At 60.4% G+C, this 55,612-nt stretch carries 54 protein-coding genes and 2 pseudogenes (2 of these 56 running past the window's edge); 24 read left to right on the top strand and 32 right to left on the bottom strand.

Features of this window, described 5'->3' with window-relative positions; genetic code table 11:
* From AC0J41_RS23015 to exaC, 15 genes and pseudogenes are all read right to left on the bottom strand, one after another.
* A protein-coding gene (locus tag AC0J41_RS23015; protein WP_473013691.1) for a GGDEF domain-containing protein crosses the window boundary here: on the bottom strand, positions 1-956 show its 5' portion. The gene continues 220 nt to the left of window position 1, outside the view; only the first 956 of its 1,176 coding nucleotides appear in the window; its start codon is at positions 954-956; the stop codon falls past the left edge of the window.
* Between the two features lie 233 nt (positions 957-1,189).
* A complete protein-coding gene (gene darG / locus AC0J41_RS23010; protein WP_473013690.1) occupies positions 1,190-2,275 on the bottom strand; it encodes a type II toxin-antitoxin system antitoxin DNA ADP-ribosyl glycohydrolase DarG in 1,086 nt (361 codons plus the stop codon).
* Positions 2,272-2,364 (bottom strand): annotated as a pseudogene (locus tag AC0J41_RS23005) (type II toxin-antitoxin system toxin DNA ADP-ribosyl transferase DarT); the annotation flags it as partial. The gene darG and the pseudogene AC0J41_RS23005, both read right to left, overlap by 4 nt.
* A gap of 368 nt (positions 2,365-2,732) precedes the next feature.
* Complete coding sequence (locus AC0J41_RS23000; RefSeq protein ID WP_473013689.1) at positions 2,733-3,440, bottom strand: DUF4225 domain-containing protein; 708 nt, start codon at positions 3,438-3,440, stop codon at positions 2,733-2,735.
* Complete coding sequence (locus AC0J41_RS22995; protein ID WP_473013688.1) at positions 3,437-3,934, bottom strand: Hcp family type VI secretion system effector; 498 nt, start codon at positions 3,932-3,934, stop codon at positions 3,437-3,439. Before AC0J41_RS22995 ends, AC0J41_RS23000 begins: the two co-directional genes overlap by 4 nt.
* A gap of 133 nt (positions 3,935-4,067) precedes the next feature.
* Positions 4,068-4,304, bottom strand: a pseudogene (locus AC0J41_RS22990) (winged helix-turn-helix domain-containing protein); the annotation flags it as partial.
* A gap of 505 nt (positions 4,305-4,809) precedes the next feature.
* Positions 4,810-5,556 (bottom strand): S24 family peptidase, encoded by a 747-nt coding sequence (locus tag AC0J41_RS22985; protein ID WP_473013687.1) that lies wholly within the window; start codon positions 5,554-5,556, stop codon positions 4,810-4,812.
* Positions 5,557-5,779: 223 nt separating this feature from the next.
* Positions 5,780-6,307, bottom strand: coding sequence for an inorganic diphosphatase (ppa, locus tag AC0J41_RS22980; RefSeq protein WP_008052339.1), 528 nt, complete (start codon positions 6,305-6,307; stop codon positions 5,780-5,782).
* A 112-nt stretch (positions 6,308-6,419) separates the two neighbouring features.
* Positions 6,420-7,232, bottom strand: a complete 813-nt coding sequence (locus tag AC0J41_RS22975) for a M90 family metallopeptidase (protein ID WP_473013686.1) — start codon at positions 7,230-7,232, stop codon at positions 6,420-6,422.
* A gap of 4 nt (positions 7,233-7,236) precedes the next feature.
* A complete protein-coding gene (locus tag AC0J41_RS22970) occupies positions 7,237-7,887 on the bottom strand; it encodes a DedA family protein (protein WP_025108671.1) in 651 nt (216 codons plus the stop codon).
* A gap of 229 nt (positions 7,888-8,116) precedes the next feature.
* The gene (locus tag AC0J41_RS22965) at positions 8,117-8,578 is read right to left on the bottom strand and encodes a GNAT family N-acetyltransferase (protein WP_007958617.1); all 462 of its coding nucleotides are present in this window, start codon (positions 8,576-8,578) and stop codon (positions 8,117-8,119) included.
* A gap of 115 nt (positions 8,579-8,693) precedes the next feature.
* On the bottom strand, positions 8,694-9,518 hold the full coding sequence (eutC, locus tag AC0J41_RS22960; RefSeq protein WP_473013685.1) for an ethanolamine ammonia-lyase subunit EutC: 825 nt from the start codon (positions 9,516-9,518) through the stop codon (positions 8,694-8,696).
* A gap of 5 nt (positions 9,519-9,523) precedes the next feature.
* Positions 9,524-10,918, bottom strand: coding sequence for an ethanolamine ammonia-lyase subunit EutB (locus tag AC0J41_RS22955; protein ID WP_473013684.1), 1,395 nt, complete (start codon positions 10,916-10,918; stop codon positions 9,524-9,526).
* A gap of 190 nt (positions 10,919-11,108) precedes the next feature.
* The gene (gene eat, locus AC0J41_RS22950) at positions 11,109-12,479 is read right to left on the bottom strand and encodes an ethanolamine permease (RefSeq protein ID WP_333990926.1); all 1,371 of its coding nucleotides are present in this window, start codon (positions 12,477-12,479) and stop codon (positions 11,109-11,111) included.
* A gap of 297 nt (positions 12,480-12,776) precedes the next feature.
* Complete coding sequence (gene exaC / locus AC0J41_RS22945) at positions 12,777-14,297, bottom strand: acetaldehyde dehydrogenase ExaC (protein WP_473013683.1); 1,521 nt, start codon at positions 14,295-14,297, stop codon at positions 12,777-12,779.
* Positions 14,298-14,598: 301 nt separating this feature from the next.
* Here exaC and AC0J41_RS22940 point away from each other — a divergent pair, with 301 nt between their 5' ends.
* From AC0J41_RS22940 to AC0J41_RS22925, 4 genes are all read left to right on the top strand, one after another.
* A complete protein-coding gene (locus AC0J41_RS22940) occupies positions 14,599-16,506 on the top strand; it encodes a sigma-54-dependent Fis family transcriptional regulator (RefSeq protein WP_473013682.1) in 1,908 nt (635 codons plus the stop codon).
* A gap of 157 nt (positions 16,507-16,663) precedes the next feature.
* Entirely contained in the window at positions 16,664-18,013 is a 1,350-nt protein-coding gene (gene mpl / locus AC0J41_RS22935; protein ID WP_473013681.1) for a UDP-N-acetylmuramate:L-alanyl-gamma-D-glutamyl-meso-diaminopimelate ligase, read from the top strand.
* On the top strand, positions 18,010-18,657 hold the full coding sequence (gene ubiX, locus AC0J41_RS22930) for a flavin prenyltransferase UbiX (RefSeq protein WP_473013680.1): 648 nt from the start codon (positions 18,010-18,012) through the stop codon (positions 18,655-18,657). Before mpl ends, ubiX begins: the two co-directional genes overlap by 4 nt.
* Positions 18,650-18,934, top strand: coding sequence for a YceK/YidQ family lipoprotein (locus AC0J41_RS22925; protein WP_025108679.1), 285 nt, complete (start codon positions 18,650-18,652; stop codon positions 18,932-18,934). The genes ubiX and AC0J41_RS22925 overlap by 8 nt, the downstream gene beginning before the upstream one ends.
* Before the next feature lie 107 nt (positions 18,935-19,041).
* Here the strand turns inward: AC0J41_RS22925 and AC0J41_RS22920 are convergent, their stop codons facing one another.
* The 3 genes from AC0J41_RS22920 to AC0J41_RS22910 form a co-directional block, all read right to left on the bottom strand.
* Positions 19,042-19,683, bottom strand: coding sequence for an oxidoreductase (locus tag AC0J41_RS22920; protein ID WP_473013679.1), 642 nt, complete (start codon positions 19,681-19,683; stop codon positions 19,042-19,044).
* Between the two features lie 27 nt (positions 19,684-19,710).
* Positions 19,711-21,438: a C13 family peptidase gene (locus tag AC0J41_RS22915; RefSeq protein WP_473013678.1), complete on the bottom strand. Its 1,728-nt coding sequence runs from the start codon at positions 21,436-21,438 to the stop codon at positions 19,711-19,713.
* Between the two features lie 111 nt (positions 21,439-21,549).
* The gene (locus AC0J41_RS22910; RefSeq protein WP_025108682.1) at positions 21,550-22,005 is read right to left on the bottom strand and encodes a MaoC family dehydratase; all 456 of its coding nucleotides are present in this window, start codon (positions 22,003-22,005) and stop codon (positions 21,550-21,552) included.
* Positions 22,006-22,185: 180 nt separating this feature from the next.
* Between AC0J41_RS22910 and AC0J41_RS22905 the strand changes: the two genes are divergently transcribed.
* Genes AC0J41_RS22905 through AC0J41_RS22895 form a run of 3 tightly spaced genes read left to right on the top strand, consistent with a single transcriptional unit; the run spans position 22,186 to position 23,865 of the window.
* On the top strand, positions 22,186-22,548 hold the full coding sequence (locus AC0J41_RS22905; RefSeq protein ID WP_025108683.1) for a CidA/LrgA family protein: 363 nt from the start codon (positions 22,186-22,188) through the stop codon (positions 22,546-22,548).
* Positions 22,548-23,264 carry an LrgB family protein gene (locus AC0J41_RS22900; protein ID WP_007960614.1) on the top strand — a complete coding sequence of 239 codons (717 nt, stop codon included), beginning with the start codon at positions 22,548-22,550 and terminating at the stop codon, positions 23,262-23,264. Before AC0J41_RS22905 ends, AC0J41_RS22900 begins: the two co-directional genes overlap by 1 nt.
* 10 nt (positions 23,265-23,274) lie before the next feature.
* Complete coding sequence (locus tag AC0J41_RS22895; RefSeq protein ID WP_025108684.1) at positions 23,275-23,865, top strand: LON peptidase substrate-binding domain-containing protein; 591 nt, start codon at positions 23,275-23,277, stop codon at positions 23,863-23,865.
* Positions 23,866-23,868: 3 nt separating this feature from the next.
* On the opposite strand, the gene AC0J41_RS22890 is transcribed toward AC0J41_RS22895, so the two are convergent.
* Together AC0J41_RS22890 and AC0J41_RS22885 are read right to left on the bottom strand one after the other, a co-directional pair.
* Positions 23,869-25,185, bottom strand: a complete 1,317-nt coding sequence (locus tag AC0J41_RS22890) for a bifunctional DedA family/phosphatase PAP2 family protein (protein ID WP_473013677.1) — start codon at positions 25,183-25,185, stop codon at positions 23,869-23,871.
* A gap of 133 nt (positions 25,186-25,318) precedes the next feature.
* Positions 25,319-26,038, bottom strand: coding sequence for a DNA-3-methyladenine glycosylase (locus AC0J41_RS22885; protein WP_473013676.1), 720 nt, complete (start codon positions 26,036-26,038; stop codon positions 25,319-25,321).
* A 177-nt stretch (positions 26,039-26,215) separates the two neighbouring features.
* On the opposite strand from AC0J41_RS22885, the gene AC0J41_RS22880 reads away from it, so the two are divergent.
* From AC0J41_RS22880 to AC0J41_RS22820, 13 genes are all read left to right on the top strand, one after another.
* The gene (locus AC0J41_RS22880; RefSeq protein ID WP_025108687.1) at positions 26,216-27,487 is read left to right on the top strand and encodes a glutamate-5-semialdehyde dehydrogenase; all 1,272 of its coding nucleotides are present in this window, start codon (positions 26,216-26,218) and stop codon (positions 27,485-27,487) included.
* Complete coding sequence (gene nadD, locus AC0J41_RS22875; protein ID WP_049827974.1) at positions 27,456-28,178, top strand: nicotinate-nucleotide adenylyltransferase; 723 nt, start codon at positions 27,456-27,458, stop codon at positions 28,176-28,178. The genes AC0J41_RS22880 and nadD overlap by 32 nt, the downstream gene beginning before the upstream one ends.
* A gap of 72 nt (positions 28,179-28,250) precedes the next feature.
* Entirely contained in the window at positions 28,251-28,745 is a 495-nt protein-coding gene (rsfS, locus tag AC0J41_RS22870; RefSeq protein ID WP_007960601.1) for a ribosome silencing factor, read from the top strand.
* A gap of 9 nt (positions 28,746-28,754) precedes the next feature.
* Positions 28,755-29,222 carry a 23S rRNA (pseudouridine(1915)-N(3))-methyltransferase RlmH gene (rlmH, locus tag AC0J41_RS22865; protein ID WP_003185785.1) on the top strand — a complete coding sequence of 156 codons (468 nt, stop codon included), beginning with the start codon at positions 28,755-28,757 and terminating at the stop codon, positions 29,220-29,222.
* A 10-nt stretch (positions 29,223-29,232) separates the two neighbouring features.
* Positions 29,233-31,128: a penicillin-binding protein 2 gene (mrdA, locus tag AC0J41_RS22860; protein ID WP_025108689.1), complete on the top strand. Its 1,896-nt coding sequence runs from the start codon at positions 29,233-29,235 to the stop codon at positions 31,126-31,128.
* Positions 31,129-31,159: 31 nt separating this feature from the next.
* A complete protein-coding gene (gene rodA / locus AC0J41_RS22855) occupies positions 31,160-32,263 on the top strand; it encodes a rod shape-determining protein RodA (RefSeq protein WP_049827977.1) in 1,104 nt (367 codons plus the stop codon).
* A gap of 17 nt (positions 32,264-32,280) precedes the next feature.
* On the top strand, positions 32,281-33,291 hold the full coding sequence (mltB, locus tag AC0J41_RS22850) for a lytic murein transglycosylase B (protein ID WP_025108691.1): 1,011 nt from the start codon (positions 32,281-32,283) through the stop codon (positions 33,289-33,291).
* Positions 33,291-34,301 carry a septal ring lytic transglycosylase RlpA family protein gene (locus AC0J41_RS22845; protein ID WP_025108692.1) on the top strand — a complete coding sequence of 337 codons (1,011 nt, stop codon included), beginning with the start codon at positions 33,291-33,293 and terminating at the stop codon, positions 34,299-34,301. Before mltB ends, AC0J41_RS22845 begins: the two co-directional genes overlap by 1 nt.
* A 187-nt stretch (positions 34,302-34,488) precedes the next feature.
* A complete protein-coding gene (locus AC0J41_RS22840) occupies positions 34,489-35,646 on the top strand; it encodes a D-alanyl-D-alanine carboxypeptidase family protein (RefSeq protein WP_025108693.1) in 1,158 nt (385 codons plus the stop codon).
* Positions 35,647-35,732: 86 nt separating this feature from the next.
* Complete coding sequence (locus tag AC0J41_RS22835; protein ID WP_025108694.1) at positions 35,733-36,008, top strand: DUF493 domain-containing protein; 276 nt, start codon at positions 35,733-35,735, stop codon at positions 36,006-36,008.
* Positions 36,008-36,655 carry a lipoyl(octanoyl) transferase LipB gene (lipB, locus tag AC0J41_RS22830; protein ID WP_025108695.1) on the top strand — a complete coding sequence of 216 codons (648 nt, stop codon included), beginning with the start codon at positions 36,008-36,010 and terminating at the stop codon, positions 36,653-36,655. Before AC0J41_RS22835 ends, lipB begins: the two co-directional genes overlap by 1 nt.
* A gap of 25 nt (positions 36,656-36,680) precedes the next feature.
* Complete coding sequence (lipA, locus tag AC0J41_RS22825) at positions 36,681-37,679, top strand: lipoyl synthase (RefSeq protein WP_160768663.1); 999 nt, start codon at positions 36,681-36,683, stop codon at positions 37,677-37,679.
* 135 nt (positions 37,680-37,814) lie between these two features.
* Positions 37,815-38,765 (top strand): S66 peptidase family protein, encoded by a 951-nt coding sequence (locus AC0J41_RS22820; RefSeq protein WP_473013675.1) that lies wholly within the window; start codon positions 37,815-37,817, stop codon positions 38,763-38,765.
* A 126-nt stretch (positions 38,766-38,891) separates the two neighbouring features.
* Here the strand turns inward: AC0J41_RS22820 and AC0J41_RS22815 are convergent, their stop codons facing one another.
* Positions 38,892-40,214, bottom strand: coding sequence for a lytic murein transglycosylase (locus AC0J41_RS22815; RefSeq protein WP_473013674.1), 1,323 nt, complete (start codon positions 40,212-40,214; stop codon positions 38,892-38,894).
* A gap of 257 nt (positions 40,215-40,471) precedes the next feature.
* Entirely contained in the window at positions 40,472-40,624 is a 153-nt protein-coding gene (gene arfA / locus AC0J41_RS22810; RefSeq protein ID WP_473013673.1) for an alternative ribosome rescue factor ArfA, read from the bottom strand.
* A gap of 14 nt (positions 40,625-40,638) precedes the next feature.
* On the opposite strand from arfA, the gene AC0J41_RS22805 reads away from it, so the two are divergent.
* On the top strand, positions 40,639-41,730 hold the full coding sequence (locus AC0J41_RS22805; protein ID WP_473013672.1) for a hypothetical protein: 1,092 nt from the start codon (positions 40,639-40,641) through the stop codon (positions 41,728-41,730).
* A gap of 38 nt (positions 41,731-41,768) precedes the next feature.
* On the opposite strand, the gene holA is transcribed toward AC0J41_RS22805, so the two are convergent.
* The 3 genes from holA to leuS all read right to left on the bottom strand — a co-directional run bounded on the left by holA (position 41,769) and on the right by leuS (position 46,146).
* Entirely contained in the window at positions 41,769-42,806 is a 1,038-nt protein-coding gene (holA, locus tag AC0J41_RS22800) for a DNA polymerase III subunit delta (protein WP_458833968.1), read from the bottom strand.
* Positions 42,807-42,845: 39 nt separating this feature from the next.
* The gene (locus AC0J41_RS22795) at positions 42,846-43,451 is read right to left on the bottom strand and encodes an LPS-assembly lipoprotein LptE (RefSeq protein WP_025108701.1); all 606 of its coding nucleotides are present in this window, start codon (positions 43,449-43,451) and stop codon (positions 42,846-42,848) included.
* Positions 43,452-43,539: 88 nt separating this feature from the next.
* Positions 43,540-46,146 (bottom strand): leucine--tRNA ligase, encoded by a 2,607-nt coding sequence (gene leuS, locus AC0J41_RS22790; protein ID WP_025108702.1) that lies wholly within the window; start codon positions 46,144-46,146, stop codon positions 43,540-43,542.
* Between the two features lie 255 nt (positions 46,147-46,401).
* Between leuS and AC0J41_RS22785 the strand changes: the two genes are divergently transcribed.
* Positions 46,402-46,725, top strand: coding sequence for a hypothetical protein (locus AC0J41_RS22785; RefSeq protein WP_025108703.1), 324 nt, complete (start codon positions 46,402-46,404; stop codon positions 46,723-46,725).
* A gap of 104 nt (positions 46,726-46,829) precedes the next feature.
* Positions 46,830-47,609 carry a YdcF family protein gene (locus AC0J41_RS22780; RefSeq protein WP_473013671.1) on the top strand — a complete coding sequence of 260 codons (780 nt, stop codon included), beginning with the start codon at positions 46,830-46,832 and terminating at the stop codon, positions 47,607-47,609.
* 75 nt (positions 47,610-47,684) lie between these two features.
* On the opposite strand, the gene lnt is transcribed toward AC0J41_RS22780, so the two are convergent.
* The 5 genes from lnt to miaB form a co-directional block, all read right to left on the bottom strand.
* Positions 47,685-49,208, bottom strand: coding sequence for an apolipoprotein N-acyltransferase (gene lnt, locus AC0J41_RS22775; protein ID WP_025108705.1), 1,524 nt, complete (start codon positions 49,206-49,208; stop codon positions 47,685-47,687).
* Positions 49,209-49,223: 15 nt separating this feature from the next.
* On the bottom strand, positions 49,224-50,063 hold the full coding sequence (locus AC0J41_RS22770) for an HlyC/CorC family transporter (RefSeq protein ID WP_025108706.1): 840 nt from the start codon (positions 50,061-50,063) through the stop codon (positions 49,224-49,226).
* 5 nt (positions 50,064-50,068) lie between these two features.
* The gene (gene ybeY, locus AC0J41_RS22765) at positions 50,069-50,563 is read right to left on the bottom strand and encodes an rRNA maturation RNase YbeY (protein ID WP_215502209.1); all 495 of its coding nucleotides are present in this window, start codon (positions 50,561-50,563) and stop codon (positions 50,069-50,071) included.
* The gene (locus AC0J41_RS22760) at positions 50,556-51,554 is read right to left on the bottom strand and encodes a PhoH family protein (protein WP_025108708.1); all 999 of its coding nucleotides are present in this window, start codon (positions 51,552-51,554) and stop codon (positions 50,556-50,558) included. Before AC0J41_RS22760 ends, ybeY begins: the two co-directional genes overlap by 8 nt.
* 193 nt (positions 51,555-51,747) lie before the next feature.
* Complete coding sequence (miaB, locus tag AC0J41_RS22755) at positions 51,748-53,076, bottom strand: tRNA (N6-isopentenyl adenosine(37)-C2)-methylthiotransferase MiaB (RefSeq protein WP_166216722.1); 1,329 nt, start codon at positions 53,074-53,076, stop codon at positions 51,748-51,750.
* A gap of 133 nt (positions 53,077-53,209) precedes the next feature.
* On the opposite strand from miaB, the gene AC0J41_RS22750 reads away from it, so the two are divergent.
* Positions 53,210-53,539: a DUF1820 family protein gene (locus tag AC0J41_RS22750; protein ID WP_003185742.1), complete on the top strand. Its 330-nt coding sequence runs from the start codon at positions 53,210-53,212 to the stop codon at positions 53,537-53,539.
* Between the two features lie 108 nt (positions 53,540-53,647).
* Here the strand turns inward: AC0J41_RS22750 and AC0J41_RS22745 are convergent, their stop codons facing one another.
* Positions 53,648-54,202, bottom strand: a complete 555-nt coding sequence (locus tag AC0J41_RS22745) for a tetratricopeptide repeat protein (RefSeq protein ID WP_003228518.1) — start codon at positions 54,200-54,202, stop codon at positions 53,648-53,650.
* Positions 54,203-54,427: 225 nt separating this feature from the next.
* Positions 54,428-55,612, bottom strand: partial view of a glutamate-1-semialdehyde 2,1-aminomutase gene (gene hemL, locus AC0J41_RS22740; RefSeq protein WP_473013670.1) — the 3' portion only. It continues 99 nt past the right edge of the window; 1,185 of the gene's 1,284 nt are visible here — the last part of the coding sequence; its start codon lies off the right edge, out of view; its stop codon occupies positions 54,428-54,430.

The following is a 55,612-nucleotide window of genomic DNA, read 5'->3' as shown; positions in this document are numbered from 1 at the left end:
AATGCATTCTGCTCATCGCAATCGTTGAGCAAGCAAGCAAACTCCTCACCACCGATCCGCCCGCAAACATCTTCCTTGCGCAGGCTCTCGACCACGATCCGGCCGAACGCAATCAACGCCTGATCCCCAACGGGATGACCATAGGTGTCATTCAGACGCTTGAAGTTATCCAGATCGCAAAGCAGCAACGCCGCTGGTTCCGTGTGTTGCTTGCTGTCGGATAGCAATCGCCCCGCGTGCAACATGAACGCCCGACGGTTGCCGATGCCGGTCAGCGGATCGCTGAACGCCGCAGCCTTGAGCTTGAGTTCGGCGCGTTCCTTGACCATCGCCAGCGTCACGTAAGCGATGCCGATCACATACAGCATCGACTCGAACAGCATGAACGAGAAAAACGGTACGCCTTCGCCGCTGCCCAGCAGGTCCTTGGTCAACGGCAGACCTTCATCGGTGGCGCTGCGTACGGCGTAGAACACTGTGTGCAAAACCGTCAGCACCAGTGCCGGCATGAACGCGACGTCCAGACTGTTGCGACTGCGCCACAGCTCCAGCGTCGTCAGCACGCCATAAGCGAATGCCAGCAGCGAGTAGACCAGCACTCGGTTCGACATCGAATCGTAGAAGGGCGGAATCAGACACAGCGTCAGCCAGACAAGCGAACCGGCCAGAATCCCCGCCATTGAAGGCGCACGGCCCACCAGCGTGCGCATGGCCATCCAGTTCATCGCCGCACTGAGCAGCAACACCACGTTGCCAAATATGATGGGAACGAAATCCACCCCACGATCACGCCAACTGACCAGCACGACTCCCAACGCCCCCAACAGCATCATGCTGCCGAGAAAGGCCAACGGCCGCTCGCGGGATTCGCGATACCAGGCATGCAGGGTCAGCAACCCCATCAGAAAAAAAACGAAGACCGAAACGACCAGCAGGGTCGGGATATGCAGGGCCATTCCATGGAATCCCGTGAGGCTCAATACCGGAATCCGGCCGGTGGCGGGAATGCGGGTAAAAACAGAGGGGTGGGTGTTGGGCGGGGTTTAGCACTGTGGGGGTTAGGGTTGGCAAGTGCTGGCGTGTGACGCTAACGATTAGCGCTCATTCCGATGATCACTTCAACCAGGTGCGGCAGGAAAAATGAGTGAGGCAATTGTGCAAGCACCTCTTGCCCCATTTCATGTCTTTGTCAGGCCGCTATCTCCGGACTGAAGCTGCTGGATGTCAGACGAGTGATCGCAATCTCTAGTGCCTGATCATCGAATAACTTGTTTTTACGCACCGCTGCTCCGGACCCACCGTCCCAGTTCTTCAGTGCTTTACGTACCGTTGGAACGGTTGGAGCAACTCTTTCCCGAATCAGCAACCAATCAACCGTCGCCAGTAACTCCATGCCGAAAGGTGACTCAAAACCGTCGATCAATTCAGCCGTTCGCTCTAAAGCTTGGGAGTATTCCTTGGCTTCAGTCTTGAGGTAGGTTTGCAAAAAGGCTCTGCGATCTTGATCAAACCAAATGACATCGGTAATTCCTGCATCACTGATGCGCTTGTCGCAATGTAGATAGCTGCCATCCAGATTGTTGAGCAGATGCTCCAACCGGTTGGCATACGGTCCGAATTTATGTGCAGCGAATTTCAGATTCAGCGGGTTCTCAGTACCTGGAAGTTTCTCGATTGCACGCTCAAGAAACCACGCCAGTTTTTGAATCTCGAGCAGGCTGCATTCCATGCCCAGAACCCAATAGCGTCTTACCAACTCGGCAATTAGCGCCCGTGCCGGAGTGAGCTGTTCCACACCGTTGCGTTTAGCGACGTTCAGGTATTGATTGGAGGGTTCGAACACTAATACATCGACATCCAGATCGCTCAGTACCTCAACTATTTGCTCTCGAACCTCGGGCCACTTCAGTCCACCATTACCCGCACCTAGCGGCGGAACAGCGACAGACTTCACATCGTTCTCAATCAAGAAACGACGCAGATCATGCAAACCCTCGGTTATCCACGCCATTTGCGATGGAGAGCGCCAGTGGCGCTTGGTAGGGAAGTTCACGATCCAGCGTGGGCCATCAAGTTCATTGGTGGCCGTCACGTGCATCTTGCCGGTTTCTACTTCACCGGCTTTGCACGCTGCTGCATACAGACGGTAATTCTGCGCAAAGCGTTCTTTGAACATCAACGCGATACCTTTGCCCATGACGCCCACGGTGTTCACCGTGTTAACGAGGGCTTCGGTTTTGGCTTCCAGAAGGTTGCCTTGGGTGAATCTGATCATTGGAAATACCATTTGGGACGCGCATGGACAGGTAAAGTCAAGCCTCTGGCTGCGACGTTTTGTTCTATGCGTGCTCTGAGGGCGATATCGGGTGTCGTTTAGAAACGTCAGAGCGGATCCGGGGTTACGGTGAACTGAAACCTGTGGCACAGTCAGAATCCGGAAAAGTGGTACGTAGCGACACGGTATCTGACACTCACAGAACCTAACCAGTTATATAGAGCATTTTAAAAGGAAGTTAACTTATGAAAATTGAAAGCCTTCGCTACTATTTGACTCTGATTTTTTTGGTTCTTGGGTGCTCAATTCCTGTCACGGGAATCGCAGTTTGGGTTATGACTGAGATAGTGCAAATTGCAGTCAGCCATCTAAGTGTGTTGTATATTGCTGCGTACATTGTCGTGGCTTGTATTGGGTTTTACGTATATGGCAAAAGGCTTAGGAATGTAATATAGAACTAGTTCTGGTTATTGTCTTGAGTCTTTTTTAAGTATTCCGAATGTAGTGAGTCAATTGTTAGTGAGTCAATAAGCCCTTCAAAAAACATCGCCAGGCTACTCGTTTGTCTGTATGCTTTTTCATGGTTGATTGAGTCGTGCACAAATAGCTGTGTGGCCTCGGGTTTTTTCACTGAACGCAACAAGCCGAAACCGGATAAAAGAAAGTCTGTAGTGTAGTAGGCCATATTGCCTCTATGCTCACCTCTAAAAATTGCTTGGTAGGCGGCCCTAGTTGGCCCTGTTATACTTTTGTCCTCAGGCCCGTTGTGTATGTTTCCTATGCCTTCATATATATTGTTTGCACCATGCCCCGCTAGAAGCGCGCCAGGTATCACGGCTAGACCGCCAGAAGAGGCCGAAATAGCCACTCCAACCTCAACCTGCATAACACCTGCCGCCACTCCGATCCCGTTTTTTGCATAAAACCATGTCGTCTGTATTAGCCCATCATATTCTGCTCTCAGCTCCTGAACCCCATCCCATGCAGTAATTACGCCCTCGTTAACATCCCGGATTATTTCATTTACGTAGTTAGCAATAAATGAGCTGAATTGCACCTGAGCCACGCTATCAGACAGGTACGTACCGCTCGCCATACAGCCTAAGGACATCAAATCCGAGGCTGCTTTCGTAACGTCATGCATATCGCACTGTTGGTCACTCATATTTCGTTATTCCACGTACTGTGTGCACTGGTGCCAGCCTGAACATGCGTCCAGGTAATATCGCGATAACGGATAGCGACGTTTTCTTGGGGTTGACCGTCTGACATATGGATGGCATGGGGAACTTGAATGTTCATGTGCGCAATCCGTGCCCCGGACAGTCGTACTGTAAAATATTTTTCCTGGCTCCCCATCGGAGACGTTCGATAAAGATCAACGACGCATTCGACTTCCTCACCGTCATGCAATGCGCTGGCAATGAGTGGCGAAGATTTATCAATATTTTTTGTGATAACAATGGGCATGTGCTGCCCGCGACCGCCTGTTACCGTTCCATCGCTACCGGCAACCATGTTATGGGAGTAAGCCAGTACCATGATTTCATCAAAGTGGCCAAGCTGACATTTGTTTCCGATAGAGTCCGGGCTAGAACAGCCCGACGAGATCAAACCTTGCTTTTTTCCAGTAATCGACATGTATCCGTGATTAGCCATGTGCAACCCTCCTTTGATTGGCTAATCACTGTATTACTAAAGCAAGCAGGTTGGCTGTAGGTCGTTTCCGAAACTTGCTCGATCAATAATCCTGCAGCTCATGTATTCCCTTCATACTCAGTCGCGGCGCCCCGTAGCCACGTTTGGCACTGCTCGAAAGTCCGGCACGTTTGAGTCGATCGTGCGCCCAGCCTGCCCGGTTCTTGTAGGTGGCCTGACCACTGGCGATCAGCTCTTCACGCTGCGCTTCTCTTAACTGCAGCGTTTTAGCTGCCGCTTCGTGAGCGTCCCGAGCAACCGCACCCTCGGGTTTTGTAGCGAGAAAACGAAGGATCGGCTCGATGAACTGATCGTAGGTTGGAACGGACATAGGCGCATCCCTGTGCTGAAGGTTCTTTAACTAACCGGCGGGCGAGCATAAATTAACGCTCGCCTAGGACACCTTGGAGAGTAAGCGCTGTTTCCGTGAAAACGTAAGTCGCTATGTCTCGGTTCGCACATATGTCGAATATCTGGCTGGTTCACTTTCTCACAGGCATTAAAAAGCCGGCTTGTGGCCGGCTTCTCGGGGACTGGCTTGGCCTATTTTTGGTAAGCCTTGCCAGCCTTCAAAACGTACACCCGGATCTGCGTCCGGCTGTGGGACTTGGTCAGACGTTGGTCTGCCGCGTCGGGCGTCATCTGGGCCGCGGGAGCGGGTCGATGCGCAAATGTGGGGCGCAGGATACTGAGTTTTGTTGGGGATTCCCAGTCTCAACTGCGGAATAGAGCCACTGCGGTGGTCGAAATTCGTAATTTGTACTGACTTTTGGGGCCTCTTCGCGAGCAAGCCCGCTCCCACAGGGTTTGGTGCAGGGTCGAAGATTCGTATCCGGTCATAGAAACGGCACCACCGGCCGGCGTTTGCCCAGGGTTGACCACCAGAAGACCCAGCCCAGAATGTGTATCCGCTGCTCATCGATCTGCGCCGCGCGAAAGATTTCGTCCGGGTGTTCGGCGCTGTTGTGGCTGCGCAGGCGCAGGGCGTTGCCGGGCATGCGGTGCAGGTACTTGATGCGTAGCATGCCGTCGTGTTCGATGGCGTAGATTTCGCCGTCGACCACCTGGGTCAGGCCACGATCGATGCCGACGATGGAGCCGTCTTCTATGCGCTCGCCCATGCTGTTGCCGATCATGTGCGCGCAGATAGCGTCGGTGTGACGGATCTCCAATTGGTCGAGGTGGGCACGGGGCAGGCGGATGGTTTGCTCGGGGTCGAGGATGACGTGGGTCTTGCCGGCGCCGGTGGTGAGTGGCGTTTCCTTGAAAAACGGCAGTTCGATGTCGTTGGGGTCGATGACTGTGTAGACACCGCGGATGGCCTGGGCGTCGAAGGTGTAGCCATTGCTGGCAGGGGTTTGCAGGCGGGGAGACTCCTTGCTGCCTTCGCCGGTTTTCAGCCAATCGCTGTTGACAGACAGCAGGCGTGAGACTTCCTCCATGCGATACGCCGGGACGCCCCGGGTGTACCAGTTATGAATATTTTGGGCTTCCGTGCCCCAGAACTTTGCGAATCCCGTGGTGGTGATGTTCGCTGCTTCCAGGAGTGCCTTGAATCTTGGACCGCTAGTGTTCTTTCTCATAAACACCGAGTCTACGGCCGTGCCAGAGCGGTTTGAATAAACCGGGCGTTCAAAAAAGGGCTGTATTTTGCGACTGGATGTAAGGCGTGCTTGTGGGAAATCACTCACTTCGAAACTTTTCTGTAGTCCGCCATAAACGCAACGTTTAAGACAGCTTCTCTCAGGCACAAAAAACCCCGGATCAACCGGGGTTTTCTTCAGACTTCACGCAGCAAGCAAGTGCTTAGCCCTTGTAGGCAGCAACCGACTTGGTGATCGCGTCGCGAGCGGCGTCAGCGCCAGCCCAGCCTTCGATCTTGACCCATTTGCCTTTTTCGAGATCTTTGTAGTTAGCAAAGAAGTGCTCGATCTGCTGGATCAGCAGTGGCGGCAGGTCGGTGTATTCCTTCACATCGACGTACAGCTGGGACAGCTTGTCGTGTGGGACTGCGATGACTTTGGCATCGCCGCCGCCGTCGTCGGTCATGTTCAGGATGCCGACCGGACGCGCGCGGATCACCGAGCCTGGAGCAACCGGGTAAGGGGTCACAACCAGCACGTCGAGGGGATCACCGTCGTCAGCCAGGGTGTTCGGGATGTAACCGTAGTTGGCCGGGTAGAACATTGGGGTGGCCATGAAACGGTCAACGAACAGGCAATCGCTGTCTTTGTCGATTTCGTATTTGATCGGCGCGTGGTTGGCCGGGATCTCGATCGCGACGTAGATGTCGTTCGGCAGGTCTTTGCCAGCCGGAATCTTGCTGTAGCTCATTGGGCGTTGCCCCCGTAGTTGACCAAAAACACTTGGCCGGATTGACCAAAAAGTGGCGGCGATTATAGGCACATTCCTACGCCGACGCCACGTACCAGAAGTCGTGCAGCGCTTACTCGTGCGCCTGATAGACCGGGTCTGTGGCCTGAAGTTGCCGCAACCTGCCCAACGGATCCTGCCGGTAGAAAAGCTTCAGTTGCAAGTAGACCTGTGGATAAGCCTCGTGCAGCAGATCCGGGGCGCTGAAGAAGTATTCGCTGGTGACTGCGAAGAACTCGGCAGGGTTTTCGGCGGCGTATGGGTCGATGGCGGTTTCGGCATCGGGATGGCGGTCGAGCTGGCGGTTGAGGTCATCGTAGGCGTGCTGCATGACCTCGGCCCAGTCGCTGACGCGCATGTCGGCGTGCAGTGGCGGCAGGCCGTTGGCGTCGCCGTTGAGCATGTCGAGTTTGTGCGCCAGTTCGTGGATCACCAGGTTGTAGCCTTCCCAGCCACCGCTGGCCATTACGCCCGGCCAGGCGAGGATGATCGGCCCCTGTTGCCAGGCTTCGCCGCTGTGTTCGCCGTCCCACTCGTGCTCGACCCCGCTGGCATCGCGATGGCGTTGCGGGCTGAGGAAGTCATCGGGGTAGAGGATGATTTCGTGAAAGCCCTGATACCAGTTCAAGTCGCCCAGATTGAGCAGCGGCAACTGGGCCTGTGCGGCGAGCAGCAGGCGTTGCTCCTGATGCAGTTCGACGCCGGGCAGGGCGGTCAGGTGTTTGTCTTCGAGAAACAGCACGCAGGCTTCACGCAGCCACTGGTCCTCGGCGGCGCTGATGCCATCGAGGAAGCTCAGGTGGTGGCGCACCCGTTGCCACAGGTCGTCGGCAATCGGGTGTCTGGCCAGAATGCGCCGGCGACGCCAGGCGCTCAGTGACCACATCGGCTCAGCGGGTTTCGGCTTTGGCGCCGCCGAAACGGCTGCGCACCACACCGATGATCATCGGCACCAGCGACAGCAGGATGATACCGACGACCAGCAGCGACAGGTTCTTCTTGATAAATGGCACGTTGCCGAAGAAGTAACCCAGGGTTACCAGGCCGCCGACCCACAGAACGGTGCCGAATACGCTGAAGCCGAAGAAACGCGGGTAGGGCATCCGCGCGACGCCTGCGACGAACGGTGCAAATGTACGGATGATTGGCAGGAAACGCGCGAGGGTCACGGTTTTGCCGCCGTGCTTGTCGTAGAAGTCGTGGGTCTGTTGCAGATAGTCGCGGCGGAAGATTTTCGAGTTCGGGTTGCTGAAGAGTTTTTCGCCCGCCGTTCGTCCGATCACGTAGTTGGTGCTGTCGCCGAGGATGGCCGCGAGCATCAGCAAACCACCCAACAGAACCGGGTCCATGCCACCACCCGCCGCCACGGCACCGGCGATGAACAGCAGCGAATCGCCCGGCAGGAACGGCATCACCACCAGACCGGTTTCACAGAAGATTACAGCGAACAGAATCGCGTAGATCCACGGCCCGTAGTTGGTTACCAGCAAATCGAGGTACACGTCGAGATGCAGGATAAGGTCGAGCGGGTTGAAATCCATGGGGGCACCTGTGGTGGCGGCCCGACTCGGCAGGCCTGTGCGGATGATTCGGGTGTAAGCCTACAGCGGGGTGTAGTTTTTCTTACAAGCCGGAAAGCTCGGGATTATACGGTCTGGGAGGTGAAAAACGCGTTGGTTTTGTAGCGAGGAATGTCGGGGTGTGAATATTTGTCAGGCAGGGTTAATGGTGATGAGGGAGCTTGCTCCCTCATCACTGAGGCTTGGGCGATTACAGCTCGTCGCTGATCGGCAGTACGTAGTTCTTGAACTCGGTGTCTTCCTTGAAACCGATCGATTCGTAGGTTTTCTGCGCCACTTCGTTATCGGCACTGGTGGAGACGCGCATGCGCACGGCCTGGGTTTCCTTGGCCATTTTCTTCGCGGTGCGGATCAGGTTGTCGGCCACCAGTTGGCGGCGGGCGTCTTCGGCGACATAGATGTCGTTGAGGATCCACACGCGTTTGAGCGACAGCGAGGAAAAGCTTGGATACAACTGGCAGAAGCCCATCAGCTTCTTGTCGTCATCGTCGGCCAGGGCCAGGTAAATCACCGATTCCTTGCGCCGCAGGCGTTTTTCGAGAAACGCGCGGGAGGAGTCCGGGTAAGGCAGTGAGCCGTAGAACTCGCGATATTTGACGAACAACGGGGTCAGCAAATCCAGGTGTTCGAGGGTCGCTTGAATAATCCGCATGATAGGTCTCATCCTCAAGGGGCTGTCTTCAACTGCTCTGACGGCGATGGGAAACCCTGGCGGCCGTGCACCGATCCTGCCTGAAAGCAGCGCAGAAACGCAATGCGGAAACGGTTCAGGTTGTCGACGGGCCCAGTAGGAAGTTTCCTTTCATATCGGCGCCGGCGTCCGACTCCAGCGTCTGCACCTGTGCTTCGTCCTTCAGATTGACCCCTGACAACTGCCGTCGGCAGGCTTCGCGCATCAGGTACAGCAAGCGATGCGCCGCCATGCCGTAACTCAAGCCCTCAAGCCGCACGTTGGAGATGCAATTGCGATACGCATCGGTCAGCCCGATCTTTGGATTGTAGGTGAAATATAAACCGAGGCTATCTGGCGAGCTGAGTCCAGGGCGCTCACCGATCAGCATCACGAGCATTTTCGCGCCGAGCAACTGGCCGATTTCGTCACCGACGGCGACCCGACCCTGTTCCACCAGCACGACCGGGGCAATCGACCAGCCGTCGGCGCTCATCTGCTCCTCGAGGCGAGTCAGAAACGGCAAGGTATGCCGATGCACCGCCAGCGCTGACAGACCGTCCGCGACCACAATCGCCAGATCTACCCCACCCGGATGCGCCGCAGCGTAATCGCGCAGGTTCTGCGCCGAGTCTTCGCTGAGCTTGCGCCCCAGATCCGGCCGTTGCAGGTAGCTGTTGCGATCGACCGCCGCGCTGTGCAGCAACAGGCTCTCGCGCCCGCGTTCGCTCAGTTGCGCGCTGAGCCCGGCATGATCGAACGGCAGATGCACCGCATCCCGCGCCTGGGCGTGGGCGAACTGGAAATCCAGCTGAGCGCTGGTCGGCAGGCTGGTGCCGGTGCGGCCGAGGGCAATGCGCGCCGGGGTCAGGCGGCGCAGCGCCAGCCACGGGTTTTGCGGGTCGACAGGCGGTTTTTCCATAACACTCATCCCAGTTGCGCCAGCGCCTGGCGGAAGGCCGGCGGCAGGTTGTTGCCAAAGCGAACCTTGCCGTCCGCCTGGGTGAAGATGCCCATGTTCGCCAGCCATTGCTCGAATTCCGGCGCCGGTTTCAGGCCGAGGGTCTGGCGCGCGTAGAGCGCGTCGTGGAACGAGGTGGTCTGGTAGTTGAGCATGATGTCGTCGGAGCCAGGGATACCCATGATGAAATTGATCCCGGCGACACCCAAGAGGGTCAGCAGGGTGTCCATGTCATCCTGGTCGGCTTCGGCGTGGTTGGTGTAGCAGATGTCGCAGCCCATCGGTACGCCGAGCAACTTGCCGCAAAAATGGTCTTCGAGGCCGGCGCGGATGATCTGTTTGCCGTTGTACAGGTATTCCGGGCCGATGAAGCCGACCACGGTGTTCACCAGAAACGGCTTGAAATGCCGCGCCACGGCGTAGGCCCGGGTTTCGCAGGTCTGCTGGTCGACACCGTGATGGGCGTTGGCCGACAGCGCGCTGCCCTGACCGGTCTCGAAATACATCAGGTTCTGCCCGAGGGTGCCGCGTTTGAGGCTCAGTCCCGCGTCATAACCTTCCTGCAATACGTTGAGGTTGATGCCGAAACTGGCGTTGGCCGCTTCGGTACCGGCAATCGACTGAAACACCAGGTCCAGCGGCACACCACGGTTGATCGCTTCGATCGAGGTGGTGACGTGGGTCAGCACGCAGGCCTGGGTCGGGATGTCGTAGCGCTGGATGATCGCGTCAAGCATCTCCAGCATCGCGCAGATCGAGGCGATGCTGTCGGTGGCCGGGTTGATGCCGATCATTGCGTCGCCGTTGCCGTACAGCAGGCCGTCGAGAATGCTCGCGGCGATACCGGAGGGTTCGTCGGTCGGATGGTTGGGTTGCAGTCGGGTCGACAGGCGCCCGCGCAGGCCGAGGGTGCCACGGAATTGGGTGACCACGCGGATCTTCTGCGCCACCAGCACCAGATCCTGCACGCGCATGATCTTCGACACGGCGGCGGCCATTTCCGGGGTCAGCCCGGGGGCGAGGTTGCGCAGGCTGGTTTCGTCGGCTGCATCGCTGAGCAGCCAGTCGCGCAAACCACCGACGGTGAGGTGGCTGACCACGGCAAAGGCTTGCTTGTCGTGGGTGTCGATGATCAATCGGGTGACTTCATCGGCTTCGTAGGGAATCAGCGCTTCCTGCAAAAAATGCGTGAGCGGAATGTCGGCCAGCGCCATTTGCGCGGCCACGCGTTCGCCGTCATTGAGCGCGGCGACGCCGGCCAGGAAGTCCCCGGAGCGCGCCGGGCTGGCCTTGGCCATGACGTCCTTGAGACTGTCGAAGCGATAGGTCTGGGCGCCGACGGAATGGGCAAATGTGGCCATGGGGCGGTGTCCTCCTGATTCTGTGGATAACTCGGTCCCCTGTGGGAGCGGGCTTGCTCGCGAAGGCGTCGTGTCAGACGACATGGTTGCTGGATGACACACCGCATTCGCGAGCAAGCCCGCTCCCACACTGGATCTTCATGCACTTCTATATGGCGGGCACCGGGCGTCGGGCCCGGTGCCGGTGCAACTAGATACCTTCGAGCATAGCGTCTGCCGGGGCTTCGGCGCGTTGCCTGGCGGTCAGCTGGAAGTACAGGTAGCCAGCGGCCATGAAGCCAAGGAACACACAACCGATCAGCGTGTTGAACCACGCCATCGCCACCAGGCACACCACCGCCAGGAACAGCGCAATCGCCGGCACCACCGGGTAGCCCGGGGCGCGGAAGGTGCGCTCCAGGTTCGGTTCGGTTTTGCGCAGTTTGAACAGGCTGAGCATGCTGATGATGTACATCACGATCGCGCCGAACACCGACATAGTGATCATCGCAGCGGTCAGGGTCATGCCCTGCAGATTGACCAGGCCATCGCTGTAGATCGCCGCGATGCCGATCACGCCGCCGGCCAGAATCGCCCGGTGCGGGGTCTGGAAACGTGACAGCTTGGCCAGGCTTTTCGGCAGATAACCGGCGCGGGCGAGGGCGAAGAACTGTCGCGAGTAGCCGAGGATGATCCCGTGGAAACTCGCCACCAGGCCAAACAGGCCGATCCACACCAGCATGTGCATCCACGAGGAGTTGTTGCCGACCACCGCTTTCATCGCCTGCGGCAGTGGATCGTTGATGTTCGACAGTTGGCGCCAGTCGCCGACGCCACCGGCCATCACCATCACGCCGATGGCGAGGAACACCAGGGTCAGGATGCCGCTGACGTACGCCTTGGGGATCGTGCGTTTCGGGTCCTTGGCTTCTTCGGCCGCCATGGCGGCGCCTTCGATGGCAAGGAAGAACCAGATCGCGAACGGGATCGCCGCGAAGATCCCGGGGATCGAGCCCATGGTGAACTCGTTGGAGCCCGACCAGCCGTTGAGCACGAAGTTGCTGAAGCTGAAGCCCGGTGCGACCACGCCCATGAACACCAGCAATTCAGCGACCGCCAGCACGGTGACCACCAGTTCGAAGGTCGCGGCGATGCTGACGCCGAGGATGTTCAGGGTCATGAACACGAAGTACGCGCCGACCGCCGCGACCTTCGGATCAAGCTCCGGGTACTGCACGTTGAGGTAGGCGCCGATCGCCATGGCGATCGCCGGTGGTGCAAAAACGAATTCGATCAGGGTGGCAATGCCGGCGATCAACCCGCCTTTCTCGCCGAAGGCCCGACGGCTGTAGGCAAACGGCCCACCCGCGTGGGGAATCGCGGTGGTCAGTTCGGTGAAGCTGAAGATGAAGCAGGTGTACATGGTCGCGACCATCAGCGCCGTGACCAGAAACCCGAGGGTGCCCGCAGTGCCCCAGCCGTAACTCCAGCCGAAGTACTCGCCGGATATCACCAGGCCGACGGCAATGCCCCAGAGGTGCAGGGTGCCGAGTGTGGGTTTGAGCTGTGTGGTGGAAGTCATAAGTCCTCTCTGTTTTTTATTGTTCGATCTGTTGGACTTTCGGGTGCAGCGGTTGGGTGGAGGGATGCTGTTCACGCAGCGGCAGTTTTCGGTAAAAACCTGAATGACGGGTACGCAAGGGCCGTGCCAGAGCGGCCAGGCCTTGTGTGATCTGTCATTGAGGACGCCTTCGCGAGCAAGCCCGCTCCCACATTGGATGTCCAACAATGTGGCCCGAAGCAAGTCCCCTGGGGGAGCGGGCTTGCTCGCGAAGGCGATTGAACAGGCAACACAGAGTCATCTGTGTTGCCCAGGTTTTTAGAAGAAGCCCAACGGATTGATGTCGTAGCTCACCAGCAGGTTTTTGGTCTGCTGATAGTGATCGAGCATCATCTTGTGGGTTTCACGGCCGACGCCGGACTTCTTGTACCCGCCGAACGCGGCATGCGCCGGGTACAGGTGGTAGCAGTTGGTCCACACGCGACCGGCCTTGATCGCACGGCCCATGCGGTAGGCGCGGTTGATGTCACGGGTCCACAGGCCGGCACCAAGGCCGAACTCGGTATCGTTGGCAATCGCCAGGGCTTCGGCTTCGTCCTTGAAGGTGGTGATGCTCACCACCGGGCCAAAGATTTCTTCCTGGAACACGCGCATCTTGTTGGTGCCCTTGAGCAGGGTCGGCTGGATGTAATACCCGGTCGCCAGATTGCTCTCGAGTTTTTCCACCTTGCCGCCGGTCAGCAGCTCGGCGCCTTCGCCCTTGGCAATTTCCAGGTACGACAGGATCTTGTCGAATTGCTGCTCGGACGCCTGCGCGCCGACCATGGTGTCGGTGTCCAGCGGGTCGCCGCGTTTGATCTGCAGGACTTTCTTCATCACCACCTGCATGAATTCGTCGTAGATCGATTCCTGCACCAGTGCGCGGGACGGGCAGGTGCACACTTCGCCCTGGTTGAAGAACGCCAGCACCAGCCCTTCGGCGGCCTTCTCGATGAAGGTCGGTTCGGCCTGCATGATGTCTTCAAAGAAGATGTTCGGCGATTTGCCGCCCAGCTCCACGGTCGATGGAATGATGTTCTCGGCGGCGCATTTCATGATGTGCGAGCCGACCGGGGTCGAGCCGGTGAAAGCGATCTTGGCGATGCGTTTGCTGGTGGCCAGCGCTTCGCCGGCTTCTTTGCCAAAGCCTTGCACCACGTTGAGCACGCCCGGTGGCAGCAGATCACCGATCAGCTCCATCAGCACGCAGATGCCCAGCGGGGTTTGCTCGGCAGGTTTGAGCACCACGCAGTTGCCGGCAGCCAGCGCCGGGGCGAGTTTCCATGCGGCCATCAGCAGCGGGAAGTTCCACGGGATGATCTGGCCGACCACGCCCAGCGGTTCATGGATGTGATAGGCCACGGTGTTGCCGTCGATTTCGGCAGCGCTGCCTTCCTGGGCACGCAGGCAGCCAGCGAAGTAGCGGAAATGGTCGGCAGCCAGCGGGATGTCGGCGTTGAGGGTTTCGCGGATGGCTTTGCCGTTGTCCCAGGTTTCGGTGATTGCCAGCAATTCGAGGTTCTGTTCGATGCGGTCGGCGATTTTCAGCAGGATCAACGAGCGCGCCTGCACCGAGGTCGCGCCCCACGCGTCGGCAGCGGCGTGGGCGGCGTCCAGTGCCTTGTCGATGTCTTCGGCAGTGGAACGGGGGAATTCGGCAATCGGCTGGCCATTCACTGGCGAGGTATTGGTGAAGTATTGACCTTTGACAGGCGCGACGAACTCGCCGCCGATGTAGTTACCGTACTTGCTCTTGAACGAGACTTTGGCGCCTTCAGTACCGGGGTGAGCGTAACGCATGATGATGTTCTCCTTGGCTTTGTACTTATTAGAGAAACGCGCAAGTGCGCTTGCTATAAGCGTAGAGCAAAGGTCGGGCCACTGCCGTACAGGGCAGGCAGATCAAGGCCTTGCGTGGTTTTTGTCGGACGGGCGGATTCGCGGCGTGACGGTTTCGGTACAGGCTGGGTGACAGTTTGTACCGCTTCTGGCACAGCCTGTGACCGAGTGGTCTCGCCAGCATTGCAATGCCGGGGCGGCTGGAGGATGCTGGGCGTCACCTCAGCATTGGGCCATCGAGCCTCGGGGAGAATAATAAGAAATGCACGACAACCATTTGAGTCGCCATGCCCAACAGGTTCTCACCGTTACTCAGGGCAAACCGCACCTGCACGGGCCCGGTGCCGACCCGTCGATTGCACGTTCGTGGCTGCGCTGTCTTGAGGACTATCACCTCGACCCGGCCCTGACCATGGCGCCCACCGTGCTTGAACACGGGCGCGTCCTTGAAAGCCGCGAGCGCTTGCAACAAGTGTTACAGATTGCCGGCAATGAAATGAGCAGCCTGCACCAACAACTGTCCGGCGCCGGCCATGCGGTGTTGCTGACCGACGCGCGCGGGGTGATCCTCAACTGCGTCACCGCGCCGGCCGAACGCAAGATTTTCGAGCGCGCCGGGCTCTGGCTTGGCGCCGACTGGAGCGAAGCCTGCGAAGGTACCAACGGCATCGGCACCTGTCTGGTCGAGCGCCAGGCGCTGACCATTCATCAGGACGAACACTTTCGCGGCCGTCACACCGGGCTGACCTGCTCGGCGAGCCCGGTGTTCGACCCGCACGGCGAATTGCTCGCGGTGCTCGATGTGTCCTCGGCGCGCCACGATGTCTCGCGCCAGAGCCAGTTCCACACCATGGCGCTGGTCAACCTGTCAGCGAAGATGATCGAGAGCTGCTATTTCCTGCGTTGCTTCGATAACCAGTGGCTGCTGCGTTTTCACTTGCAGGCCGAGTCCGTCGGGTTGTTCAGCGAAGGGTTGCTGGCATTTGATGGAGACGGGCGGATCAGTGCGGTCAACCAGAGTGCGCTGAATCTGCTGGGGCATATTCGTGGTGGCTTGCTCGGCAAACCGGTGGAAGCGTTTTTCGATTGCTCGCTGGACGAACTGCTCGGCCGTGCCAGCGCCAATGCCAGCGCCAGTTGGCCGCTGCGCACCCGTGATGGCCGGCATCTGTTTGCCTTGCTGCGCGGCGAATCGCGCAAACCGCAGCCGATCACGCCGGCCCCGGTGGTGGCCAAGGCTCAGCCTCTGGCGGGCATTTGTCTCGGCGACGCGGCGTTGCAAGCCGATTTTCGCAAGGCACTGCGCGTGTTCGAGCGCGACGTGCCGCTGCTGGTCAATGGCGAAACCGGCTCCGGCAAGGAGGCCTTCGCCAAGGCTGTGCATCACGCCAGCCAGCGCGCCAACAAAGCCTTTGTCGCCCTTAACTGCGCGGCGATTCCCGAGAGCCTGATCGAGAGCGAACTGTTCGGTTATCGCGGCGGCAGTTTCACCGGTGCGCGCAAGGACGGCATGCGCGGCAAGTTGCAGCAGGCCGATGGCGGCACGCTGTTTCTCGATGAAATCGGTGACATGCCGCTGGCGCTGCAGACCCGTTTGTTGCGGGTGCTGGAGGACCGCCAGGTAGTGCCGATCGGTGGCGAGCCAGAAGCGGTCAACGTGCGGATCATCAGCGCCACGCACCGCAATCTGCTGGAACGGGTCGAGGACGGCAGCTTCCGCGAAGATCTGTATTACCGGCTCAACGGTCTCGAAGTTGCACTACCGGCGTTGCGCGAGCGCAGCGACAAGTCGCAATTGCTGGATTTCCTGCTGGCCGAGGAGGCGGGTGGGGAGGTGATCGTGATCGATGAACCGGCACGCCAGGCGTTGCTGGCCTTCAACTGGCCGGGCAACGTGCGCCAGTTGCGCAATGTCCTGCGTACGCTGGCGGCGTTGTGCGATGACGGACGGATCAGGCTGGGGGATTTGCCGGCAATGATTCGCCAGGTGCGGCCGCCACTGGAGCTGAAAACGCCTGAATCCGAGCATCCGCTGGAGGATGCCGAACGTCTGGCGTTGCTCAACGCGCTGCAGCAGACACACTGGCACATGACTCAGACCGCGCAGCAGCTCGGCGTCAGTCGCAACACCCTCTATAGAAAGCTGCGTAAACACGCGATCACCCGCTGAACCGAGTCGCGCCATTCGCGAGCAGGCTCGCTCCCACAGGGTTGGCGCCGACCTTGTGAGGGCGGGCTTGCTCGCGAAGGCGTCGGCGCAGGCGAAACACAAGGTGCGATTTTCCCCACCCTACGCTAACCTGCGGCCATGTTTTACGAGGTCGACTATGCACATTCATATTCTGGGTATCTGCGGGACTTTCATGGGCTCGATGGCGGTTCTGGCCAAAGAGCTGGGCCATCACGTGACGGGCTCCGACGCCAACGTCTATCCGCCGATGAGCACGCAGCTTGAGGCCCAGGGCATTCAACTGACCCAAGGCTACGATCCGGCTCAGCTCGATCCGGCACCGGATCTGGTGGTGATCGGCAACGCCATGTCCCGCGGCAACCCGGCGGTGGAATATGTGCTGAACAAAGGCCTGCCGTACGTCTCCGGCCCGCAGTGGCTGGCTGATCACGTGCTGCAAGGTCGCTGGGTGCTGGCGGTCGCCGGTACGCACGGCAAGACCACCACCAGCAGCATGCTCGCCTGGGTGCTGGAGCACGCCGGCATGAGCCCGGGGTTCCTGATCGGCGGTGTGCCGCAGAACTTCTCGGTGTCCGCGCGTCTGGGCGGCACGCCGTTCTTCGTGATCGAGGCGGACGAATACGACAGCGCGTTCTTCGACAAACGTTCGAAGTTCGTCCACTACCGCCCGCGCACTGCGATCCTCAACAACCTTGAGTTCGATCACGCTGATATCTTCCCCGATTTGCCGGCGATCGAGCGGCAGTTCCACCATTTGGTGCGGACCATCCCGAGCGAAGGTCTGGTGATTCACCCGACGACCGAGCCTGCCTTGCAGCGCGTGATCGAAATGGGCTGCTGGACCCCGGTGCAAACCACCGGTGCCGGTGGTCAGTGGCAGGTCAAGTTGCTCAAGGATGACGGTTCGGCGTTCGAAGTGATGTTCGAAGGCGTGTCCCAAGGCACCGTCGAATGGGAGCTGACCGGTCAGCACAACGTCGCCAACGCCCTGGCTGCTCTGGCGGCCGCGCGGCATGTCGGTGTGGTGCCATCGATGGGCATCGCCGGATTGAGCGCATTCAAGAACGTCAAGCGCCGGATGGAGAAAGTCGCCGAAGTGCGCGGCATCACCATCTATGACGACTTCGCCCACCACCCGACGGCCATTGCCACCACGCTGGATGGTCTGCGCAAACGCATCGGCGACGCACCGCTGATCGCGATCATCGAACCACGCTCCAATTCGATGAAGCTCGGCGCGCACCGCGACGGTTTGCCGGAAAGTGTGAATGATGCCGATCAGGTGATCTGGTACGCCCCGGCCAACCTCGGCTGGGATCTGGCCGGCACCGCCGCGCTGTGCACGGTGCCGTCGATCGTCAGCGATTCGCTCGAAGGCATCATCGAGCGCGTGAAGAGCCAGGCCCAGCCCGGCACCCACGTGGTGATCATGAGCAACGGCGGCTTCGGCGGCCTGCACGGCAAACTCGCCGAGGCGCTGCAATGAACACGCATTCCCGGGACGGTGGCCCGGAACGCATCACGCTGGCCATGACCGGCGCGTCTGGCGCGCAGTACGGTTTGCGCCTGCTCGATTGCCTGGTGCGCGAAGATCGCGAAGTGCACTTCCTGATCTCCAAGGCTGCGCAATTGGTGATGGCCACCGAGACCGACGTCTCGCTGCCGCCCAAGCCGCAGATGATGCAGGCCTTCCTTACCGAGTACACCGGGGCGGCTGCCGGGCAGATCCGCGTGTACGGCAAGGAAGACTGGATGTCGCCGGTGGCCTCGGGCTCCGGCGCGCCAGCGGCGATGGTCGTGGTGCCGTGTTCCACCGGCACCTTGTCGGCAATTGCCACCGGTGCCTGCAACAACCTGATCGAACGGGCTGCGGACGTGACACTCAAGGAACGCCGCCAGCTGATTCTGGTACCACGCGAGGCGCCGTATTCGAGCATTCATCTGGAGCACATGCTCAAGCTGTCGAACATGGGCGTGACCATCCTGCCGGCCTCGCCGGGTTTCTATCACCAGCCACAGACCATCGATGACCTGATCGATTTTGTCGTGGCACGGATCCTCAATCTGCTGGGCATTCCTCAGGACATGCTGCCGCGTTGGGGCGAGCATCATCTGAGCAGCGATGAATAAGCTGCTGACGATTGTGCTGGCGTTGCAACTGACTGGCTGCGCCACGGCGCGAACGCTGGATGCAGCCAAACCCGGCGCGCCGGTGGTGTACTCCGGGACGCGGCTGGATTTGTACGCGATGAATGGCGGGTGCTGTGCGATGGACCGGTTCGGGGCTGAGGCGCCGGGCTATCCGGGAGTGGACCTGCCGGCCAGTGCGTTGCTCGATACGCTGTTGCTGCCGTTGTCCTTGCTCACGGTGATTGGCGTGGGGTTTCAGGCGACTGGCGGATTGTAGGGGAGTGCTTTGCACTCCATTCGCGAGCAGGCTCGCTCCCACAGCGGTACGCGGTGCAAATGTGGGAGCGAGCCTGCTCGCGAAAGCTTTCTTCCAGGCGCTATAGCTTACTTGCCGAGCTTGCGCAGCTCATCCGACTCGACCACCCGCACTCCATCCTGTTCTTCCAGCGCAAGCCGCCACATCGCCCGGGCCAGTTGGCAGGCTTCGATGCCGCGGTACTTGCCGGGAATCAGCTTGGAAAACGGCGCGGCCAGTTGTTCGCCCAGGCGCGGTTCGGTTCGGTCGCCCAGGAGCAGCGACGGCCGGCAGATGGTCAGTTGCGGCCAGTCCTGGGCGCGCAACGCCTCTTCCATTTCGCCCTTGACGCGGTTGTAGAACACCGATGATTTCGGATCGGCGCCCAGCGCACTGATCACGATCAGGTGCCGTGCACCCATCTCCCGGGCGCGTTTGGCGAACGCCACCACCATGTCCAGGTTGACCGCGCGAAACGCCGCTTCCGAGCCTGCCTGCTTGATGGTGGTGCCGAGGCAGCAGTAGGCGATATCGACGCGACCACTGAGTTGCGGCAGAAACGCCTGTGGGTCGCCAACCGGGTTTTCCAGGTGCGGATGCTCAGCCAGTGGCCGGCGGGAAGGGGCGAGCACGCGGGTGATCGTTGGCTCGTTGAGCAAGCGGTCGAGCAGGTGTTCACCGGTCAAACCGGTGGCTCCGGCAAGCAATACGTGCTGAGGCGTCAAGTACATAGTGTCTCTCCCTTGATACTGTTCAGCTTAGTTGCTGTTTGTCGCTCCGTCGTTCAATGCAGCACTTTGCAAAGCTTTTCTTGCCTGCTGTTTGCGCAGCAGTTGCCAGTGTGCCAGCACTGTTTTCGGTGCCCAGATCTGCGGCTCCGAGGCTTCGAAGTTGTCTGCCAGTTCACGCTCGGCAACCGTGGCCTTGGCCAGTTTGAAGGCTTGTTCGAGGTCGTCGGTCTGGTTCAGCGCCTGGGCGAACAGGGCGTCGCCGAAGTAAGTGAAGTTGGCTTCTTCCGAGCAGCCGAACGACACGCGATCGGCACGCGAGGCGGTCATGATCAGTGTGCGCTCATCTTTCAGCGCGGGGATGAAACCGCCGGAGTAGCACGATGAAATCACAATCACCTTGTCGCGATTCTTCAGCGGCGCGAGCACTGCAGCGAGTTCGTCGGCGGGCAGGTCGGCCAGCTCCATGCGCGGCTGGTCGAGCACCAGCTCGTGTTCGGCGGTGCCGTGGCTGGTCAGGTAGATGAAGATCAGGTCTTCCGGGCCGCTGCGCTCGGCCAGGGTCTGCGCGGCACGGCGCAGGTTTTCGCGGGTGGCCATCGGCCGGTCGACAAGGTGGTCGCGATGGTTGACCAGACGAATCTGGCCATAGGCGCCGAAGCGCGTGGTGAGCATGTTGGCGACGTAATCGGACTCGCGCAGGAACACGCTTTGCTTGCCGTCGCCGCCGAGGGTCAGGGTGTACAGCTCCACCGCTGGTGTCGAGGCGGGCACGGCGGCCAGCGCATTATCAAGCAGGCGGCCCTGGGCCAGCAGACCGAGTTCGAGGGTGTCGGGCAACAGTTTGCCGTCGGCGTCGCGTACCCGTTGGCCGTTGATCCAGGTGCCGCTGAGCACGGTGCCATCGGTCAGCACCAGGGTGCCGCGCCCGGCGTAGCTGTCGCTGTCGAACTCGCCAATGTAGAAACTGCCGTCAGACAGGTTCAAACGGCCCTGACCGCTGAAGCGCCAGTCGTTGAAGTAGCCGATGTAATGGCTGCCGTCGGCGCCGATCAATTCGCCTTTGCCGGTCAGCGCGCCTTCCTTGAACTGGCCGAGCCAGACGTCGCCATCGGCGTTTTCATAGCGGCCCTTGCCGTGCAACTGGCTGTTCTTGAAACCGCCGACATAGATGTCGCCGTCGGCACTGTTAAAGGTGCCATTGCCTTCAAGCTGGCCGTTGACGAAATGGCCGCTGAACGAATTGCCGCTGGCGTCGCCGCGCTGGCCTTCGCCGTTGGGTTTGCCGTGGGTGAACTGGCCCTGATACGAACTGCCGTCGTCCATTTCCAGACGGCCCAGCCCGGAATACTGGTCGGCCTTGAACTCGCCACGGTAGGTCATGGCGTTTTCCTTGAGGGTACCTTCGCCGTCGCGCCGCCCCTGTTTGAAGCCGCCGGTGTAACTGCTGGCGTTGGTGGTCAGGCTGCCCTGGCCATCGAACAGGCCCTGCTGGAACTGGCCGCGATAGACCTCGCCATTGCTGCCGTGCCACTCACCCTGGCCATGCCATTGGCCCTTGTCGAACTGCCCGGCGTACCAACTGCCGTTGGGGTAGTCGACGCGACCCTGGCCTTGCAACAAGCCGTTGACCAGTTCGCCGCGATAGCGTCCGCCGTCCGGCAGACGCGCATCCGGAGGCAGCAGCGATTCGCCGTCGCCGCACGCGGTGAGCATCAGGGTCAGGGCAAGGGGTGCAAGGGAAGCGAGTGGGCGCATAGCGGGATCCGGGCAATTAGGCGACCGAGTATGCCGCAGCTATGTGACCTTATACAGCCGGTAAAAACAGCGCTGATGCGAAACAGCGTGCGCTGTTTCGCATCCAGAGGCTTAAACGAAGCAGAGCGACAACGGCTCGGCGATATAGGCCGGTTTGTCCGAGCCCTCTATCTCCAGCGTGGCAGTGGCCTTGAGCAGCCATTGTCCGGGTTTCTTCTCGCTCACTTCGGCCAGATCGACCTTCAGGCGAACTTTTGAATTGACCTTCACCGGCTGGATGAAGCGCACGCTGTCCAGGCCATAGTTGACCACCATCTTCAAGCCTTGCGGCAGCACGAGGATGTCTTCCATCAGTTTGGGGATCAGCGACAACGACAGGAAACCGTGGGCAATGGTGCTGCCAAATGGCGTTTGCGCGGCTTTGACCGGGTCAACATGGATGAACTGATAATCCCCGGTGGCTTCGGCGAACAGGTTGATACGCTCCTGATCGATGGTGAGCCATTCGGAACGTCCGAGTTCCTTGCCGACATAATCTTTGAGCTCTGCAACTGGAACATAGGGCATTGAGACTCTCCTTGGGTTCATCGGTTTTATAGTTTTTCAGGTGGGGGATTTGACCGCCCTGCGAACCACTGTAGATCAACATGGCGATTTGCTCCGGTCAACCTGCCATGCTTTTGGCGAATGCCGATCCATAGCGCAGGCGTGCTTATAATGCCGGCGACTTGCGGGGGGAGATGTCTGATGTTGTTACGTGGCCTGACCATGCTGGTGCTGTTCCAACTGCTCGGCACGGCGCTCAACCATTTGCTGTTGCCGGTGCTGCCGGGGCCAATCATCGGCCTGCTGCTGTTGCTGGTGTTTCTGATCATTCGCGGTGAAGTCGGCGAGCCACTGAACCTGGCGGCCGGCAGCCTGTTGCGCTATCTGCCGTTGCTGCTGGTGCCACCGGCAGTGGGTGTGATGGTGTATGCGAGCGACATTGCCGCCGATTTCTGGGCGATTGTCGGCGCGCTGGTGCTGTCGTTGATCCTGTCGATGGCCTTCGCCGGGGTGCTGATGCAGCGCATGGTCAAGCGTCACGCGCCGCACTCGGAGGACACCTGATGCTCTTTGACTGGCAAGGCGCGTGGGCCTCGGTGATCCATCATCCGTTGTTCGGTATCGGCATCACGCTGGGGGCCTATCAACTGGTGCTGGCGGCGTTCGAGAAAACCCGCTGGATCTTTCTGCAACCGGTGCTGGTCTCCATGCTGTTGGTGATCGGCGTGCTGGTCGGCTGCGGCCTGACCTACGCCGAGTACCGCAAGAGCACCGAGATCCTCAGCATTCTGCTGGGCCCGGCGACCGTGGCGCTGGCGGTGCCGCTGTATCTCAACCTCAAGCGTATCCGCCAATTGTTCTGGCCGATTTTTACTACGCTGGTGATAGGTGGCGTAGTCGCCACCGGCATGGGCGTGTTGCTGGGCTGGTGGTTCGGTGCCGAGCACATGATTCTGATGACCATGGCGCCGAAGTCGGTGACCTCGCCGATTGCCATGCTGGTGGCCGAGCAGATCGGTGGTGTCGCGGCGCTGGCGGCGGTGTTTGTGCTGATCACCGGGGTGATCGGCGCGATCTTCGGGCCGGCGCTGCTGACCCGCCTCGGGGTGCACAGCCCCGAGGCGCGCGGCATGGCGCTGGGCATGACCGCGCACGCAGTCGGCACCTCGGTGGCGCTGCAGGAAAGTGATGAGTGCGGCGCCTTCGCGGCGCTGGCGATGAGTTTGATGGGCGTGGCCACGGCGGTGTTCCTGCCGTTGGCGGTGTCGATGGTGGTCTAAGGAAATGTCTATGAGTCTGCCGCTTTTCCCGCTGAACACGGTGCTGTTTCCCGGCTGCAATCTCGACTTGCAGATCTTCGAGGCGCGCTATCTGGACATGATCGGCCGCTGCATGAAACAAGGCGGCGGTTTCGGCGTGGTGTGCATCCTTGAGGGCCACGAGGTGGGCGTTGCGCCAGAGGGTTTTGCCCTGGTCGGCTGCGAAGCGCGGATCACCGATTTCCAGCAGCAGGACAATGGCCTGCTGGGGATTCGCGTACAGGGCGGGCGCCGGTTCAATGTGTTGCGCACCGAAGTGCAGCGCGATCAGTTGATTCTCGCCGATGTCGAGTGGCTGGACGATGAACCGGAGCAGCCGTTGCAGGATGAAGACGCCGATCTGGTGGCGCTGCTCAAGGCTTTGGCCGAGCACCCGATGGTCGAGGCGTTGAACATGGGCAGCGAGGCGTTGGGTCAGCAGTCGCTGGCCAATCAGCTGGCGTACCTGCTGCCGTTCGCCGAGGAGGACAAGATCGACCTGCTGCAACTCGACGATCCGCAGCAGCGGCTGGATGCGATCCAGGCGCTGCTTGATGAGTTGCAGGGCGAGCTGTTTGCCTGAGTGTCAGTAGGCGTAACGCAGCATCGTTTGCGGCAGATGCCGGAAGACGAACAGGCTGAACAGCACCAGCAACGCCGGCAGAATCAGCCACCAGACCTTGAACGGCAGTGGCTTGAGCGGCGTCTGGCGCTGACTCAGCCACAAGCCTGCCGCACACACGCATGCTGCGAGCATTGCACCGGCCAGGATGTCCGTCGGCCAGTGCGCGCCCAGATACACCCGCGACAAGGCAATCGACAGCGCCGGAATACAGCCGAGCAGCAGCCAGGTCAGGCGCATGCGCGGTGGCTGGCCGCGGCCGGCGAGAACCGCGAGCACCAGAAACAGCGCGAACGAACCCGAGGCATGGCCGCTGGGCATGCTGTAACTGGTCAACGGATCGGTCAGCACTTCCGGGCGTACCCGGGCGAAAAACTGTTTGGTGACGGTATTGAGCAACGCCGTGCACAGCAAAGTGCCGCCGGCAAAGAGTGCCTGGCGCCATTGCCGGCACAGCAATAACAGGCCGGTTAGCAGGGCGCTGAACATCAGCATGTTGCGGAATTCACCGATCAGGGTGAACGTCACCGCGATTTCATCCAGCAGCGGCTGACGGTGTTCCTGCACCAATGTCATCACGCCCTGATCGAGGGCGCTCAGGTACGGATAGCCCACGAACAGTCCGAGCAGAATCAACAGGCTCATGCTGCTGATCCAGATCGTCGCCCGGCGATGCTGGCGCAAGCTGCTGTTGACGCTCAGGCCGACCATCACCGCGATGCTGGCGGCGACGATGCTGGCCTGCAGCCAGAAACCTTCCGGCAGCGGCAGGCGGATCGCCGCGCCGGTGGCCCAACCCGGCAGCAGGTAGGCGACGCTCCAGCCGGCGGCGGCCAGCAGGCTGACCGCGGCAAAGCGCGGGAAGGGCATGTCGCACATCCCGGCGACCATCGGCAGCATTGGCCGCAACGGGCCGATGAAGCGCCCGACCAGCAGGCTGGCGATACCGTAGCGCTGGAAGTAGGTTTCGGCGCCGGCCATCCATTCCGGATGGTGGCGCAGCCCTGGCAAGCGGCGGATGTTCTGGTGGAAATGCCGGCCGAGGAAGTACGAAATCACGTCGCCCAGAATCCCGCCGAGAAAGCCCAGCAGCAAGGTTTCGCTCAACGACAGCGCGCCGCTGCCAGCCAGTACGGCGACGGCAAACAGCAACACCGTGCCCGGCACGATCAGCCCGGCAATCGCCAGGCACTCCACGCAGGCGACGATAAACACCGCAGCGGCCAGCCACTGCGGATTGGCGGCCAGCCAACCGGTCACGCTATCGAGCCATGGGCCCATAAAACCACTCCATCAAATCTTCAATTGATCCTTGTAGGAGTGAGCCTGCTCGCGATGGCGCCTGGTCAGTCGACTTCTTCGTTGACTGATACACCGCTATCGCGAGCAGGCTCACTCCTACAGTGAATTCCTTTTACTTCAGACCTGCCTCTAACCCCGGCAGCAGGAAATAATCGCGACCTTCGACCTGACCCCGGCGCAGCGGGTTCCGCGTACACCATTGTGCATAGCTGGCGTCGACAAACCGGTACATCAGGTGTTCGTCACGCCCATGAGGGATGCCCAGGCGTGTGGTCTGAATAATCTGTGCAGGCGCCGGGCCGGTGTCTTCCACCAACAGCAATTCATGATCGAAACGCTTGGCGTCCCACACCGGCACCTTCAAGCCCAGTGCCTTGCACAGCAACGTCTGGCCGGCGCAGAGCTTTTGCGACGGGCGTGGGCGGCCCTGTGCATCGGGGTTGTTCAGCAGCATCTGCGCCAGGCTCGCCGGCCCGCTGATCTCATCGACCCATGGGTAGGCGGATTTGATCAACACGGCGTTGCCCGGCCCTTGAGCGCTGAAGTTCAGCGAATCGCCGCCGCGGGCGTAATACATATAGATGTGCCCGCCATCCAGAAACAAAGCCTTACGCTTTTCCGTGTAGCCGAGGGACGCATGACTGCCTTTTTCCGCGCAGTAGTAAGCTTCGGTTTCGATGATCCGGGCGCTGAGCCACAGATCGCCGACCCTGTGGCGGATGACTTTGCCGAGCAGGTCGCGGGCCAGCATTTGCGCATCACGGTCGAAAAAAGCGTCCGGAAGGCCCAGTGGCAGGCGCTCGGCGGTCGCGCGAACGGTCAGGTTGGACATGGCAAACGGTGTTTATCCAGGCGAAAGAGGTCGTGATGATAACAATCCGAGGCTTAATTACGGCTGAACGTCGGCAAATTGCAGTCCATTTCGACCATCCGCCTGTCACCGCTGTTAGTCCCGGGACGCGACAGCTATAATCTGCCGCTTTCCTCTTTGCCAAGACCCCAGCAGACCATGACTGAGTCCGTTCTTGACTACATGACCCGATTGGGTCGCGCCGCCCGCGAAGCTTCCCGGGTCATTGGCCGTGCCAGCACCGCGCAGAAAAACCGCGCCCTGCAGGCTGCAGCCAATGCCCTGGACGCCGCGCGCGCCGAGTTGGCCGCCGCCAATGAACAGGACTTGGCCGCCGGCCGCGCCAACGGCCTGGAGCCGGCCCTGCTGGAACGTCTGGAACTGACCCCGGCGCGCATCGACGGCATGATCGTCGGTTTGCGCCAGGTTGCTGCACTGCCGGATCCGGTCGGTGCGATCCGTGACATGAGCTTTCGTCCGTCTGGTATTCAGGTCGGCAAGATGCGTGTGCCATTGGGTGTGATCGGGATCATCTACGAATCCCGTCCCAATGTGACCATCGATGCCGCCAGCCTGTGTCTGAAGTCGGGCAACGCGACCATCCTGCGCGGTGGCTCCGAGGCGATTCATTCCAACCGGGCGATTGCCGCGTGCATTCAGCGCGGTCTGGCCGAGGCCGAGTTGCCGGCAGCCGTGGTGCAAGTGGTCGAAACCACCGACCGTGCCGCCGTTGGCGCGATGATCACCATGCCCGAGTACGTCGATGTGATCGTGCCGCGCGGTGGCCGTGGCCTGATCGAGCGCATCAGCCGCGATGCCCGCGTGCCGGTGATCAAGCACCTGGACGGCATTTGCCACGTTTATGTCAGTGCCCACGCTGACCTGGCGAAAGCCCAGCGCATCGCCTTCAATGCCAAGACCTACCGTTATGGCATCTGTGGCGCAATGGAGACCTTGCTCGTCGATCAAAGTGTTGCGAAGGATTTCCTGCCTTCGATGGCTGCCCAGTTCCGCGAAAAAGGCGTCGAGCTGCGTGGCTGCGAGCGCACCCGGGCGATCATTGATGCCGTGGCGGCCAGCGAAGATGACTGGAGTACCGAGTATCTGGCGCCGATTCTGTCGATTCGCGTGGTCGACGGGCTGGACCAGGCCATCGAACACATCAATCATTACGGCTCACATCACACCGACTCGATCGTCAGCGAAAACCTCGCGGACACCCGTCGTTTCGTGGCGGAAGTCGACTCGGCGTCGGTGATGATCAACACCCCGACCTGCTTCGCCGATGGGTTCGAATACGGATTGGGTGCCGAGATTGGCATTTCTACTGATAAGCTGCACGCCCGTGGCCCGGTGGGCCTCGAAGGACTGACCTGCGAGAAGTACATCGTGGTCGGTGATGGCCAGTTGCGCGGCCAGGCGACGGTCTGACTTGACCGACCTCGACCTGACAGCGTCGCTGCCTGGCAGCGAGCTCCAGCCCCGGCGCATCGGCGTATTGGGCGGCACGTTCGATCCGGTGCACATCGGCCATTTGCGCGGTGCGCTGGAAGTGGCCGAAGCGCTGCTGCTCGACGAGCTGCGCATGATGCCCAGCGCGCGGCCGCCGCATCGCGATACGCCGCAGGTGTCGGCGCAGGACCGGCTGGCGATGGTCGAGTGCGCGGTGGCCGGAGTGCCGCCGCTGGTGGTGGACGCCCGCGAACTGCAGCGGGACAAACCGTCCTACACCATCGATACCCTGGAGTTGATGCGCGCCGAAATGGCCGCAGAAACCCAGGTTTTTCTGCTTTTGGGCTGGGACGCATTTTGCGGCCTGCCCACTTGGCACCGCTGGGAAGAGTTGCTCCAGCATTGCCACATCCTGGTGCTACAGCGCCCGGACGCCGACAGCGAACCGCCGGATGCCTTGCGCAACCTGCTGGCAGCGCGTTCGGTGAGCGACCCGCTGGCTCTGAAAGGGCCGAGCGGACAGATTGCATTCGTCTGGCAGACACCGCTCGCGGTTTCCGCCACCCAGATCCGTCAACTGCTGGCCAGCGGTAAGTCGGTACGTTTCCTGGTGCCCGACGCGGTCCTGGCCTACATCGATGCGCACGGTCTGTATCGTGCGTCGAACTGAACAAGGCGTGCTTCACTGATACGAATCCACGTATCGCCAAGCCGCCGAATATACGAGCAAAACGAGTTTTATATGACTGACAAAGACGTAAGCAAAGTTAAGCGCAAAGGCACGTTCAAGAGCGCTCCGCTGCCGGAAGTCGCCAACACCAACGAGCCGCTCAAGGGCGACGAACTGGTCAAGGTTGCCGTGGCGGCCCTGGAAGACGTCAAGGCACAAGACATCCAGATCATCGATGTTCGCGACAAGCAGAGCATCACTGACTACATGATCATCGCCACCGGTACTTCCAATCGCCAGATCAACGCGATGCTGGACAAGGTCCGCGAAGAAGTCAAAAAGCAGGGCGCCAAGCCACTGGGCGAAGAAGGCAAGGGCGACAGCGACTGGGTACTGCTGGACCTGGACCTGGTGATCGTACACATGATGACCGCCTCGGCACGTCAGTTCTACGACCTGGAGCGCCTGTGGGCCGGTGCCGAGCAAAGCCGTGCGGCAGACGCCAAGCACCACAGCCCGGAAAACACCCACGAGCATTTCACCAAGCTCAACAAAGACCAGCTGTAAGGGATTGCTGTGCGACTGCGACTGATCGCCGTCGGTTCACGCATGCCCAAGTGGGTGGAAGAAGGCTGGCATGAATATGCCAAGCGTCTTCCGTCCGAGCTGGCGCTGGAACTGGTGGAAATTCCGCTCAATACCCGTGGCAAGAACGCCGACGTGGCCCGTTTCATCCGCCAGGAAGGCGAAGCCATGCTGGCCAAGGTCGGGCCGAACGAGCGGATCGTCACGCTGGAAGTCCACGGCAAGCCCTGGAGCACCGAGCAACTGGCGGTCGAGCTTGACCGTTGGCGGCTGGATTCGCGCACGGTCAACTTCATGGTCGGTGGCCCCGAAGGGCTGGCGCCGGAGGTCTGTGCCCGCGCCGATCAGCGCTGGTCGCTGTCGCCGCTGACCTTGCCGCACCCGCTGGTGCGGATCCTGATCGGCGAACAGCTGTACCGTGCCTGGACCGTGCTGTCCGGTCACCCTTACCACAAGTAGTCCTGCCCTCATGTCTCAGCCGATCCGCATCAAGGACCACGAAAAGGACGCCCGCCTGGTGCGTAGCCGCGTCGTGTTCGGGGCCATTGCGGTCATGCTGTTGATCTGCGTACTGATTGCGCGGCTGTACTACTTGCAGGTGATCCAGTACGAGTACCACTCGACGCTCTCGGAAAACAACCGCGTCCATGTGCAGCCGATTCCGCCGACCCGCGGGCTGATCTTCGACCGCAACGGCGTGGTGGTGGCGGACAACCGCCCCAGCTTCAGCCTGAGCATGACCCGCGAGCGCTCCGGCGACTGGCAGCAAGTGCTCGACGCGATCGTCGAAGTGCTGCAACTGACGCCCGAGGATCGGGTGATCTTCGAGAAACGCATGCGTCAGGGGCGCCGGCCGTTCGAGCCGGTGCCGATCCTGTTCGAGCTGACCGAAGAGCAGATCGCCCGGATCGCGGTGAATCAGTTCCGCCTGCCCGGGGTGGAAGTGGTCGCGCAATTGGTCCGCCACTACCCGCAGGGCGCGCATTTTGCGCATTCGGTGGGTTACATGGGGCGGATCAACGAGAAAGAGCTCAAGACCCTCGACCCGGTCAACTACAGCGGCACCCATCACATCGGCAAGACCGGCATCGAGCGTTTCTACGAGCCGGAACTGCACGGGCAGGTGGGTTACGAGGAAGTCGAGACCAACGCTCGAGGCCGCGTACTGCGCGTGCTCAAGCGTACCGATCCGATTCCCGGCAAGGACATCGTCCTGAGCCTGGACATCAAATTGCAGGAAGCGGCTGAAGCCGCTTTGGGCGGGCGGCGCGGCGCGGTGGTGGCGCTCGATCCGAAGACTGGCGAAGTGCTGGCGATGGTCAGCCAGCCGAGCTTCGACCCCAACCTGTTCGTCACCGGCATCAGCTTCAAGGCTTACGCCGAGCTGCGCGACTCCATCGATCGGCCGCTGTTCAACCGGGTGCTGCGTGGCCTGTATCCGCCAGGTTCGACAATCAAACCGGCGGTGGCGATTGCCGGTCTCGATTCGGGCGTGGTGACAGCGTCGAGCCGGGTGTTCGACCCCGGTTACTACATGCTGCCCAACTACGATCACAAATACCGCAACTGGAACCGCACCGGTGACGGCTTCGTCGACCTCGACACGGCGATCATGCGTTCCAACGACACCTACTTCTATGACCTGGCGCACAAGCTGGGCATTGATCGGCTGTCGGCCTACATGAACAAGTTCGGCATCGGCCAGAAGGTCTCGCTGGACATGTTCGAAGAATCTCCTGGCCTGATGCCGTCGCGCGAGTGGAAGCGCGCGACCCGCAAGCAGGCGTGGTTCCCGGGCGAAACCCTGATTCTGGGGATCGGCCAGGGCTACATGCAGTCCACGCCGTTGCAATTGGCGCAAGCCACGGCGCTGGTGGCCAACAAAGGCATCTGGAACCGCCCGCACCTGGCCAAGACCATCGAAGGTGCAAAACCGGTGGACGAGAACCCGATACCGGATATCGTCCTGCGCGATCCGTCGGACTGGACCAAGGTCAACCACGGCATGCAGCAGGTGATGCACGGCGCCCGGGGTACGGCGCGCAAGGCGGCGGTCGGTGCGCAATACCGGATCGCCGGCAAGTCGGGTACGGCCCAGGTGGTGGCGATCAAGCAAGGCGAGAAATACGACCGTTCCAAGGTTCAGGAGCGCCACCGCGACCACGCCTTGTTCGTTGGATTTGCCCCGGCCGACAACCCGAAAATCGTCGTCTCGGTGATGGTCGAGAACGGTGAGTCCGGGTCGGGTGTCGCCGCGCCGGTAGTGCGTCAGGTCATGGATGCCTGGCTTCTGGACCAGGATGGTCGGTTGAAGGCCGAATACGCCGGTCCTATCAGTGCGGAGGCTACGGCCCGTGATGAATAATTTTGATCGCATGCTCTCCAGCGAGGATGTGATGCGTCGCCGTGCGACGCTGCTGCAACGTCTGCATATCGACGGTCCTTTGTTGATCCTGCTGCTGATCCTCGCCGCAGGCAGTCTGTTCGTGCTGTATTCGGCCAGCGGCAAGAGCTGGGACCTGCTGGGCAAACAGGCCACTTCGTTCGGCATCGGCCTGGTGTCGATGATCGTCATCGCCCAGTTCGAGCCGCGGTTCATGGCCCGTTGGGTGCCGCTCGGTTACGTGGTCGGCGTGGTGTTGCTGATGGTGGTGGACATCATGGGCCACAACGCCATGGGCGCCACGCGCTGGATCAACATCCCCGGGGTGATCCGCTTCCAGCCCTCGGAGTTCATGAAGATCCTGATGCCGGCGACGATTGCCTGGTACCTGTCCAAGCGCACGCTGCCGCCGCAGCTCAAGCACGTGGGCATCAGCCTGCTGCTGATCGGCGTGCCGTTCATTCTCATCGTGCGTCAGCCCGACCTCGGTACGTCGCTGCTGATTCTGGCCGGCGGCGCGTTCGTGCTGTTCATGGGCGGGCTGCGCTGGCGCTGGATCCTCAGCGTGCTGGCCGCTGCGGTACCCGTGGCGATCGCCATGTGGTTCTTCATCATGCACGACTACCAGAAGCAACGGATCCTGACCTTCCTCGACCCGGAAAGCGATCCGTTGGGCACGGGCTGGAACATCATTCAGTCGAAAGCCGCCATCGGTTCCGGTGGTGTATTTGGCAAGGGCTGGCTGCTGGGCACCCAGTCGCACCTGGACTTTTTGCCGGAAAGCCACACCGACTTCATCATCGCCGTACTGGGCGAGGAGTTCGGCCTGGTGGGCATCTGTGCACTGTTGCTGATCTATTTGCTGTTGATCGGTCGCGGCCTGGTGATTACTGCCCAGGCGCAGACGCTGTTCGGCAAATTGCTCGCCGGTGCGTTGACCATGACGTTTTTTGTTTATGTTTTCGTCAACATCGGTATGGTCAGTGGCCTGTTGCCGGTGGTGGGGGTGCCGTTGCCCTTCATTAGCTACGGAGGAACTTCGCTGGTGACACTGCTGTCAGCGTTTGGGGTTTTGATGTCGATCCATACCCATCGCAAGTGGATCGCACAGGTTTGAATAAGGTGAAGAGTTCAATGCAAGTCATGCGCAGCTGGGCGACTCGTTACGCGCCGTGGGTCGGTCTGGTCGGCATCCTTGGCAGCGCGCAGGAAGCGCTGGCCGGCGATTACGAAGGCTCGCCGCAGGTGGCCGAATTCGTCGGTGAAATGACCCGCGACTACGGTTTTGCCGGCGAGCAACTGATGGCGGTGTTTCGCGAGGCCCAGCGCAAGCAGGCGATTCTTGACGCTATTTCCAAACCGGCCGAGCGGGTCAAGCAGTGGAAAGAATATCGCCCGATGTTCCTTACCGACGCGCGCATTGCCCGGGGTGTGGACTTCTGGCGTCAGCACGAGGCAGTACTGGCCCGTGCCGAGCAGGAATACGGCGTACCGGCACAAGTCATCGTGTCGATCATCGGCGTCGAGACGTTTTTCGGACGTAATACCGGTAATTATCGGGTGATCGATGCCTTGTCCACGCTCGGTTTCGACTATCCTCCCCGTGCCGAATTTTTCCGCAAGGAATTGCGTGAGTTCCTGCTGCTGGCCCGCGAAGAACAGGTCGATCCGTTGACCCTCAAGGGCTCGTACGCCGGGGCAATGGGCTTGCCGCAGTTCATGCCGAGCAGTTTTCGCGCCTATGCGGTGGACTTCGACGGTGATGGCCACATCAACATCTGGACCAATCCGGATGATGCGATCGGCAGCGTTGCCAGCTATTTCAAGCGTCACGGCTGGGTTGCTGGCGAGCCGGTGGTCAGTCGGGCCGATGCCCGTGGCGATCAGGTCGACGAGGGGCTGACCACCGGGATCGAGCCGACAAAGACGGTGGGAGAGTTGCGGGCGCTGGGCTGGTCAAGTCATGATGCGCTGCGCGATGATATGCCGGTTACTGCATTTCGCCTCGAAGGCGACAACGGCCCTGAATACTGGATGGGCCTGAAGAATTTCTACGCGATCACGCGTTATAACCGCAGCGTGATGTACGCCATGGCCGTATATCAACTGTCTGAAGAGCTGGTAAAAGCACGGGGCGTCAAGTAATGCGGGCATTGCCTATCAATAAACCCCTGAAGCTGGTGGCTTTCGCTGCGTTGGCGGTGCTGGTCGCCAGTTGTTCGACCAGTCGCGCGCCAAGTCAGAAAACGTCCTCCACCGCGGTGCGTGCGCAGCCGGGGCTGGACATCAACCGTGCGCATAAAGATGGCGCGCCGTGGTGGGATGTGGATGTTTCGCGGATCCCGGATGCCACGCCGACCTTGCACACCGGCCCGTACAAGGCCAACCCGTACACCGTGCTGGGCAAGACCTATTTCCCGTTGCAGGAATCCAAGACCTACGTCGCCTCGGGCACGGCGTCCTGGTACGGCACCAAGTTTCATGGTCAGAACACCGCCAACGGCGAGGTGTATGACCTGTACGGCATGAGTGCCGCTCACAAGACTTTGCCACTGCCAAGTTACGTTCGGGTGACCAACCTGGACAACAACAAGAGCGTGATCCTGCGGGTCAACGATCGCGGGCCGTTCTACTCGGACCGGATCATCGACTTGTCCTACGCCGCTGCCAAGAAGCTCGGTTATGCCGAAATCGGCACGGCGCGGGTCAAGGTCGAAGGCATTGATCCGCAACAATGGTGGGCCGCGAAGGGCCGTCCGGCGCCCTTGATGCTCAACGAGCCGCAAGTCGCGCAGAATAGCGCCCCGGTGATCACGGCTTCGGCCGGCACTGTCGAGCAATGGACTCCGCCACCGCAGCAGCACGCCTCGGACACGGTTCCCGTACCGATCAGTGCAAAAAAAAACGCTTCTGCACCAGCGTCTGGCCAGTATCTGCAGGTGGGCGCGTTCGCCAACCCGGACGCTGCAGAACTCCTGAGGTCGAAGCTCAGCGGGATGGTGAGCGCTCCGGTGTTCATCAGCTCGATCGTGCGCAATCAGCAGACTCTGCACCGGGTACGCCTGGGGCCGATCGGTTCGCCGGGTGAAATCGCCCAGGTGCAGAACAGCGTGCGCCTGGCCAACCTCGGCTCGCCGAGCGTGGTCACTGAGTAATAAACGTAGTACTTGATTGACGGTTCACTTGCGGTTTTGGGGGGTGGACCAGGTTGTTGGCTCGTCGAAGAACAAAAGCCCGGCAAGGGTGACTGGAGTGAGCAACTGAACACGCGATGGCCCGTTAGAAGGCTGTCTGAATAGTTTTGCCCTCGGGCAAGTTTCCATTAGCGATTTCGAGAGACGGATGAACATCACCACCTTTGCCAAACGCCTGTGTCTGCTAGTCCCGCTGCTCCTCTCGCCAGCCGCCTTCGCGGCCGAGATGATGCCGTCGCCACCTCAATTGGCTGCAAAAGCCTATGTGCTCATGGACGCCAGCAGCGGCAACGTGCTGGTCGAGAACAATGGTGATCAGCGTCTGCCGCCAGCCAGTCTGACCAAACTGATGACCGCGTACATCGCTACGCTGGAAATCCGTCGCGGCCAGATCGGTGAGAACGACCCGGTGACCGTCAGCGAAAACGCCTGGCGTACCGGCGGTTCGCGGATGTTCATCAAGGTCGGCTCGCAAGTGACCGTCAGCGACCTGCTGCACGGCATCATCATTCAATCTGGCAACGACGCCAGCGTCGCACTGTCCGAGCACATCGCCGGCAGCGAAGACGCTTTCGCCGACCTGATGAACAAGACCGTTACCGATCTGGGCATGACCAATTCCCACTTCATGAACCCGACCGGCCTGCCGAATCCTGAGCACTACTCGTCGGCTCACGACATGGCGATCCTGGCCCGTGCGATCATTCACGAAGACCCGGCTCACTATGCGATCTACTCGCAGAAAGAGTTCTTCTGGAACGGCATCAAGCAGCCTAACCGCAACCTGCTGCTGTGGCGCGACAAGACCGTCGACGGTCTGAAAACCGGTCACACCGACGAAGCCGGCTACTGCATGGTGTCCTCGGCTGTACGTGACGGCCAGCGTCTGATCGCGGTGGTGTTCGGCACCAACAGCGAAGTGGCTCGCGCCGCTGAAACCCAGAAACTGCTGACCTACGGCTTCCGTTTCTTCGAAACCCAGACCTTCTACCAGAAGGGCACCGAACTGGCTCAGGCCCCGGTGTGGAAAGGCACCACCAGTCAAGTCAAGGCCGGCCTGGCTGAAGACCTGACCATGACTCTGCCAAAAGGCCAGCTGAAAAAGCTCGCTGCCAGCATGACCATGAACCCGCAACTGACCGCGCCAATCGCCAAGGGCGACGTGATCGGTAAAGTCGAAGTGAAACTGGACGACAAGGTGGTGCACAGCGCCGACCTGATCGCTCTGGACGCTGTCGAGGAGGGTGGTATCTTCCGTCGCATGTGGGATAGCATCCGTCTATTCTTCTACGGCTTGTTCAACTGATTGAGTGTTGACCTGCATGGCCCCGTTCCCATCCGGATCGGGGCCATGTGCGTTACCACGGCTTACGCTTACGAGGCCGTTACGCCATGACCGATACCGAAGTAAAGGCGCCAAAGATCGAATTTCCCCAGGTTGATTATCCGGTTAAGGTAATCAGCGACACGGGTGTGGGCCACAAGGACAAGATCATCGAGATCGTGAAGAAATTCGCGACCATCAACGATGAGCGTGTTGACGAGCGCCAGAGCACCAACGGCAAGTACACCACCATCCAGTTGCACATCGTCGCAACCGACCAGGATCAGCTGTACAACATCAACAGCGAACTGCGGGCGACCGGTTTCGTACACATGGTGTTGTGATGCCGGGCACGCTGGGCTTTCGCGAACTTGGCCAGATGGCTTACGAGCCGGTCTGGCATGCCATGCAACGCTTCACCAACGAACGCGGCAGCAATGCCGCCGACGAAATCTGGCTGGTCGAGCACCCTCCGGTGTTCACCCAGGGCCAGGCCGGCAAGGCCGAACACCTGCTGCTGCCGGGGGATATCCCGGTGGTACAGGTCGATCGCGGCGGGCAAGTGACCTATCATGGCCCCGGCCAACTGGTGGCCTACCTGTTGCTGGACGTACGCAAGCTGGGTTTCGGCGTACGAGACCTGGTCACGCGCATGGAACAGTGCCTGATCGAACTGCTGGCCAGCTACGGCGTGACCGCCGCCGCCAAGCCAGATGCTCCCGGCGTCTACGTCGACGGAGCGAAAATCGCTTCTCTGGGTTTGCGGATTCGCCACGGTTGTTCCTTTCATGGCCTGGCCCTGAACGTGGATATGAACCTGGAACCGTTTCGACGGATTAATCCCTGCGGCTATGCCGGGCTGGCGATGACCCAGCTGAGCGATCACGCAGGATCGATTGAATTTGCCGAGGTAAGTGCCCGGCTGCGCGCGCAGCTCGTCAAACACCTCGACTATGCTGAGCAGACGACCCTGACGGGCGGAATCGACTGATATGACTACTGATGCAGTTCAAACCATGATCCCGACGCTCGACGTGACCGAGCGCCCGGCCCCGCGTCCCAAGGTTGAAGCCGGCGTCAAGCTGCGCGGCGCCGAGAAGGTTGCACGCATCCCGGTAAAGATCATTCCGACCACCGAACTGCCGAAAAAGCCTGACTGGATTCGCGTACGGATCCCGGTTTCGCCGGAAGTCGACCGGATCAAGAGCCTGCTGCGCAAACACAAGCTGCACAGCGTCTGCGAAGAAGCGTCCTGCCCGAACCTGGGCGAGTGCTTCTCCGGCGGCACCGCCACCTTCATGATCATGGGTGACATCTGCACCCGTCGCTGCCCGTTCTGCGACGTCGGCCACGGTCGTCCGAAACCACTGGACGTCAACGAGCCGGAAAGCCTGGCGATCGCCATCGCTGACCTGAAGCTCAAGTACGTGGTGATCACCTCGGTTGACCGCGATGACCTGCGTGACGGTGGTGCCCAGCACTTTGCCGACTGCATCCGCGAAATCCGCAAACTGTCGCCGAACGTGCAACTCGAGACTCTGGTCCCGGATTACCGTGGCCGCATGGACATCGCCCTGGAAATCACCGCAGCCGAGCCGCCGGATGTGTTCAACCACAACCTGGAAACCGTGCCGCGCCTGTACAAGGCTGCGCGTCCGGGTTCGGACTACCAGTGGTCGCTGACCCTGCTGCAGCGCTTCAAGCAGATGATGCCGCACATCCCGACCAAATCCGGCCTGATGCTGGGCCTGGGCGAGACCGACGAAGAAGTCATCGAAGTCATGAAGCGCATGCGCGAACACGATATCGACATGCTGACTCTCGGCCAGTACCTGCAACCGTCGCGCAGCCACTTGCCGGTGCAGCGTTTCGTGCACCCGGACACCTTCGCCTGGTTCGCCGAGGAAGGTTACAAGATGGGCTTCAAGAACGTTGCTTCCGGCCCGCTGGTACGTTCCTCGTACCACGCCGATGAGCAGGCGAAACTGGTCAAGGCCGAGCTGCTCGGTTCCTGATTAAGCGCTGAGTGCTTCCGAAAATACCCGCCCTGGCGGGTATTTTTGTTTGCGCCTGCCGAGCACCGAATCTCTTTTGTTTATCGCTGTTCCTGACTACTGTGTCTGCAAGACTTCACACAGGGAGACCCATGGATGACCGTTCGACCGACTCACACCCTTTTTGCACACAAGCCGGTGCCGGCGCTGCCGTCAGAAGGGCGGATCGGCGTGATCGCGCCCGCCGGCCCCGGTGCACTGGACACCGACAAGGCTGTGCAGTGGATGCGCGCCCGTGGTTACGGATTGAAGGTGTTTCCCGGTGTCTACGAAAAGGACGGCTACCTGGCCGGCAGCGACGACGTACGCCTCAATGACCTGCATGCCGCATTCGCCGACCCCGAGGTTGATGCGATCATCTGCCTGCGCGGCGGCTACGGTACGCCGCGTCTGTTGGACCGGATCGACTTCGACCTCCTGAGTCGTCATGCCAAGCCGTTTGTCGGCTACAGCGACATCACCGCCCTGCATCTGGCTATCAGTCGCTACGCAGGGTTTGTGACCTTTCACGGCCCGCTGCTCAATGCTGATCTGCTGGGCGACAAGGAGCCGCCGACCGTTACCTCATTCTTCGCCATGCTGCGTGGTCAATTGAAGGCGGGGAGTGTGCTGAGCCACCCGGTGGCTTATCCGTTGACTACCGTCGAGCCCGGCATTGCCCATGGGCGGCTGCTGGGTGGCAATCTGGCGATGATTGCCTCGACACTGGGGACGCCTTATGAAATCGACGTGGAAGGCGTGATTCTGCTGATCGAGGACGTCAACGAGCCGCTGTATCGCATCGACCGCTTGCTCACCCAGATGCGCTTGGCCGGCAAGCTGGCCAGGTTGCGCGGGGTGCTGGTCGGTGATGTCGCGGGGGTGGAGGTCGAGGCGTTGAACCGCTTGCTCAAACAGACCTTCGAGCCATTGCGGATTCCGGTGTTGTCGGGATGGCGCAGCGGGCATTGCGACCCGAACCTGACGCTGCCGATGGGCGCGTTGGTGCGGCTGGATGCGGGGAAGCAGGAGTTGATGCTGGAGCAGGATGTAGTGATCAAACTCTAGAGTTTTGTTGCCTGTGTGTCAGTCTTCGCGAGCAAGCCCGCCCCCACATTTGATTTGTGTCGTACACAGAACCAATGTGGGAGCGGGCTTGCTCGCGAAGGCACCATCAGCCATACAACCTGCCCACTATTGAGTGCGCAGGCTCTCAAGCAGCTTATGCGTCGGATACCCGTCCGCTGGCCAGCCAAACGACTGCTGTGCGCTGCGAATCGCTTTACGCGTGTTGGCGCCGATGATCCCGTCCGCCGTGCCTGCATCGTAATTACGCGCACTCAACAGGGTCTGCAATTCGATACGCTCGGAGCGGCTCAATGGCAGATCATCTTTTGGCCAACTGCCATTGATCAGCCCGCCACCGTTGAAGCGCTCGGACAACAGGCTCACCGCCAGTGCATAGGACGAGGAGTTGTTGTACTTGAGGATCGCCCGGAAGTTGTCGAGGATCAGGAACGCCGGGCCACGGTAACCGGCCGGCAGCAGCAAAGCCGCAGACAGCTGTTCCGAACCGGCCGGGGCCTGAGCGCCATTGGGCAGGATCACCCCCAGTTGACGCCATTCGGCAACGCTCTTGCGAATCGCGCCGTCGGCCAGGGTGTAATTGAAGCCGCTCGGCAGTTGCACTTCGAAGCCCCACGGCTGACCGCGCTGCCAGCCGGAGCTTTGCAGGTAATGCGCGGTGGACGCCAGGGCGTCGGCCGGGCTGCCCCAGATGTCGCGGCGACCGTCACCGTCGAAATCCACGGCATGGGTGTTGTAGGTGGTCGGAATGAACTGGGTCTGGCCCATCGCACCGGCCCACGAGCCCAACATCTTCTCCGGAGTGATATCACCCTGTTGCAGGATTTGCAGGGCAGCGATCAGTTGCGCATGGGCAAAGCCCGGACGCCGGCCTTCGTAGGCCAGAGTCGCCAGTGAGTTGATCACCGACTTGGTGCCCTGGAACTGGCCGAAATTGCTTTCCATGCCCCACACAGACACCAGCGCCTGACGATCCACACCATAACGCTGCTCGATGCTTTGCAGGATGTCGGCGTACTGACTGATCAGCGCCTGACCCTTGCGCACGCGCAGCGGCGACAACGCGCCGTCGAGGTATTCCCACACCGGGCGGGAGAATTCCGGCTGGCTGCGGTCGGCGCGGATCACGCTGGCGTCGAAGCTGACATTGGCAAAGGCGCGGTCGAATACATCCGCGCGAATACCGGCGGCGAGGGCATCCTTGCGGAAACCTGCCTGCCATTCGGCAAACGTCTGGGTCGGTTGAATATCGAGATTGTCGCCGGACGGCACTACCGGCGGGATGATCGCTGGGGCCGTGACTGCGGGGACGGTCTGTAACGGTTGCGCATCGGCGGCGGTCGGTTTTTCCGCACAGGCGACAAGCAGAATGAAGCTGGAGGCAGCGATCAGTTGGCGAACGGGCCAACGACGGGAAAGACGAAAGGGCATGCACAGTTCCAGGGAATACTATTCAGGTACAGACCTTAACATGCCGGCCCTGAAAATCGGGATTCGGTACGGGAATTTGATCAGCGACAGGCCCGTATGCGGGTCACCTTATTCCTTTCCTTGCACGCTGTTCAACTGTCATATCTGACAGTTGTCGAGGGATCACTATTGGAGGTTCACTCACATCTTGTGGCTGATTGCTTCGGCTTGATACCCACCGAGAGTATTGAGATGAAAAAGCTGCTGTTGGCCATTTTTCAGGCAGCCAGAAAGCAAGAAGCCTCCCAGCTATTAGACTGGAAGGCTTCGCGGCGGTAGCTGCCCTTGCCCTTGGTTGGTCGTTCCTGGCGGCTGCGGAACAAGGGTTGGGCGATGATGGATTTGGCTTTGTTGGATCGTTTTTTACTCATGGCGGATCTCCTGTATGGCGCGCAAGAGTATACGCCTCTGCCTGCCCCCCGCAATCCGCGCAACAACACTCGAATTTGAAGACAAGGCGTGGCTTGGTAAGGAGCCGTTTCCAAGTGACGCCGCTGACTGTCGTGCGAAGCGCCCGACATATTCCATTGTTTTATTGCGAAGGATATTGGAGATCGCCATGGGAAAAATAATTTTGGCTTTAGCAGTTTCGTTGTTATTCGGTTGTGTTCAACATGAACCAGCGCCTCCTCCCACGACAGCAAGTAGTGAGCCGGTGGGCCTTATGGGGCTTGCCACGAATGATGGGGCTGCGGTCGCCGCAACACTCAACACTCGTTATGCACAAACCACGCGCAACTGTTTTAACAGTGAGACGGCACCGACATTTTTATGTTCGGGGATCATTATCCGAGCAACGACGTATGGTGATGGGTATAACGTTTGGGATCCCAGTCCGAGCAGTGTAAGTAAAGGCTTTGTCGCGTTTTCCTATATGCGCAATGATGCAAGGTTTCCCGCACTTTATAGTCATGCGAATAACGGCTACATCGTCCGTCCTGTTTCTGATGCGCTCCCAGGCCAGATAAAGCTTCAATACACGTGCTTCTTTCCAATCGACGGTGCCACGGAGTGGCGAGCAGACAAAGGATGCGGACAACACAGTCTTCATGGAGCCATCAGCCGGTCTTGTTCTCAGCAGGGCATTACGACGGCCAATCAGTTTGTCGCTCATTACATGGCAAACACGCCTACGAGAGAGCAGAAACAGTGCAGCTTCGATGTCCGTGACTCATCGCCCTACCAGACAGCCGCTTTGTTTCGAGAGGCGCTAGCGGCGATGCCCCGTATACCGAAGAATGGAGTGAACGATGAGAACGAACTGGTCGCGACTGTATGGGCCAGGCAGCCGGCCGTTAATATGCCAATCGAAGCGTTCTTTTATACAAATGCCGATGGCTTGGCGCAGGCAAAGAATAACCAGAGTTCATACTTTGATAAGGCTGCGGGGAAAATCGTACCGATCGTCAAACTTACGATAGGCGCAGGGCAGGCTGCTTCTTTCAGCTTTGCCCTTGGTGATCAGGTGAAGCAGTGAATTGCTGCGGCAAAAAATGCGCCTCTCAGCGCCTGACGTCACTCAGCGGGTAATGTCAGGCGCTGACCCGCCATCAACAACGCCAATCGGCTCAGGCTCATCCACGGCGAACCGGCAGCCTGGCCCTTGATCTGCGCATCAATGCGCTGGGCTTCGAGCAACAACTGCGCCCAGCGTGGCGCCGAGTAGCGTTGCAGGGCTTTGCTCATCAGCGGTTTACGCTTGTCCCAGACTGGCGGTTTCGCCTGGCTGAAACACTTGTCCAGCGGCGTGCCCTGGCTGTACTGCAACGAGATATTGGCCAACAGGCGCAACTCACGCGCCAGCGCCCAGAGAATCACTGGTGGTTCGACGCCTTCACCGCGCAGGCCTTCGAGCATGCGCAGTGCATGGGCCGGTTCGCCGTTGAGCACGGCGTCAGTCAGGCCGAACACGTCGAAACGGGCACTGTCAGCCACCGCGGCCTGCACGGTTTCGACGGTGATCTGCCCGCCTTCGGCCATCAGCTTGAGCTTCTCGATTTCCTGCGCGGCGGCGAGCAGGTTGCCCTCGACGCGTGCGGCAATCAGTTCGACCGCGTCCTGACTGGCCGATAAACCGGCCTGCGACAGACGCTGACGAATCCAGCTCGGTAGCTGATTGGCATCCACTGGCCAGATCTGGATGAACTGGGTCTGCTGACCTTCGACCAGCGCCTTGCCCCACTTGGTCTTCTGCGCACTGCCGTCGAGCTTGGGCAGGCTGATCAGCAGCACCGTGTCTTCAGCGGGGCGCGAGCAGTATTCGATCAGCGCCGCCGCACCCTTGTCACCAGGCTTGCCTGACGGCAAACGCAGTTCCAGCAGGCGTTTTTCGGCGAACAACGACATGCTGGCGCCGGCCTGCAGCAACGTACCCCAATCGAAATTGGCGTCGGCGGCGAACACCTGGCGTTCGTCGAAACCTTGCTGGCGGGCGGCACTGCGGATGGCGTCGGCGGCTTCCTGGCACAACAGCGGGTCATCGCCGCTGATGATATAGACGGGCGCAAGCGCGCCTTGCAGGTGTTTGCCGAGTTGAGCGGGAGCGAGCTTCATAAGAGAGGGCGAACGGGGCGCCTGAGCGCCCCGTGCGTCTTACTGCTGCGGCAGTTCGAGCGGCGACTGACGCGGGGTTTCCGCTTCAGCCTTCTGTGCCGCCTTCAGCGCGTCGGCTTCAGCCCGGGCACGGTCGTTGGCCGCTTGCTGCAATTGCTGCAGTTGGCCCGGAGTCAGCTGTTGCAGGCGCAGAATCATGCGCTGAACCAGCTCGCGACGGGTTTCGTTGCGGGCGTCGTTGGCTTCCTGGTCGGAGCCGACAAGGTTGTTGCCGTCGTGGATGAACACCTTCTGCACTTCAAGCTTGTCGCTCAGCAGGTTCAGATTGTGTTCACCAACGATGTCGTAATTCAGCACGGTGGTCACTTGGTACTCACCCGTACGACCGGCGCCGGCGTAGCTGAGAATGCGCTGGTTTTCCTGCTCGTCAGACAGATACAGCTTGTACGGCGCACCGTTGTAGACCTTGACGCCGCTGGACTCCAGTACCTGACGCAGTTGAGTGACAGTCGGACCATAGGTGTTGCGGGCGCTCAGGTCGAGTTCCTTGATCGCCAGTTCGGTGGTGCCAGTGCCACGCAGCTGGAAACCGCAGGCGCTCAGCAGAACGGCGAGGCCCATCACCAGCAGATTGCGTTTGATCATTGTGTTGCTCCCCTTGAAACCATGTGGGCCGACCCTGCGGCCCGAAAGGTTTTACAGAGCGCCGGGCAGACCCGGCACCCAATCCAATTTAGCTGGCGACGATATTGACCAGTTTGCCCGGCACGACGATCACTTTGCGAATGGTCAGACCGTCGACGAAACGCAGCACGTTTTCGTTGATGCGGGCCGCCGCTTCGACTTCTTCGCGGGTCGCGCTGGCCGGCATTTCGATCTGGCCACGCAGCTTGCCGTTGACCTGGATAACCAGTGTCAGGCTGTCCTGCACCAAGGCACTTTCGTCGACTGCCGGCCACCCGGCGTCGATGACCGCGTCAGCGTGGCCCAACTGGTTCCACAGCTCGTGGCTGATGTGCGGCGTGATTGGCGCCAGTAGCAAGGTCACGGCTTCGAGGCCTTCGTGAATCAGGGCACGATCCTGTTCGGTGCCTTGTGCGGCTTTCTCCAGCACGTTCATCAGCGTCATCACTTGAGCGATGGCGGTATTGAATTTGTGGTTCTGGCCGACGTCGTGGCTGGCCTGCTTGATGGCCAGGTGGATCGCGCGGCGAACGGCTTTCTGCTCGTCGTTGAGGCTGGCGATGTCCAGTTTGCCCGGCAGGCCCTGGGTGACGTGGGCCTGAGCCAGACGCCAGACGCGCTTGAGGAAGCGGTGCGAGCCTTCGACGCCGGAGTCAGACCATTCGGCGCTCATGTCAGGCGGCGAAGCGAACATCATGAACAGGCGGCAGGTGTCGGCGCCGAACTGATCGATCATCGACTGTGGGTCGACGCCGTTGTTCTTCGACTTGGCCATTTTCTCGGTGCCACCGATTTCCACCGGCAAACCGTCGGATTTCAGTTTGGCGCTGATGACCTTGGCTTTGCTGTCACGCTCAAGTTCCACGTCCGCCGGGTTGAACCAGGTGTAGGCACCATTGGCCTCGCGACGATAGTAGGTCTCGGCGATCACCATGCCCTGGGTCAGCAGGTTCTTGAACGGCTCGTTGGAGCTCACCAGGCCTTCGTCGCGCATCAGCTTGTGGAAGAAGCGCGCGTACAGCAGGTGGAGAATGGCGTGTTCGATACCACCGATGTACTGATCCACCGGCAGCCAGTGGTCAGCCGCGGATTTTTCCACCAGGCCACCTTCGAAGTGCGGCGAGGCGTAACGGGCGTAGTACCACGAGGACTCGACGAAGGTGTCCATGGTGTCGGTTTCACGCTTGGCAGGCTGACCGCATTTCGGGCAGCTGCACTCGTAGAATTCCGGCATGCGCGCCAGCGGCGAACCGGCGCCGTCCGGCACCACGTCTTCCGGCAGCACCACCGGCAACTGGTCTTCCGGCACCGGCACGTCACCGCAAGTGTTGCAGTGGATGATCGGGATCGGGCAGCCCCAGTAGCGCTGACGGCTGATGCCCCAGTCGCGCAGGCGGAACTGGGTGCGCGAGGCACCGAGGTTTTTCTTGATCAGGGCGACTTCCATGGCGTCGAACGCACCGGTGAAGTCCAGGCCGTCGAACTCGCCGGAGTTGATCAGCGTGCCGTGCTCGCCGTAGGCGTCTTGCCACGGGGCCGGGTTGCTGTCACCGGAGCTGGTGCGCACCACTGATTTGACCGGCAGGTTGTACTTGTGGGCGAATTCGAAATCGCGCTCGTCGTGCGCCGGAACTGCCATCACGGCGCCGTCGCCGTAATGCATCAGCACGTAGTTGGCGACCCACACCGGCAGTTTCTCACCGGTCAGCGGGTGCTCGACGAACAGGCCGGTCGGCAGGCCTTTTTTCTCTTGCGTGGCGACGTCGGCTTCGGCAACGCTGCCGCCCTTGCATTCAGCGATGAACGCTTGCAGCTCAGGGTTGTTCTTTGCGGCCAGAGCGGCCAGGTGGTGCTCGGCGGCCACGGCGACGTAGGTAGCGCCCATCAGGGTGTCCGGACGGGTGGTGAAGACCTTGAGTGTGCCTTCTTCGCCGATCGATTCGACGTTGTACGGGAACTGCACTTCCATGCCGCGGGATTTGCCGATCCAGTTGCGCTGCATGGTCTTGACCTGTTCAGGCCAGCCAGTGAGTTCGTCGAGGCTCTCGAGCAGCTCATCCGCGTAAGCGGTGATCTTGAAGTAGTACATCGGGATTTCGCGCTTTTCGATCAGCGCGCCGGAACGCCAGCCGCGACCGTCGATCACCTGTTCGTTGGCCAGAACAGTCTGGTCGATAGGGTCCCAGTTCACGGTGCCGTTTTTACGGTAGATCACGCCTTTTTCGAACAGGCGAGTGAACAGCCATTGTTCCCAGCGATAGTAATCGGGCTTGCAGGTGGTCACTTCACGGGACCAGTCCACCGCCAGACCCAGGCTGCGCAGCTGGGACTTCATGTAGGCGATGTTTTCGTAGGTCCACTTGGCAGGCGCCACGTTGTTCTTCATCGCGGCGTTTTCCGCCGGCATGCCGAAAGCGTCCCAACCCATGGGTTGCAGGACGTTCTTGCCTTGCATGCGCTGGTAGCGGGAGATCACGTCGCCGATGGTGTAGTTGCGCACGTGCCCCATGTGTAGCTTGCCGCTGGGGTAAGGGAACATCGACAGGCAGTAGTAGGTCTCCTTGCCTGGCTGTTCACTGACTTCAAAGGACTTTTGCTCGTCCCAGAACGATTGGGCGGCGGCTTCGATTTCACGGGGCTGATATTGTTCGTGCATGGCTACTTTTGTACTGGATAGGGGTGGCCTAATCCTCTTCAACGAGCGATCCGGAGATGGTCCGGATGAGCTGGAAGTGGAATTACAGGAAGCGCCGTAGCATACATGACCGCGCTTGGCGTAGGGAAACCCTGATTACAGCTGTTTGGCCGGCAAAAAACCTGGCCAGGGCCGTTGGTCGCGGCGTGCAGCCGGTTTGTGCAGCGAAGCTAAGCTCTAATTGGGGAGTGAGTCTTATCTTCAATGAGGTGAGGGATGGTGGAGCAACGGCAAAAAAACGTGACGAAACCCGAGTTGTACGAGCGGTTGATGGATCGTCTGGGCATGGCGCTCGACGCGGCAAAAACCGCTGGCCGGCTGCGCGATGAGCGCCCCCTGGAACTGGAATTGCGTGGCTTGAGCCCCGCCGAGTTCAAACTGGTCAAGGCCTATCTGGATCGCAGTGAACGTGAAACGCATGGATACCTGTCGCAGGCAGTGAAGCAGCTCGATGCAGCACATTCGGCCAAGGTCATCTGGCTCAAGGACAAGGCGCCCGGCAAAGACACCGTCAAGGTTCGCTCTTTGCAGGCCAAGTAAGCGCAAGACGGCAAAAAACGGATCTTTTTCAACGGGATCCCACCCTATCGGTTGTAACGCTTTATTAACACTCTTAGGCTTCGGGCATCTCTGGAGATGCCCCGATGCCATTTCGTTATTTCATCAAACAACTTCTGTTGCCGCCCGGCATTCTTTTACTGCTGTTGCTGGTCGCCTGGTGGCTGCGCCGCTCCCGACCGCGACTGGCCGGTGTGTGTTTTGCCATTGGCCTGGGCGGTTTCTGGCTGATGAGCCTGCCGGTGGTCGTGCAGTGGGGCGCCAAAGCACTTGAGCGTGAACCGCCGTTGCCCCGTGACGCATGGACGGCGCTGGCGCAACGGGCTGATGCCATCGTGGTGCTGGGTTCAGGGCGTGAGCGCGGGGACCTGGCCTGGGGCGAGGATCAGCCGACCGGAGTGGGGCTGGAGCGTCAGCGCTATGCCGCGCGGCTGGCCAAGGCGTCCGGTTTGCCGATCCTGACCAGCGGCGGCCTGCATTACGGCACGCCGCCGACCGAAGCCAAGCTGATGGCTGATTCGCTGCTCGACGATTTCGGCGTGACAACACGCTGGCAGGAAGGTGAAAGCCGCACCACCTGGGAGAACGCCAGACTCAGCGCCGATATCCTGCTGCCCCAGGGCATCAGACGCGTCGTCGTGGTAACGCAGGCCTGGCACATGCCGCGCGCAGTCTGGTGTTTCGAGCAGGCTGGATTTGAAGTGGTACCAGCGCCTGTCGGCTTTCTAGGCACCGATAACGCCCGGCCATTTGGTGGCTGGCTGCCGGAGTTCAAGTCGATCTGGCAGAGCGGGCAATTGCTGAATGAGGCGGTGGGGCAGGTGGGATATTCGCTGTTTTACCGAGGTGATGCGATCCCTGATTGATTGGCTGCTGCTCATGCCCCCTTCGCGAGCAAGCCCGCTCCCACAGTAGATCTGCAGGGCTTGCTCGCGAAGTTTTTAAAGGGTTTTTGACATCCGGCTCGCCATCAGCGCCCAGCCAAACAGCAGCACACACACGATGATCAGTGGCCACGAACGCCATTGCAGGTACGGCGTCAGGTTGTGCATCGGCACCACTTCGCCGTACAGGATGCCCTGCTCGAACTGCGGAATCTGCTCGGTGATCTGCCCGAAAGGGTTGATCAGCCCGGTTACGCCGTTGTTGGTGGCGCGGATCATCCAGCGGCCCGCTTCAAGTGCGCGCATTTGCGCCATCTGCAGGTGTTGCAGCGGGCCGATCGAGGTGCCGAACCAGGTGTCGTTGCTGATCGTCAGCAGCAGATCACTGCGTGCCGACAGGCCCGCGGCGAATTCCGGGTACACCACTTCGTAGCAGATGAACGGCGCAATCTGATAACCCTTGGCTTGCAGCAACGGCTGGTCCGCCGGGCCGCGAGCGAAGTCGGACATCGGCAAGTCAAAGAACGCGATCAAGCCGCGCAGCAGTTCCTGCAAAGGCACGTATTCACCGAAAGGCACCAGTTTCTGCTTGAGGTAGGTGCCATCGCCTTCGCCGACCACGGTGATGCCATTGAAGAAGCGTTTTTCGTGACGGACCATCTCGCGGATCGGCACGCCGGTGATCAGCGCCGATTTACGCTCGGCGGCGAAGGTGCCCATCATGCTCAGGTAGCCTTCGGCAGACTCTTTGAGTACCGGCACAGCGGTTTCCGGCCAGATGAGCAGGTCCACACGCTTCGAGCGAAAACTCAGGTCGCGGTACAGCGCCAGTTGTGCGTTGAGCTCGGCCGGGTCCCATTTCATGCTCTGCGCGACGTTGCCCTGAATCGCGGCAACCGTCAGCGGCGCGCCGGACGGGCTGGTCCAGGCATGGCCCTTGAGGGCAATGCCAGCGACCCACGGCCCGACCAGCAACAGCAGACCGGCGGCGATAAAGCCTTTGCGTCCGCCGCTCAACAGGCGTGGTGCGTTGTAGATCAGCGCAGCGGTCAGCGCCAGCACGAACGATACCAGCCACATGCCGCCGACCGGGGCGAGCCCGGACAGCGGGCCGTCGAGCTGGCTGTAGCCGGAATAGAGCCACGGGAAGCCAGTGAGGAACCAGCCGCGAAAGGCTTCCTGGCCGACCCACAGCGCAGCAAACGCCAGCGCGTCGGCCAGCGGTGCTTCGTTGCGGCGCAACCAGCGCGCCCAGACCCACGCGGGCAGGGCGAAGAAAAACGCGATCGCTGCGGTGAACAGCAGCATCAGGAACCCGGCCAGCAGCACGGATGCGCCGCCGAAGTGGTGGATGCTGTAGTAGATCCAGCTGGTCCCGGCGCCGAACAGGCCGAAACCGAAGCACCAGCCACGGCCCAGCGCCTGGCGCGGTTTCAGCTCGCGCAGGCCGGCGTAGAACAGGCCGACCGCCAGCAGGGCCAGCGGCCAGATGTTGAACGGAGCCAGCGCGAAGGTGGTGATTGCACCGGCCGCCACGGCCAGCAGGTTACCGGGCCAGCCGGGGCGGGTTGTCCAGCGCATTTCTATCCTTAATGATTACCGAGCGATTGGCGTCAGTCGCAGCAAATGAATCCGACGGCTGTCGGCGTTCAGGATGCGGAAACGATAGGCGCCGATTTCAGTGATTTCGTTGCGTTTTGGCAAGTGCCCGAACGCGCTCATCACCAGGCCACCGACGGTGTCGAATTCGTCGTCGGAGAATTCGCTGTCGAAGAACTCGTTGAAGTTCTCGATCGGCGTCAGCGCCTTGATCAGGAAGTCACCGCTGGGCAGCGGTTTGATGTAGCTGTCTTCTTCGACGTCGTGCTCGTCTTCGATGTCGCCGACGATCTGTTCCAGCACGTCTTCGATCGTCACCAGGCCGGCCACGCCGCCGTACTCGTCGATGACGATGGCCATGTGGTTGTGGTTGGCGCGAAACTCACGCAGCAACACGTTCAGACGCTTGGACTCCGGTACAAACGTGGCCGGGCGCAGCAGGTCCTTGATGTTGAAGGTGTCACCGTTCTCCTTGAGGATCAGCGGCAGCAGATCCTTGGCCAGCAGCACGCCCATCACGTCGTCGTGGCTTTCACCAATGACCGGGTAGCGCGAGTGGGCCGAGTCGAGCACGGCGGGCAGGAATTCACGAGGGGTCTGGGTCGCCTTGATGCTGATCATCTGCGAGCGCGGGACCATGATGTCACGCACTTGCAGGTCAGCCACCTGGATGGCGCCTTCGACGATGGCCAGCGCTTCGCTGTCCAGCAGTTTGTTCTGATGTGCATCACGCAGCAGCTCAAGCAGCTCCTGACGGTTCTTCGGCTCGTGGGCAAAAGCCTGGGTCAGTTTACCCAGCCATGACTTCTGCCCGTTGCTCGATCGATCTTCGCTCATAGCGATTACTCTGAATCCTTTGTTGTAACGATAGGGGATGTTTCGGTTTCGTCGTCCGCGTACGGATCGGGATAACCCAATTCGGCAAGCAACTCGCGTTCCAGTGCTTCCATTTCTTCGGCTTCGTCGTCATCTATATGGTCGTAACCGAGCAGATGCAAGCAGCCGTGAATGACCAGATGTGCCCAGTGCGCTTTAAGTTCCTTGCCCTGTTCGGCGGCTTCACGCTCGACCACGGCCACGCAGATCACCAGATCGCCTAGCAGCGGGATGTCGAGAAACTCGTCGGGTACTTCGGCAGGAAACGACAGGACGTTGGTCGCGTAATCCTTGTGGCGCCAGGTGTGATTGAGCTCACGACCTTCTTCCTCGTCAACCAGGCGAATGGTCATTTCCGAGTCGGCGGTGCGCTGGCGCAGGGCCAGTTCGCACCATTGGCGGAACTCGGCTTCGCTCGGGGCGTTCGCTTCGGTAGCGATTTGCAGGTCCAGCTCAAGCATCGCGCGAGGTGTCCTTGGGGGCATCGGCGCGGTTTTCGAAGCGCTCGTAGGCTTCGACGATCCGCTGCACCAATGGGTGGCGCACGACGTCTTTGGGCTGGAAGTGCGTGAAGCTGATGCCCGGAACGTCCTTGAGCACTTCGATCACATGATGCAGGCCGGACTTGGTGCCGCGCGGCAGGTCGACCTGGGTGATGTCGCCGGTGATGACCGCGGTGGAGCCGAAGCCGATCCGGGTCAGGAACATCTTCATTTGCTCGACGGTGGTGTTCTGGCTTTCGTCGAGAATGATGAAGCTGTTGTTCAGCGTCCGACCACGCATGTAGGCCAGCGGCGCGACTTCGATCACTTGACGCTCGATCAGCTTGGCCACGTATTCGAAGCCGAGCATCTCGTAGAGTGCGTCGTAGAGCGGTCGCAGGTACGGGTCGATTTTCTGGCTCAGGTCACCGGGCAGGAAGCCGAGTTTCTCCCCGGCTTCGACCGCTGGGCGCACCAGCAGGATGCGGCGGATCTGCTCGCGCTCCAGTGCATCGACGGCACACGCTACGGCCAGATAAGTCTTGCCGGTACCGGCCGGACCGATGCCGAAGTTGATGTCGTTGCCGAGGATTTCCTTCACGTAGCGCAGTTGATTCAAGCCGCGTGGGCGAATCATGCCTTTCTTGGTGCGCAGGGCGACGGACGCTTCGGCGGGGGCGTGATTGTCCAGCTCGACGACGGCCGATTCCTGGAGGAACAGGTGCACCAGGTCCGGCGACAGCTCGGTACCCTTGGTTTCCCGGTACAGGCGGCGCAGCAGGTTTTCCGCAGACGTGGTGTGCTTGGGTTCGCCGATCAGTTCGAACTGGTTTCCGCGGTTGCGGATCTCGATGGCCAGGCGTTGTTCGATCAAGCGCAGGTGCTCGTCGAATTGCCCGCACAGATTGGCGAAGCGGCGAGCTTCAAAAGGCTCGAGGATAAAACGATGAGGTTCTATGGGTGCGTTCAAGGTCGTATTTAGCCGCCCTGGGGCAATTAAGATGAAATCAAGGATAACGCCAGTGGCGTGGGTGCGAAAGCTCTTAAATAAATGCAGTTCCTATGGGAGCGAGCCAGCTCGCGATGGGCGTGATGCGGTTCATCTGACAAACCACGTCATCGTGCATCGCGAGCAGGCTCGCTCCCACAGTTGAACATTAGTGTTACTGGATCAGCGAGCCGCGCAACGAGTGCGGTTGTGCCGCGTCGATGTGCACGTCGGCGAACTGGCCGATCAGGGTCGGATTATCGCAGCGGAAGTTGACGATACGATTATTCTCGGTACGCCCTTGCAGCTCGCCCGGGTCTTTTTTCGAGTAGTCGGTGACCAGAATGCGCTGGATCGAACCGACCATTTGTCGGCTGATCTCGAACCCTTGCTGGTTCAGGCGGTGCTGCAAGGCGTTCAGGCGTTCCTTCTTCAGTTCTTCCGGGGTGTCATCGGCCAGATCGGCCGCCGGGGTGCCCGGGCGCTGGCTATAGACGAACGAGTAGGAGAAGTCGAAGCCGACATCGGCAATCAGCTTCATCGTCTGTTCGAAGTCTTTCTCGGTTTCGCCGGGGAAGCCGACGATGAAGTCCGAGCTGATGCAGATGCCCGGCACGGCGGCGCGCAGTTTGCGCAGCTTGGACTTGTATTCCAGCGCCGTGTGGTTGCGCTTCATTGCCGCCAGAATCCGGTCTGAACCCGACTGCACCGGCAAGTGCAGGTGTTTCACCAGCTCCGGCACGTCGGCATGGGCCTGAATCAGGCTGTCGGAGAACTCCAGCGGGTGCGAGGTGGTGTAGCGGATGCGGTCGATGCCATCAACGGCGGCCACTACGCGGATCAACTCCGCCAGATCGGCCAGGCGACCGTCATGGGTGGTGCCGCGATAACCGTTGACGTTCTGCCCCAGCAAAGTCACTTCACGCACGCCGTTTTCGGCGAGGTGGATGATTTCGGCGATCACGTCGTCGAACGGCCGACTGACCTCTTCGCCACGGGTGTAGGGCACCACGCAGAACGTGCAGTACTTGCTGCAGCCTTCCATCACCGACACGTACGCGCTCGGGCCATCGATGCGCGGCTCGGGCAGGTGGTCGAATTTTTCGATTTCCGGGAACGAGACGTCGACTTGCGGCAGCTTGCTGCTGCGCGCGGCGTCGATCATTTCCGGCAGGCGGTGCAGGGTCTGCGGGCCGAAGACCACGTCGACGTACGGTGCGCGATCACGGATCGCCGCGCCTTCCTGGCTGGCCACGCAACCGCCGACGGCGATCACCATGTCCGGGTTGGCCAGTTTCAGTTCGCGCCAGCGGCCGAGCTGCGAGTACACCCGATCCTGGGCGCGTTCGCGGATCGAACAGGTGTTGAGCAGAATCACGTCGGCGTCTTCGGCGCGGGCGGTGACTTCCAGGGCCTGATGTTCGCCCAGCAGATCGACCATGCGCGAGCTGTCGTACTCGTTCATCTGGCAACCGTGGGTTTCGATGTAAAGCTTCTTGGCCATGGAGTAGGGTCGTCACGTGATTCAAAGAACCGCGCATTATAGGGAACAAGCCCTCAGGTTCCTACCGCTGTGCGTCCAGTGGCTATGCTATAGTTTGCGCCCTCATTTTTATCCCCGATGTTATCCCCCCGCCATGACCAAACGCGAAGCTCCAATCTATAAGGTGATTTTCCTCAACCAGGGCCAGGTGTTCGAAATGTACGCCAAGCAGATCTATCAAAGTGATCTGTGGGGTTTCCTGGAAGTGGAAGAGTTCGTCTTTGGCGAGCGCACGCAAGTGGTGGTCGATCCGAGCGAAGAGAAGCTCAAGGCGCAGTTTGAAGGCGTGGTGCGCAGTTTTGTGCCGATGCATTCGATTGTGCGCATCGACGAGGTGGAGCGTCTGGGCACCCCGAAAATCAGCGAAGCCCGTGGCGCAGTCGGCAATGTGATGCCGTTTCCGATGCCGATGCCTGAGAAGTAAGTCGCCAACCCGGGTCGCTGCCATCGCGAGCAGGCTCACTCCTGCAGGTGATCTTCAGTGTGCAGGAGATCCCCTGCTTGCGAGGGGCCAGAAAGGTCGGCGCAGAAATTAAGGCAGTGGCGAAAACGGCGTACGCCCATCGGCGCTCTGCAGTTCCATCAGGTATTTACGGAAAATTTGCCCGAGCACCTGAGTCGCGGTTTCGAGGTCTTCGCGGGACATTTTTTCGGAGACTTCGTCGGCGGTGTCCAGTGCATCTTCAGCGCCGTTGACCGCGGCCATCTTCAGCACGATGTAAGCCTGAATGTTGTTGGCCTGCACGCCTTCACCGTGGAAGAACATGGTGCCGAGCTTGAACTGCGCCTGAGCGTGGCCTTGCAACGAGGCTTTTTCGAAGTAGCTCAGGGCTTGATTGAGGTCGCGCGGCGCATTCTTTCCGTCGTAGTAGAACTCACCCAACTCGTATTGCGCTTGCGCATCCCCTTCGTCCGCCGCTTTCTGGCAGGCGGCCAGTGCCTGCGTGACGTCTTGCGGCTGAGTGTTGAGGGTGCAACGACCCATCGCCGGGATCAACAACGAGTTGCCGCCTGCTTGTGCATGCGCGAGCAGGGGCTGAAGGAGCAACAGGCAGCCCAAGGCAAGGGTGCGGCCGGTGCGGTTCATGGGAATCGACTTACCTCTGAAGGGCACGCGGACCCATCGAGGGATCCAATAAGCGCGCATTATGAAATAAGCAGGGCCAACCTTACAAAGTCTTTACTCGTTTTTCTGCTGCGCGGGGAATATATCGGCCACTTTCTGGCGGATTTTTAGCAGAGGCGTGGGAAAAACGCCGCAGGTGTAGGTGAAAGCTGACGCTGGCAATGGCCAACGTCAGCGGTGCGGCGATTACTTCAGTGCAGCGAAGGCGCGTTCGGCAGCGTCCAGAGTGATTTTCAGCTCGGCTTCGCCGTGGGCGATCGAAGTGAAACCAGCTTCGAATGCGCTTGGTGCCAGGTACACCCCGCCTTCCAGCATCAGGTGGAAGAAGCGACCGAACAGTGCTGCGTCGCTGGCCATCACGTCTTCAAAGGTGACGATATCGTCGGCGCCGCTGAAGTACAGGCCGAACATGCCACCAGCCTGCGTGGTCACGAACGGGATGCCCGCGGCATCGGCGCGCTGTTGCAGGCCGTCGAGCAGGCGCGTGGTGTAGTCGGTCAACTCGGCGTGGAAGCCTGGACGACTGATCAAACGCAACGTGGTCAAACCAGCGGCCATCGCCAGCGGGTTACCCGACAAGGTGCCGGCCTGATACACCGGACCCAGCGGCGCGATGCGCTCCATGATTTCACGCTTGCCGCCGAAGCAGCCGACCGGCATGCCGCCGCCGATGATCTTGCCGAAAGTGGTCAGGTCAGGGTTGACGCCGTAGTAGGCCTGGGCACCGCCGAGGGCGACGCGGAAACCGGTCATCACTTCGTCGAAAATCAGCACCACGCCATGCTTGTCGCACAGCGCGCGCAGGCCTTCGAGGAAGCCCGGTGCCGGCGGTACGCAGTTCATGTTGCCTGCCACTGGCTCGACGATGATGCACGCCACGTCCTGGCCGACTTCAGCGAGCATCTTTTCAACCGCGTCGATGTCATTGAACGGCAGAGTCAGGGTGTGTTTGGCGAATGCAGCCGGCACACCGGCGGAGCTTGGCACGCCCTGAGTCAGTGCGCCGGAGCCGGCCTTGACCAGCAGGCTGTCGGAGTGACCGTGGTAGCAGCCTTCGAACTTGATGATGCTGTCACGACCGGTGTAACCACGGGCCAGACGGATCGCGCTCATGGTCGCTTCGGTACCGGAGCTGACCATGCGCACCATGTCCATCGATGGCACCAGCGAGCAGACCAGATCGGCCATCTCGGTTTCCATCGCGGTCGGCGCGCCGTACGACAAGCCGTGTTGCAATTGATTGCGTACCGCGTCGAGCACGTCCGGATGGCTGTGGCCGAGGATCATCGGACCCCACGAACCTACGTAGTCCACATAGCGCTTGTCATCTTCGTCAGTGACGTAGGCGCCTTCGGCGTGCTTGAAGAACAG

It is taken from the genome of Pseudomonas sp. Arb-4-2C (genome assembly GCF_055755015.1).
The sequence above is the reverse complement of the archived record's forward strand: the minus strand, read 5'-3'. Positions and strand labels throughout refer to the sequence as shown.

Bases quoted from the DNA above. Each gene is read 5' to 3' on its own strand.
- AC0J41_RS22915 (WP_473013678.1), bottom strand. From the start codon at position 21,438: ATGCGCCCACTCGCTTCCCTTGCACCCCTTGCCCTGACCCTGATGCTC.
- AC0J41_RS22910 (WP_025108682.1), bottom strand. From the start codon at position 22,005: ATGCCCTATGTTCCAGTTGCAGAGCTCAAAGATTATGTCGGCAAGGAA.
- darG (WP_473013690.1), bottom strand. From the start codon at position 2,275: ATGATCAGATTCACCCAAGGCAACCTTCTGGAAGCCAAAACCGAAGCC.
- leuS (WP_025108702.1), bottom strand. From the start codon at position 46,146: ATGCACGAACAATATCAGCCCCGTGAAATCGAAGCCGCCGCCCAATCG.
- ppa (WP_008052339.1), bottom strand. From the start codon at position 6,307: ATGAGCTACAGCAAGATTCCGGCTGGCAAAGACCTGCCGAACGACATC.
- AC0J41_RS22820 (WP_473013675.1), top strand. From the start codon at position 37,815: ATGACCGTTCGACCGACTCACACCCTTTTTGCACACAAGCCGGTGCCG.
- AC0J41_RS22995 (WP_473013688.1), bottom strand. From the start codon at position 3,934: ATGGCTAATCACGGATACATGTCGATTACTGGAAAAAAGCAAGGTTTG.
- rodA (WP_049827977.1), top strand. From the start codon at position 31,160: ATGCGTCGCCGTGCGACGCTGCTGCAACGTCTGCATATCGACGGTCCT.
- AC0J41_RS22900 (WP_007960614.1), top strand. From the start codon at position 22,548: ATGCTCTTTGACTGGCAAGGCGCGTGGGCCTCGGTGATCCATCATCCG.
- AC0J41_RS22780 (WP_473013671.1), top strand. From the start codon at position 46,830: ATGCCATTTCGTTATTTCATCAAACAACTTCTGTTGCCGCCCGGCATT.
- ybeY (WP_215502209.1), bottom strand. From the start codon at position 50,563: ATGCTTGAGCTGGACCTGCAAATCGCTACCGAAGCGAACGCCCCGAGC.
- lipA (WP_160768663.1), top strand. From the start codon at position 36,681: ATGATCCCGACGCTCGACGTGACCGAGCGCCCGGCCCCGCGTCCCAAG.
- AC0J41_RS22925 (WP_025108679.1), top strand. From the start codon at position 18,650: ATGAATAAGCTGCTGACGATTGTGCTGGCGTTGCAACTGACTGGCTGC.
- lnt (WP_025108705.1), bottom strand. From the start codon at position 49,208: ATGCGCTGGACAACCCGCCCCGGCTGGCCCGGTAACCTGCTGGCCGTG.
- AC0J41_RS22890 (WP_473013677.1), bottom strand. From the start codon at position 25,185: ATGGGCCCATGGCTCGATAGCGTGACCGGTTGGCTGGCCGCCAATCCG.
- rsfS (WP_007960601.1), top strand. From the start codon at position 28,251: ATGACTGACAAAGACGTAAGCAAAGTTAAGCGCAAAGGCACGTTCAAG.
- AC0J41_RS22745 (WP_003228518.1), bottom strand. From the start codon at position 54,202: ATGAACCGCACCGGCCGCACCCTTGCCTTGGGCTGCCTGTTGCTCCTT.
- AC0J41_RS22965 (WP_007958617.1), bottom strand. From the start codon at position 8,578: ATGCGGATTATTCAAGCGACCCTCGAACACCTGGATTTGCTGACCCCG.
- AC0J41_RS22975 (WP_473013686.1), bottom strand. From the start codon at position 7,232: ATGTGGTCACTGAGCGCCTGGCGTCGCCGGCGCATTCTGGCCAGACAC.
- mltB (WP_025108691.1), top strand. From the start codon at position 32,281: ATGCAAGTCATGCGCAGCTGGGCGACTCGTTACGCGCCGTGGGTCGGT.
- AC0J41_RS22785 (WP_025108703.1), top strand. From the start codon at position 46,402: ATGGTGGAGCAACGGCAAAAAAACGTGACGAAACCCGAGTTGTACGAG.
- lipB (WP_025108695.1), top strand. From the start codon at position 36,008: ATGCCGGGCACGCTGGGCTTTCGCGAACTTGGCCAGATGGCTTACGAG.
- AC0J41_RS22845 (WP_025108692.1), top strand. From the start codon at position 33,291: ATGCGGGCATTGCCTATCAATAAACCCCTGAAGCTGGTGGCTTTCGCT.
- AC0J41_RS22835 (WP_025108694.1), top strand. From the start codon at position 35,733: ATGACCGATACCGAAGTAAAGGCGCCAAAGATCGAATTTCCCCAGGTT.
- mrdA (WP_025108689.1), top strand. From the start codon at position 29,233: ATGTCTCAGCCGATCCGCATCAAGGACCACGAAAAGGACGCCCGCCTG.
- AC0J41_RS22970 (WP_025108671.1), bottom strand. From the start codon at position 7,887: ATGGATTTCAACCCGCTCGACCTTATCCTGCATCTCGACGTGTACCTC.
- AC0J41_RS22885 (WP_473013676.1), bottom strand. From the start codon at position 26,038: ATGTCCAACCTGACCGTTCGCGCGACCGCCGAGCGCCTGCCACTGGGC.
- AC0J41_RS22770 (WP_025108706.1), bottom strand. From the start codon at position 50,063: ATGAGCGAAGATCGATCGAGCAACGGGCAGAAGTCATGGCTGGGTAAA.
- mpl (WP_473013681.1), top strand. From the start codon at position 16,664: ATGCACATTCATATTCTGGGTATCTGCGGGACTTTCATGGGCTCGATG.
- AC0J41_RS22920 (WP_473013679.1), bottom strand. From the start codon at position 19,683: ATGTACTTGACGCCTCAGCACGTATTGCTTGCCGGAGCCACCGGTTTG.
- AC0J41_RS22905 (WP_025108683.1), top strand. From the start codon at position 22,186: ATGTTGTTACGTGGCCTGACCATGCTGGTGCTGTTCCAACTGCTCGGC.
- AC0J41_RS22840 (WP_025108693.1), top strand. From the start codon at position 34,489: ATGAACATCACCACCTTTGCCAAACGCCTGTGTCTGCTAGTCCCGCTG.
- AC0J41_RS22940 (WP_473013682.1), top strand. From the start codon at position 14,599: ATGCACGACAACCATTTGAGTCGCCATGCCCAACAGGTTCTCACCGTT.
- AC0J41_RS22895 (WP_025108684.1), top strand. From the start codon at position 23,275: ATGAGTCTGCCGCTTTTCCCGCTGAACACGGTGCTGTTTCCCGGCTGC.
- nadD (WP_049827974.1), top strand. From the start codon at position 27,456: ATGGCCAGTTGCGCGGCCAGGCGACGGTCTGACTTGACCGACCTCGAC.
- miaB (WP_166216722.1), bottom strand. From the start codon at position 53,076: ATGGCCAAGAAGCTTTACATCGAAACCCACGGTTGCCAGATGAACGAG.
- arfA (WP_473013673.1), bottom strand. From the start codon at position 40,624: ATGAGTAAAAAACGATCCAACAAAGCCAAATCCATCATCGCCCAACCC.
- exaC (WP_473013683.1), bottom strand. From the start codon at position 14,297: ATGCGTTACGCTCACCCCGGTACTGAAGGCGCCAAAGTCTCGTTCAAG.
- AC0J41_RS22985 (WP_473013687.1), bottom strand. From the start codon at position 5,556: ATGAGAAAGAACACTAGCGGTCCAAGATTCAAGGCACTCCTGGAAGCA.
- eutC (WP_473013685.1), bottom strand. From the start codon at position 9,518: ATGGAAAAACCGCCTGTCGACCCGCAAAACCCGTGGCTGGCGCTGCGC.
- AC0J41_RS22815 (WP_473013674.1), bottom strand. From the start codon at position 40,214: ATGCCCTTTCGTCTTTCCCGTCGTTGGCCCGTTCGCCAACTGATCGCT.
- holA (WP_458833968.1), bottom strand. From the start codon at position 42,806: ATGAAGCTCGCTCCCGCTCAACTCGGCAAACACCTGCAAGGCGCGCTT.
- AC0J41_RS22955 (WP_473013684.1), bottom strand. From the start codon at position 10,918: ATGGCCACATTTGCCCATTCCGTCGGCGCCCAGACCTATCGCTTCGAC.
- AC0J41_RS23000 (WP_473013689.1), bottom strand. From the start codon at position 3,440: ATGAGTGACCAACAGTGCGATATGCATGACGTTACGAAAGCAGCCTCG.
- eat (WP_333990926.1), bottom strand. From the start codon at position 12,479: ATGACTTCCACCACACAGCTCAAACCCACACTCGGCACCCTGCACCTC.
- AC0J41_RS22880 (WP_025108687.1), top strand. From the start codon at position 26,216: ATGACTGAGTCCGTTCTTGACTACATGACCCGATTGGGTCGCGCCGCC.
- AC0J41_RS22805 (WP_473013672.1), top strand. From the start codon at position 40,639: ATGGCGCGCAAGAGTATACGCCTCTGCCTGCCCCCCGCAATCCGCGCA.
- AC0J41_RS22795 (WP_025108701.1), bottom strand. From the start codon at position 43,451: ATGATCAAACGCAATCTGCTGGTGATGGGCCTCGCCGTTCTGCTGAGC.
- ubiX (WP_473013680.1), top strand. From the start codon at position 18,010: ATGAACACGCATTCCCGGGACGGTGGCCCGGAACGCATCACGCTGGCC.
- AC0J41_RS22750 (WP_003185742.1), top strand. From the start codon at position 53,210: ATGACCAAACGCGAAGCTCCAATCTATAAGGTGATTTTCCTCAACCAG.